Origin of the sequence: Pandoraea bronchicola (assembly GCF_902459805.1) — a bacterium.
GTDB classification, from domain to species: Bacteria; Pseudomonadota; Gammaproteobacteria; order Burkholderiales; family Burkholderiaceae; genus Pandoraea; species Pandoraea bronchicola.
The window spans coordinates 57,672-115,342 of sequence record NZ_CABPST010000014.1 but is presented as its reverse complement, the minus strand read 5'-3'; the positions used below and the strand labels follow the sequence as shown (position 1 = coordinate 115,342).

The window sequence follows — 57,671 nt, the reverse complement described above, 5'->3', positions numbered from 1 at the left end:
GATCCGCCCGCCACGCCCTCAGCCTCCCGACGCATCCAACGTCTGCCGTCGACGCGGCAAGCCGCCCGCGCCAATGAAACACCCCTCCCGTTTACGCCCGGTGTGCCCGCACTGACACGCTTTCCCGCCAGCACCTGGCGACGCACGCTCGAACGTGTCATGCGCGACGCACAACCACGCCAATACAACTACGGCGACCCGCTCGGTGAACCCGCGCTGCGTGAAGCCATCGCCGAACACCTCCGCATCTCGCGCGGTGTGCGGTGCGAGGCCTCTCAAGTCGTCATCACGGAAGGCGCCCACGAGGCGCTCATTCTCTGCGTCCGGCTGCTTACCGACCCGGGCGATACGGTCTGGATGGAAGATCCCGGCTATCGCGGCGCCAAGGCCGCCTTTCACTCAAGCGACGTTCGACTGCAAGCCCTGCGCGTCGACGACGAAGGGATCCTGATTCCGGAAGGTCTGTGGGAAAAGTCGCCGCCACGGCTGGTGTATGTCACCCCCTCGCACCAGTACCCGCTCGGCAGCGTGTTGTCCGCGTCGCGCCGTCTCGATCTGATCGCTCAGGCACGACACCACGGTGCCTGGATTCTGGAAGACGATTACGACAGCGAGTTTCGCCATCAAGGCGAACCGATCGCCGCCATGCAAGGCATGGTGCCGGATAGCCCGGTCGTCTACGTCGGGACATTCAGCAAGACCATGTTTCCCGCACTACGCCTCGGCTTCATGATTCTGCCCACGACACTCGCCACGCAAGCCCGCGACGCACTCGACGAACTCCTGCGCGGTGGCCATCGATTCGAACAACTCGCACTCGCAGATTTCATCCGAAGCGGGCAGTTCGCCCGGCATCTCGGCCGCATGCGGCGTCTTTATCGGGAACGTCAGACCGCATTGCGTGACGCATTGGCCACGTATTTCGACCCGGCATATGCAGTGATTGGCGAACGCTGCGGCCTGCACCTGACAGTGCGGCTCGATCCCGCATTCCCCGACAAGGCCATCGTGGCCGCCGCACAGCGCGAAGGCATCGGCCCCCGCGCCCTGTCGAGCTTTGCACTCGAGCCTCAGCCCTCGGATAACGGCCTCGTGATCGGCTACGGAGATACGGACGCTACGCGTATCCCCGCCCTGATCAAGCGGCTCGCCGCCATCGTGGCGGCACAGAAGTCGGCGGCTGATTAAACGCGCCGCCGCAAGCGATTACGCGGTTTGTGCGACTTTCTTGCCGGCTTCGCGAGCCTGAGCCGCTCGCGCCATCCACAACGTCAGCAAGACGGCCGCGACGGCCGCAATGGACGCGCACAGGTAAACCTCGGCATACCCATACGCCCCCACGATCAGGCCGGCAACCGGCCCCGTCACACCAAGCGCCACGTCAAGAAACACGGAATACGCCCCCAGTGCCGCCCCACGGTTTTGTGCCGGCACCAGGTTGACGGCCGCCACGCCAAGCGACGGGAACACCAGCGAGAAACCTGCCCCCGATAGCGCCGCACCCAACAGCGCCGTGAATCCGGTCGGCGCAATGCCAAGCACGATCAGGCCGAACGCTTCAAGCGCAAACGACACCATCGCAACACGGTAGCCACCGAAACGCCCAATGCTGCTGCCCAGCAACAGCCGCACACCCATGAAGCACAAACCGAAAGCGGTCAGCGCAAGGGCTGCGTTGTCCCAGTGATGGCTTGCGTAGTAGAGGGTAATGAATGTGGAGATGGCGCCAAAGCCGATAGAACCCAGCGCAAGGCCCATGCCGAACGGCAACACGCGGCCGAGCACGGCACGGAACGCAAGGCGCTCGCCGTGGATAACAGGCGTCGCACGCTTCATACGAGCCAGCAGCAGGCCAACGATGCCGGACAGTGCAATCGCGCCGCCCAGCACTTCGATACCATAGGCGTTGTCGAGGGCGACGCCCAGCGGTGCGCCCAGAGCCAACGCGCCGTACGTCGCAACACCGTTCCACGAGATGACGCGCGCGGTGTGCGATGGTCCCACTTGGCCAATGCCCCACATGATCGCGCCCGTCGACACCCAGCTCTCACCGAAACCCAGCACGAGGCGCCCGAGAATCAGCGCGAGAAGCGACAGCCATGCCGCGCCGGAGAACACGCCGGCCAATGCCACGAGCAGCCCTGAGGCGCCACAGGCCACCAGTCCGCACAGCACGGTGCGTTTCGGCCCCCAAGCGTCAGCGGTACGTCCGGCGTACGGGCGCGAGAGCAGCGTCGCCAGATACTGAACGCTGATGGCCAACCCGGCGACGACCGAGCTGTAGGCCAGATCCATATGCACGAACGACGGCAGCACCGCGAGCGGCAAACCGATCGTCAGGTAGCACAGGAACGTAAAGAAGACCGTGGAGACGATCTGCAACGTCGTGGCGAACTGTCCGTTCGCAGGGCGGGTGTCGTTGGGCATTGCGCAGGGGATCAGGAATCGACGAAACCCCAGGACGTGCCAACCCGCGCGACGGGCAAGCATGCGCGCGGGTCAACTCAATCCTAGGGTTTTCCCGGATCATACGCCGTTTCGCGTCTTTTGTGTAAACGCTTAATAAATGACGACGAACCGTAATTTTGGCTAACGGCGGGCCGCATTCCCGCGCGCCCGGTCCCGCTCGGCCGCGCCTTCGCGCAGCAAAGGGATGAGCGTCTGGCCATATTCCACGGTGTCGTCGAGCAGGTTCCAGCCGCGAATGTAGAAGGCACTCACGCCAATGTCGTAGTAACGAAGGTAGGCTTGCGCCACCTGCTCGGGGGTGCCGACCAGCGCCGACGTTGAACCTCCCGCACCAAGCAGCCGCGTGTACTTGAGCCAGAGGCGTTCGTCCGCCACGTCCTGCGCCTGAGCCACGGTGTCGAGGCGCTTCGCGCCAACGGAGCTGCGCACCGGCGAAGAGAAGCGCGGGCCATCAACCTTTGCCGCCGCTTCAAGCTCTCGGCGCGACGTCTCGAAGATGTGCTCCGCGCGCTCCCACGCCTCTTTCTCGGTCGTCCCGAGAATCGGCCGCTGCGACACGCTGAAGCGCACCTGGCGCCCGAATCGCGCCGCTTCGCTCTGAACCCGCTCGACGAACGCCTGCGTCGGTGCGAGCGGCTCGCCCCAGAGCATGTAGATGTCCGCATGCTTTGCGCCAACCCGCACCGCCCCGTCCGACGCCCCCGCGAACGACAGCGCGATCGAATCGGGATGATGCGGCTTGACCGCCGAAAACGCACCGTCGACACGGTAGAAGTCACCGTGATGAGAGAACGCGGACGGTTCGCGCCACACGCGTTTGAGCACGTCGAGATACTCGTCGGTTCGTGCGTAACGGGCGTCGTGCGGCACCTCGTCACCGTCACGGCGCTGATCTGCCTCGTCGCCTCCGGTGATGATGTGCAGCGCCACACGCCCGGCCCCGGCCAGCCGCTCCAGCGTAAGCGCCTGCCGCGCGGCCAGCGTCGGTTGCGTGAAGCCGGGCCGATGCGCCACGAGTGCGCCGAGTCGCGACGTCTGATACAGCACATAGGCCGCAATCTGAAACGCGTCCGGACGCCACGACTCATGCCCGATTAATACGCGGTCGTAACCCGCCCGCTCGTGGGCTCGCGCCACCGCCGCAATGTATTCCGGTTCGAATGCGCTGGCGCCGCGCAATCCGGTCGTCTCAGTGACATGGCTGTGCGGCACCGTGCCGAGGATCTCGATGGGCATGACAGGTGTTTCCGAAAATCAGCGTGAACAAGGTCTACGCCGTGAATCCTTCCACGCGCTCACGCGGCGGTACGGGTGTGTTCGATCTGGCCCTGAATCGTCTGCGGGTTGATCAGGAAGTTGTAGATCGGGCACGTGCGCTCGACGGCCTCGTGCAACGCAGCGATCTGTTCAGGCGACGCCGGCGATTCGATATGCGCCGTGTAACGCACATTGACCGGATAGACCGGCACGTCTTCGTAACCCGGCTGCCCGCCGCGGTGATCGATGTTGGCCGTCACCTCGACGTTGACCGTGTCGAGCGGCACGTCCTGCAACGCCGCCTGCGTCAGAAAAATGTGCGTAAGGCAGGTGCCCAGCACGCCGAGTTGCATCTCTTGCGAGCCCGGACCGAGTGAGTGCCCCGCCAGTTCAGGTCCGCTGTCGAAGATGATCTGGAAGTCGCGCACACGAATGCGGCGCACACCGGTACGACCTTCGGCGCTCACGCGCGCGCTCAGTTGCGCGGGCTGCGAACCGTCGTCTCGAATCTTGTTGCGCCAGCTCGTCACGGCGCCTTTCTTTTGCAGCAGATATTCACGCAAGTTGCTCACGGAAGTCTCGTCGTTGAAGTTAGTGAAATGAATGGAATGAAGCGAACAATGGTTGCAGTACGTGCGACAACTCGCGATGTCGTCACGCCGTCGCACGTGCGGCAGCCGCCGCCAATACGGTGTTGAAGCGAGCGTCGAAGACGGGACGCACTTCCACCGGCCGCGCGATGATGCCGAGCGACACGAAGCGGTCGGCCTCCTGCTGCACGGTAGCGATGAGCGCGTCGTCGATGGGCGTGAACTGCCCGCCTGTCCGGCTCGCGGCGAGCGCGGCGGCATCAGGCGACAGACGTGCGGTTTCAATCTGTTTGCCAGCCCACGCCGGCGCATGCGTGCGCACCCAGTCGGCGGCGGTCTGTGCCCGCACCAGGTAGTCCTGCAAGGCGGCGCGCCGGGCGCTGTCGTCGAGCACGGACTTGCTTGCAAACTGAAAGGAGTAGGACAGCCGTTGCGGTGTTGCGAGAATGCGCGCACCGTACTGACGCTGTGCAATCGCGGCGTTCGGGTCCCAGATACCCCACGCGTCGACCTTGCCGCTGATGAGTCCGGCCAGACCGTCGGCCGGCGTCAGATAGACCGGCTCGATATCCTGCCAGCGCAAGCCCGCCTGCTCGATGATCGACACCAGACTGTTGTGGAAACCCGAGCCGCGAAAGACCGCCACGCGCTTGCCCTTGAGTTCGCTCACCTGATGCAACGGCGAATCGCCGCGCACCAACAGTGCGCCGAACAGCCCGTTGGTCTGCGCGCCAACGACGAAGGCGCTCCCTGGTCGAGCCGCAATCGCAAGCGTTGGCGTGTCTCCACCGGAGAAAACGTCGACATGCCCGCTGAGCAACGCCTCGAGTGCAGGCGGCGCCGCATCGAAACTCGACCACTCGATGCGATACGGCAAGTCGCGTAACGCACCCGCGATCTGAAGTTGAACATCCGGCCCGAGGCGGCTCGCCAGGCCGACGCGCAGCGTCACGCCTGCGGGGATCGCCTGCGCGGCACGCGATTCGTCACGGGAATAGGCACGGAAAGAAGCGGCTAGCGGCGGCAAACCAAACGCGGCAGCGCCCGCCAGACGAAGCGTACGGGAGAGAAAACGTCTACGACCCACGGGGGTGTCCTCTGCAATGAAAAACGACTATCTGCGCCGATTACACCACCCGTGTTCCGCCCGTCCAACCAATCATTCACCACAAGAATTTCCGCGCTCGCCGCATATGCAATCCCGCCAAATCAAGGAATGCTTCGCGCACCGGTGAGTCCACAACACCTCACCCCGTCTCATCCGCCAAGCCTCAGCGCCCAACCTCCGCCAACGCCTTCAGACTCACCGAGAGCATGGCGAGATCGGCGCTGCCCACCGCCACCTGATCGGCAAGCACGCGGTGATACCGCGCCAATGCCTCGGCATGCGCGCGCTGCCACCCGGCAACGAGCCTGCCAGCCGGACTTTGGTCAGCGATGTCAACGCTGCGAGCATCTCCATCGGCCCGCTCGCCGCCGTCGAGCACACTGGCCGTCAGACGCCTGCGCAGCACCGACAACTCCTCGAGCAACGTGGCACGCGCGAGCCTTTGCCAGTGCGTCTGCATCGGCAAGCCCAGCACGCCGGTCTGCAACCAGCCGTAGCCAAGCGGCGCATCGAGGGCGAAATACACCTGCGCAGCAAGCGCCGGTTCGCGCCCGCTGGTGCTGGCTACCTCGGCAATGTCGAGCAATGCCACCCGCGCGCCGATGCCCGCCGCCGTTTGGGCGAGCGACGACGGCACGCCTGCGTCGATCATCGCCTGGCATTTGGCACGGGCGGTATCGGCCGCCTCGCCGCTCACCAGCGTGTCAAGCGTCGGCAGAATCGGATCGAGTACACCGCGAAGCCGCTCGACCGTCTGCGGCACATCGGCCAGACGCCGGCGCAGGAACCACAACGTCGCCTGCTCGTGCCACTGCGCAATGGCCGCAAAGAGCGACGCCTGTGTCTCGTGCGAGACCCGCGCATCGAGCGCATCGACCTCTCGCCATAGCGCGTCGAGGCCATAGGCGCCGCGCGCCGCGAGACTCGCCCGCACGACGTCGACCGGTTCGGCCCCGGTTTCCTCGCTCAACCGGTGCACGAACGTCACGCCCGCCCGATTGACGAGCGCATTGGCATGCATCGTGGCGAGAATCTCCCGTTTGAGCGGATGACGCGACATTGCCGCCCCGCATCGGCTCGCAAGCGGTGTCGGGAAGTACGATGGCAGCTCTTCTGCCACGAAGTCGGCATCGGGCAGATCGCTCTCGAGCAGCACGTCGTAGAGCCACATCTTGCTGTACGCCATGAGCACCGCGCGTTCCGGCGATGTGAGCCCTGCGCCCGCTGCGCGACGCGCGTCGAGCGCCTCGTCGTCAGGCAGAAACTCGATGGCCCGCACCAGCCGCTGCGCCCGCTCCAGATACCGCATGAAGCGCGCATCGTCGTCGAGCGCCGCCGCCGCGCGCAACCGCCCCAGCGACAATGCCTGTGTCTGCAGATAGTTGTCCCTCAGCACGAGCGTGCCGACCTCTTCGGTCATTTCCGCGAGCAACGTATTGCGCTGCTTGAGCGTCATTTCGCCGTCCGTCACCACCAGACCCAGCAGAATCTTGATGTTGACCTCGTGATCGGAACAGTCGACACCCGCCGAGTTATCGATGGCATCGGTGTTGATGCGTCCGCCATGCTGTGCGTACTCGATGCGCCCGAGCTGCGTCAGCCCAAGATTGCCGCCCTCGGCCACGACCTTGCAACGCAGCTCTGCGCCGTTGACACGTAACGCGTCGTTAGCGCGATCCCCCACTTGCGCGTGTGTCTCGGTGCTCGCTTTCACATACGTGCCGATGCCGCCGTTGTAAAGCAGATCGACCGGTGCCTTCAACAGTGCGCGCAACAGGTCGGTCGGCGGCATCTCGGTGGCCTCGGTGCCGATCAGCTCGCGCACCTGCGGCGAGAGCGCGATGGCCTTGGCCGTGCGCGGGAACACTCCGCCGCCCGCTGAGATGAGACGGGTGTCGTAGTCGGCCCAACTGGAGCGCGGCAGTTGGAACATGCGCTCACGCTCGGCGAAGGATGTCGCTGCATCGGGGTTCGGGTCGAGGAAGACGTGCCGATGATCGAACGCCGCCACGAGCCGGATGTGCTTCGAGAGCAACATGCCGTTGCCGAAGACGTCGCCCGACATGTCGCCGATACCGACCACCGTGAAATCCTGCGTCTGGGTGTCGACGCCCATCTCACTGAAGTGGCGCTTCACCGACTCCCACGCGCCGCGCGCCGTGATCGCCATCTTCTTATGGTCGTATCCGACCGAGCCGCCCGACGCGAAGGCATCGCCAAGCCAGAAGCCGTACTCCGCCGAAATGGCATTGGCGTAATCGGAAAAGGTGGCCGTGCCCTTGTCGGCGGCCACGACAAGATACGGATCGTCGCCGTCGATACGCACAGTTTGCGGCGGCGGCACCAGTTGGCCGTCGACATAGTTGTCGGTCAAATCCAGCAGGCCGCGCAGGAACGTCTGGTAACACGCCACGCCCTCGGCCAGATAAGCGTCCCGATCCCCCGGCGATGGCGGCTGCTTCACCACGAAGCCGCCCTTCGAGCCGACCGGCACGATGACAGTGTTCTTCACCATCTGTGCCTTGACCAGGCCCAACACCTCGGTACGGAAATCTTCGCGACGATCCGACCAGCGCAGGCCGCCACGCGCCACGCGTCCGCCACGCAAATGCACGCCCTCCACGCGCGGCGAATACACCCAGATCTCGAACATCGGCTTCGGCTCGGGCAAGCCCGGCACCTTCGAGGGATCGAACTTGAACGACAGGTAGGTTTTTTGCGTCACACCATCCTTGCCCGTCTGGAAGTAATTGGTGCGCAACGTCGCTTCGAGCACGCCAAGGAATTGGCGCAGAATACGGTCCTCGTCGAGATTGGGAACGTCTTCGAGCGCCGCGTGAATCTGCGCACGCAGCCGCTCCGCCTGCGATGTGCGAGTCTGCTCACTCAGCGCCGGATCGAAGCGGGCAAGGAAGAGGCGCACGAGCATGCCCGCAATCGACGGATTCCCGGTCAGCGCACTCTCGATGTAAGCATTGCTGAATGTCGAACCGACCTGACGGATGTACTTCGCGTAGGCGCGCAGAATGCGCACTTCTCGCCACGTCAGCCCGGCTTGCAACACCAGACGGTTGAGATCATCGTTCTCGACATCGCCCGCCCAGATACGCGCAAAAGCGTCTTCGAAGCGCGCGCGGGCGTGCTCCAGATCGACATCCGCACCGTCCAGACTCGTCATGCCGAAGTCATGCATCCAGACGGCCCCCGTATCGGCCGGCTCGATCCGATAGGGACGCTCGTCGTTCACCCGCACCCCGAGGTGCTCGAGCATCGGCAGGCTGCGCGAGAGCGCGATGGGTTCCCCCGCCTGATAGATCTTGAAGCGCAACGTACCGGACGGGGCCTCCAGCGGCCGATAGAGCTGCATGGCCAGCGGCGTTGCGCCAGCGGCACCAGCGGCACCAGCGGCACCGGCTTGCGCTGCCGGCGCAGCATTGAGCAGCGGCTCGATCAGCTCGACGTCGCGCACCGCCACGCGCGCGGCGTAGTCCTCGCGGTACCCGGCGGGAAACGCCTGCATATACCGTCGCAGTGCGCGCGTGCCGCGCTCTTCGCCCAGTTGTTCGCGCAATGCGTCAGACAAATCGTCCTGCCAGCGGCGGGTCGTCTCGACAATGCGTGCTTCGAGCTCGTTGACATCGACGTCCGGCACATGTCCCGGCTCGGTGCGCACGGTAATGTGAATGCGCGCGAGCATCGACTCTGAGAGCTGCGGCGTGAACTCCACGCCCGTGCCGTGGTAAGCCGAGAGCAACAGGTTCTGCACGCGCACGCGCAGATCCGTATTGAACTTCTCGCGCGGCACGAACACCAGACACGACACGAAGCGCTCGAAACGGTCGCGTCGCACGAACAGGCGCGTGCGCTGGCGCTCCTGCAATCGCAGAATGCCCAGCGCGATGTCGGCCAGGGGATCGACATCGATCTGAAAGAGTTCGTCGCGAGGATATTGTTCGAGGATCGTGGCAAGCGTCTTGGCGAGATGCCCGTTCGGCAGGAAGCCGGTGCGCCCGATCACCTCGGCGACCTTGCGTCGCACGAGCGGTATTTCGTCGGCCGGCACCATATACACGGTCGATGTGTAGAGCCCCAGGAAGCGACGCTCACCGCACACCCGCCCCTGCGCGTCGAAGCGCTTGACGCCCACGTAATCGAGATAGCCGGGACGATGCACACTGGCCCGCGAATTCGCCTTCGTCAGAAAGATCGGCGCACGCTCCTGAACGATGCGGATGGCGCCGGGCGACAGCCGGGTGATGTCGGGTGTGCCGGCATCGCGGCGAGCCTCGCGAAGCACGCCCAGACCGGTGCCCACCACGCCTTGCAGGTAATGCTCGCCATCGCGCTCGACCAGTTCATAGTCGCGATAGCCGAGGAACGTGAAGTGACGGGCAAGCAACCAGTCGAGAAATGCCTGCGCCTCGTCGATCTCCGCCCTATCCTGCGGGCTCACGCCCTTCTGCGCGGCGCGTTGCGCGAGCGCTTCGATCGCCGCGTGAGCGGCCACCTGCATCGCACGCCAGTCCTCGACAGCGGCCCGTACATCGCCAAGCACGCGCTGCAGACCGTCCGCCAGCGCCTGAATGCGCTCGGGCTCGGAAAAACGGTCGACTTCGATGTGGATATACGATTCGAAACGGCAGCCGTCAGCGATACTGCCGCCGCCGTTCTGTGCGCCCGCCCCCGCCTCACCGGCCGCGCTGGCCGTCCCGGACGCCAGTAGCGCCCCCACGTCGCTCCCGGCATTCGGCGCAGCCCCCTCGTCCGAAGGCGCCGGTCGCACGAGGCCGCCCCCCGGCGCTACGGCAAGACGCCTGCCCGCCGCATCGCGCTTGATGCGGTAGACCGGATGGAAGGCGGAATGCAGGGCCAGCCCTTGCCGGTTGATTTCCATCGTCACCGAATCGACGAGAAACGGCATGTCGTCGTTGACGATCTCGATGACGGTATGACTGCAATGCCAGCCGTGCTGATCGAGTGTGGGGTTATAGATGCGAATGCGCGGCTCGCCGGAGACGAACTTCTGGCCAAGTTGCCAGTGCGCCATCGCCGCGCCATAAAGATCGGCGATACTGCGCGAAACAACGTCATCGGCATCGGCCAGACCGTAGTAATGCCGCACGAAGGGCTCGAACAGCGCAGCCAGCTCTGGCGCGCGCTCCCGGGCCATCGTGACGACTTCCGCCATGTGCTGGCGGACTTTCTCTTCCGGATTCGCGGGCATGGGCAACCTCAGCTGGAATGGACGAGACATCGACAGGCAAAGCCATGCTACGCCCGGCGGCCCCGGGCTGGCAACGGCGCGAACCCTGACGCGGCGGCAACTGGCCCGACCCGACCGGTATAATTGCGCATGAACTCAAAAGCCACCGAATCGCGCAACGACAGCGCCCCCTTCTCGAGCCTGCCGCTCACGCCCGCCATGCAGGAGAACCTGGCACGGCTCGGTTACGTCTCGATGACGCCCATCCAGCAGGCGTCCTTGCCCGACATCCTCGCCGGTCACGACATCATCGCGCAGGCCAAGACCGGCAGCGGCAAGACCGCCGCCTTCTCGCTCGGCGTGCTCCAGCGTGTCGATGCCCGCGATTTCGCGGTTCAGGCCGCCGTCCTCTGCCCCACCCGCGAACTTGCCGAACAAGTCGCGCAGGAAGTCCGGCGCATCGCGCGCGCCGAAGACAATATCAAGGTGCTCACGCTGTGCGGCGGCTCGCCCCTGCGCCCGCAGGCGGAAAGCCTCGCCCACGGCGCACACGTGATCGTCGGCACGCCGGGACGCATCATGGACCACCTGGACCGCGGCACGCTCTCGCTCGCCAACGTCAAGACGCTGGTGCTCGATGAAGCCGATCGCATGCTCGACATGGGCTTTTTCGACGACATCGCCACGGTCGCCCGTCAAACGCCCGCCTCGCGCCAGACGCTGCTCTTCTCCGCCACCTATCCGGAGGGCATCGGCAAGCTCGCACAGCGCCTGCTGCGCACGCCGCGTGAGATTCGTCTGGAAGAAAAGCACGACGCCAGCAAGATTCGCCAGCGCTTTTATGAAGTGAGCGAGAACGAACGCCTGCACGCCGTGGGTCAACTGCTCGATCACTTCCGGCCGGTCAGCACCATCGCGTTCTGCAATACCCGGGCGCAATGCCGCGACCTGACCGACGTGCTGCGCGCCGAGGGCTTTCACGCCCTGATGCTGCACGGTGATCTCGAGCAGCGCGAGCGCGATCTGGTCCTGATCCAGTTCGCCAACCGCAGTTGCTCCGTGCTGGTGGCCACCGATGTGGCCGCGCGCGGGCTGGACATCGCGCAGCTCGAAGCGGTGATCAACGTCGACGTAACGCCTGACCCCGAGGTGTATGTCCACCGCATCGGCCGCACGGGCCGCGCCGACGAAGACGGCTGGGCGTTCAGTCTGGCGAGCATGAACGAGATGGGCCGCGTGGGCAACATCGAGGCCGCGCTAGGTCACGAAGTGCCGTGGCACAAGCTCTCCGAACTCACCCCCTCGGGCAACGGGCACCTGCTGCCGCCAATGGTCACGCTCCAGATGCTGGGCGGCAAGAAGGACAAGATCCGTCCGGGCGACGTGCTCGGCGCACTCACCGGGGAAGCCGGTTTTGCCGCCACCCAGATCGGCAAGATCAACGTGCTGGAGAACTTCACGTATATTGCTGTGGATCGCGACATCGCGCCGACGGCACTGCGCAAGCTGGCGGATGGCCGCGTCAAGGGCCGCAAGGTCAAGGTAAGATTCCTGCAGGATTAACGTCCGCCATCATCCGGACCGTCCCCTGAGCGCTGCACGCGACAAGGAGGCTGCAATGAGGTCACCGCTTACCCTGTGGTTCTCTCCAGTCGCATGTCTCGCGCGGCGCTCGGCGCTGACGGCCCTGGCCGTCGGCTGGCTCGCGGCCTGCAGCACGAAGGGCGTACCGCCCAACCCCGCCCTCACCGAAGACACCCTCGACGAATACGCCATCGTCATCGTCGGCCTCGACACGCCGCTGCAGAGCACGTGGGGTCCGTGGAACTACTCGGACTTCTCTCAGACGGTCAACGGCATCGTCGGCGGCAAGGTCACGCGCACCCTGAACAGCAATCCGCCCACACGCGGCTTCGTGGCCATGCGCGTCTCGCCGCTCATGCGCAACGAGCGCTTCGGACCGATGGAATTCATCCCGGCCGACAACAGCTATCGCTTCCGCTACTGCAAGGGTCGCAAGGTGCCGACGGTTCAGGTCCGCCGCGGTGACGTGATCTACGCGGGTACGCTGATGCTCGATAGCCACGACGGCAAGATCTGGCTGCGCACCGAATTCGACATGGCGGGCGCCCGGCGCTTTGTGCAGGCGAACTATCCTTCGCTCGCCGACAAGCTCCAGGCGCAGCCGTTTACCTACTTTGAAGTGAAAAGCGAGCCGAGCTGCCGCTGAGCCCGCCCGGCAGACTCATGCCTCGTCGTCCCCCTCGCCCGGGGTCAGAACGATCTCTCTCCCCTCGCACAACGCCTCGGCCCGCTCGCTGAGTTCGCTCGCGACATCCGACAGATGCCGCCGCAGTGTGTCCGCCAGCACCGATTCCGGCTGGTGCGCGGGGCGCAGCATCTCGACCGGAAATTCGATGGCCGGGGCTACCCGGTAGAGTCGCTGCGTCTGCACATGCGCACTCGCTGCCGTGAACTGGTCGAGCAGCGCATAGCCCAGACCATGTTCGACGAGCGCCGCCGCAAGGGAATACGTCTGCACCATCAGTTCGGCATCCTGCAATAACGCTGTCTGATCCAGACGCTCGTTGATCAGCGCGCCAAGCGGCGTGTCGTCGTGCAGCTTGATGAGATCGCGCCCGGCGAGCGCATCGGCACTTGCCGGGCCCCGGCGGGAGAGCTTCGGCCATGACGCCGGCACGGCCAGCACGATATGCCCCTGCGCCACCGGACGGCTCACGATGCCCGCCGCCATCGGCGGCGCCGAGACGATGCCGACGTCGACCGACGACGTGAGGATCGCGGTAATCGTCTCGGTCGTGTGATGGGTGATCAGCTCGAAGACGACGTCCGGATGCGCGCGACGCATGCGCTCGATGGCGGCGGGCAAGAGGCTCTGTGCAAGACTCGGCGTTGCCGCAATGCGCAGATGGCCCACACCATGCTGGCGCAAATTGCGCGAGGTGGTGCGCAGCCGTTCAAGATCGCTGAAGATGCGCTCGACATCGGGATACAGACGGCGGGCTTCGGCTGTCGGCACGAGCCGGCCCTTGATCCGGTCGAACAACTTGAAGCCCAGTTGCTGCTCGGCGTGTTGCAGCACGCGCGAGACGACGGGTTGCGATACGTTCAGCAATTGCGCCGCGCCGCTGGCCGATCCGGTCAACACCACCGCGCGAAACGTCTCGATATGCCGCAATTTCATGCCCGACGTCGTCCCCCTGTTCCAGACACCTGATCGGCAGCGAGGCCGACCCTATAGCCAAAAGACATATGCTGCCTCAAATCCGCATAGGTTACCGAATTTTCTCGCTCTACACTGCGTAGCAAAGGTTGTGTAGAAAGCCGCCGCGAGGCCCCCGTCCTCCCGCCCGGAATATTTTCCCGCCTTGCATTCTTTAGCGTTTTTCGTTGTTATTCATCGTCATGCATATTGGAGTCATCGGGGCGGGCATCGTCGGCCTCGCCAGCGCGTATCAGTTGCTTCGCGCCGGCCACGAGGTCACCGTCATCGACGCCGGACACGGTCCGGGTCTTGGCACGAGTTTCGCCAACGGCGGCCAGTTGAGCTACGGCTATGTGTCGCCGCTCGCCGCGCCGGGCGTACTCTCGCAACTGCCCTCGCTGCTGTTCTCGCGCACAGGGCCGCTACGCATCAAACCGTCGTTCGATCCGGACTTCTGGCGCTGGTCGATCGAGTTCGTCAAACACTGCAACGCGCAGGCCAACGCCAGCTCCACGTTGCGCCTGCTCTCGCTTGGCCTGCATAGCCGCGAGGTGATGCTGGAATTTCTGGCGAAGGAATCGGTGTCGTTCGACTACCGCCTGAGCGGCAAGCTCGTGGTGTATCGCGATGCATCCAAACTTGCCGCCGCCGAGCGCTCACTGGAACTGGCCAACGGTCTCGGTTACACGCAACGGCGTGTCGACGCCACGACATGCGCGACCCTGGAGCCCGCACTGGGCAAGATCGCAGGCGAGTTGGCGGGCGGCATTCACACGCCGGGCGAAGGCACCGGCGATTGCCAGTTGCTGTGCAAGGAACTGGCGCGGCTTGTCGGCGCGCACCCCGGCGGCACGCTCTTGTTTGACCGGGAAGTGACCGGATTCGAGGTGCGTGGCGGCGCCGTGCAGGCGATTCGCACCCGCACGGGCGATGTGACGGTCGATGCCGTTGTCGTTGCCAACGGGCTGGCGGCCATGCCGCTGCTGCGCACGGTCGGCGAGCCGGTGTCGCTGTATCCGCTCAAGGGATACAGCCTGACGTATCGCGACGCCCCGGTCGACGCACGACCGCAAGTGTCAGTGACGGACGCCGACAACAAGGTCGTCTACGCCAGCCTCGGCGAGCATCTGCGCGTGGCAGGCATTGCCGATCTGGTGGGTTACGACTATCGCATCGCCGCGCATCGTATCGACGCACTGCGCACCCTCTCGGCGGGGTTGTTCCCCGCACTGAGTGGCGCACATGCCCCGCTGGAGTGGACCGGCATGCGCCCGGCTACGCCGCACGGCCGTCCGATCCTCGGACGCGCAGACAAGCTGGGCAATCTGTGGCTGAACGTCGGCCACGGCGGATTGGGTTTCACTTTGTCGATGGGCGCGGCGCGCGTGATTGCCGACGCCATCGACGGCAAGCGTCCCGCGGTCGATCTGGCAGGGTTTGCCCGGCTGGCCGGGTGAACCCCGGTGGCCGACCATAGCGGACCCGCCGGGTCGAATGCCTTGACGATCAGGCAGGACGAGGCAGGACGCGGGATTTCAGGGCATCACTCCCACGGGGATCGTCGGGAGCACGTGTCAGGTTGTATCAGTGTTTTTGGCGTTTGACATTCCAACGGCGCGGACCACCGTGCCACCACTTCCGATAGGACAGAGACCATGAAGAAGCTGTTTGCTCCCCTGCTGCTCGTCAGCGCTGCTGCCGCCCTGTTCGCGCACACCGCGAGTGCACAGGAACTGACGGGCACGCTCAAGAAGATCAAGGACACCGGCGTGATCGCTCTCGGGGTGCGCGAGTCGTCGATTCCGTTCTCGTACACGGACAACGCCGGCAAGACGATCGGCTACTCGCAGGAAATCGCGCTCAAGATCGTTGACGCCGTCAAGAAAGACCTGAATCTGCCGAACCTGAAAGTGACGGAAACGCCGATCACGTCGCAGAACCGTATCGCGCTGATGCAGAACGGCACGATCGATCTGGAGTGCGGCTCGACCACGCACACGTTCGAGCGTGCGAAGCAAGTGGGCTTCTCGCACAACATCTTCCTGTACTCGATCAAGATGATCGCCAAGTCGGGCTCGGGCATCACCGACCTGAACAGCCTGAAGGGCAAGACCATCGCGACGACCGCCGGCACGACGGCCGACCGCATTCTGTCGGGCAAGAAGGGTGAGATCGGCTTCAACCTGATCCAGACGAAGGAACACTCGGATGGCTTCCTGACCGTCAAACAAGGCCGTGCCGTGGCCTTCGTGATGGACGAGCCGCTGCTGTACGGTCAGCGCGCCGCACTGCCGGCCGATGAAGCCAAGGGCTATGAAGTCGTCGGCCCGAACCTCCAGTTCGAAAACTATGCGTGCATGCTGCGTAAGGATGACCCGGCGTTCACCAAGGTCGTGAACACGGTCATCGCCGACATGGAAAAATCCGGCGAAATGGAGAAGCTGTACAACAAGTGGTTCACGCAACCGGTTCCGCCGAAGAACCAAAACATGAACTACCCGATGACGCCTGAAATGCGCGCCATGTTCAAGGATCCGATCACCAAGGCTTACGACTGATCCTGACGGACCGTTCGTTGTGCGGGGGCTTCGGTCCCCGCACCGCTCGCGACCCGGTTTTCCGCTGTCCCCCTGATTGCCATCATCATGAACTCGCACGCCACGCTCGGCATCCTCGGCGGCATGGGCCCCGCCGCCGGCATCGATCTTTGCCGCAAGATCGTCGATCAACATCAGGCCAACCGCGATCAGGATCACATCCCGTTCATTCTGTACTCGGTTCCCCAGATTCCCGATCGCACCGAAGCCCTGCTGCGCGATGGTGCCTCCCCGCTCGACGGCATGCTCGACGGCGTGCACGCGCTCGAACAATCCGGCGTTGGCTGCATTGCCATTGCCTGCAACACCGCCCACGCCTGGCTCGACGCGCTGCGTCACCGCACCCGGCTGCCGGTGCTCGATGTGGTCGAGGCGGTCGCCGGCGAGTTGTCCACCTGCGTCGCCCCCGGGGCGCTCATCGGCCTGATGGCCACCGAAGGCACGCACCACGCCAACGTCTACCGGCCGCGACTCGAAGCCCTGGGCTACCGTTTTGTTCAGGCGGCCGAACCGCTCGCGCACCAGGCGCTCGTGAACGAGGGGATCCGGCTCACGAAGGCCGGCGACGCTCGTCGCGGTGGCGAAGCGCTCGCCATGGCGATGGAGCCACTGCTCGCTGCCGGCGCACAACGTGTCATTCTCGGTTGCACGGAAATCCCGGTGGCTCTCGCCACATGCGAAACCCCGCTGGCGCGCTTCGGTCTGGACGCCTCCGCAGCGCTCGCCCGCGCATGCATCGCGTGGTCGCTCGCCCACGAGGCCCCGTCCCACGTTTGAACCGGCCGGCGCCGGTCATCAACTCAGGCGCCCGAACGACACGCCACCGCCAGGCAATGCCGCGACGGTGGCGATGTTGCGTCGCAACGATAAAAATCCACGATTGCCTCCCCCTCAAGTGCCCCACGCTTGGGTAGACTGACGCTCGCAGGAGAATCGCGCCAGGCGGTGTACTGGTGTGCAGAAGGTCCGGATGGCGGGCGTTTTCGGCGAGATATCGACCAAACGCCAACGGCCGTGCAGGAAAAAACCCGATTGTCCTGTCAGAAAAAAACCCACAGGGAAAAACCTGTGGAAAGCGGCATGAAACGAGGATTGCGGCTACCAAAATCGCTGGCGTCTTTAGCTATAATGGCCCACAATCCATCGGACACCTGCCGGATCAAGGTCCGGCCATGAGCGCGTTTGCCTGAACGGGGAAGCACATGAGCGGCGGCGCGCTCGACGTGATGCATGCACAGACAACAACAATGAGTTCAGATCGACTCCCAGCCGGTGTGCCTTTGGTCGAACCTTCGACCGTGGCATCGGCACTCGCCGAGGGTAGCCCCGCGGCGCCGGCACCGGCATTGTCCCGGGCGCTGGTCGAGCTGACTGGCGGACTCTCGGCGCACGTTGCGGCCGACGGCCGCTTCCTTTTCATTGCCGAAGCCTCCCTGCGCCTGCTCGAGTATTCGCGTGAGTACCTCGACCACGCCACGCTCTTCGAGCTGACCGGCATCGAAGATGTTGCGATGCTGCAGGATGCCTTCTCCGCCGCCCAGACACTCGGTCCCCAGCAGTGCACGGTACGCCTGCTGCGCGGTCTGACCGACCGTGTCTGGATGCGTCTGCGCATTGCCCAATACACGCCCCGCATCTCCGGTACGAACGCGTCGTTCATCGTGCATGGCGAAGACATCACCGCCTTCAAGGAAAACGAAGCGCGGCTGTCCGATCTGGCCGTGCGCGACGCCGTGACCGGGCTGGGCAATCGTCAGTACATCCAGCAATGCATTGTCGAGGCCATTCAGCACGCCCGTGAAGGCGGCCCGAACTTCGCCGTCGCCTTGCTCGATCTTGACGGCTTCAAGAAGGTCAACGATTCGCTCGGGCACGATGTGGGCGATCAACTCCTGCGCGACGCGGGCCAACGTCTGATCGCGCAGATTCGCGATACGGATATGGCCGCGCGCATGGGCGGCGACGAGTTCGTGCTGATACTGCCGGGCTGCGACAACGAACAGGCGCTCGGCGGGATCATGAAGCGTCTGCTCTCTGCCGTGCAGCAACCGTTCCAGGTCGGCGACCAGTTGCTGCACCTCACGACGAGCATCGGCGTGTCGTTTTTTCCGCAACATGGCGACTCGGCCGGCTTGCTCATCAAGCATGCCGACGCCGCCATGTACTGCGCCAAGGATCGTGGCCGCAACGGTCTGTTCGTCTACACGGACGATCTGGGCGACCTGCACCGCAAGGCGTTCTCGTTGGAATCGGCCATGTTCGAGGCGATTCACAACGGCGAATTCAGCTTGCACTACCAACCGATCTGCGACCCGATTTCGCTGAACGTCAAAGGTGTCGAGGCGCTCATGCGCTGGCACCCGGCGCTCGGTCCGGTCTCGCCGGCCGAATTCATTCCGCTGGCCGAAGCCAATGGCCTGATCAACCTGCTGGGCGGTTGGGCATTGCGTGCCGCATGCATGCAACTCGCGCGCTGGGATCGCACCCGGCTCGACGGGCTGTACATGTCGGTCAACGTCTCGGCGCAGCAATTTCACCATCCGTCGTTCCCCAGCCTCGTGTGGCAAGCCATTGCCGACTCGGGTGTGGAAGGTCACCGGCTGGTGCTCGAAATTACCGAGAGCGTGCTCATGCGCGACCCGGAGCAGGCCAATCTGGTCCTGCGCGAGTTGCAGACGCTGGGCGTGCGTTTCGCCGTCGACGATTTCGGCGCGGGTTACTCGAGCCTGGGATACCTCAAGCGGTTCCCGCTCTCCGCACTGAAGATCGACCGCAGCTTCGTGAAAGACATGCCCACGTCACCGAACGACCGTACGATTGTGACGGCTGTCCTGGGACTGGCGCGCGAGCTGGGTCTGTCGGCTATCGCCGAAGGGGTAGAGACGGAAGAACAACGGCAGATGCTGATTGATCGCGGCTGCCATTCCATCCAGGGCTGGCTGGTATCGAAAGCCCTGCCTGCGGGAGAACTCGAGGCGGCCTTTGCGAGCGGGCGTCTCAATGTGGATGCCGGCCACTGACCGGACATCCCCGCTACCATGAGCCTGACCAAAGAAAAAACGCTCGAATTACTGTGGCAGCGCATGGCCGAGCGCGGCGACTTCCCGTCGCTGCAACGCTCGGTCACGGGCATCGTGTCTGCCATGCAAAGCGAGAACACGAGCACGGCCGACCTGGCGTCGTCGGTGCTCTCGGACTTCGCCCTCACCCAGAAAGTGATCCGCCTGGCCAACTCGGCCATGTATGCGCCATTCGGCTGCAACGTGACGACGGTCTCGCGCGCGATCATGATTCTGGGCGTCGATACGATCGGGCACCTCGCCCTTAGCCTGAAGCTGCTCGAGGGTTTCGGTGAGGTCGCTGCCCGTCGTGACGACATGGCTCGCGAGTTGGCCCGCGCCACGCTGGCCGGTGCCTTCGCGCGCGACATCACATCGAAGAATGGCATCCGCGATGGGGAAGAAGCCGTCGTGTGCACGTTGTTGCATCACGTAGCACGACTGCTGGTGACCTATTGCTTCCCGAACGAGTGGGCAGAGATCCAGACTATCGCCACCGGACAAGGCATCAGCGACAGCGACGCCTGCGAACAGGTACTGGGCATCTCGTTCCCCGAACTGGCGGAAGCCGCAGCCCGCAAGTGGGGCCTGCCGGAATCGATTGCGACGAGCATGCGCCCGATCGATCTGGAAGGCGACGCCCCGCTCTCGCACGCCGACTGGCTATGCGCTGTGGCGAATATGTCCAACGAGATGGTGACGGAACTCACGCGCGGAGCGGACCCGGCGCGTCTGGCCGAGCTGGCGGAGCGTTACGCCGACCGTCTGGCCCTGGATATCGGCGAAGTGGTTTCCGTGGGTGAAGAGATGGCGCGCGACACGAGCCATCAGGAATTCATTGCGATCAGCACCGGCGCCTCGAACACGCGTCAGCCGCCAGCGGGCAAACCGCTGGACTCGGCGCGGCGTCTGGCTGACGGCCTCTCGGAAGTGCGCGCCGCCACCGGCGAGACCGATGCCGTGGGCCTGCTCAATCTGACACTCGAGGCGATCCTGCAGTCGTTGGGCTTCGTCAATTGCGCGGCCTTCGTACGCGCGCCCGCGGGCAAGGTCTTCGAGATGCGCTTCGGCATCGGACGCGACGTGCAGCCGCTGCTGGGTCTGACGTTCCCCGAGGCCTTCGAGCCCGACGTCTTCCATCTGGCACTGACCAACGGCCGGGCGATTCTGATCGACAATGCCCGCGAGCCGCGCATCGTGCCGCGTATTCCGATGTGGCACCGCCAGCACTTCTCGAACGTGAAATCGTTCTTCCTGTTGCCGGTTCGCCAGCGCAATCAGACCGTGGCGCTGCTCTACGGCGACTGGGGCGGCGCACTGTGCGCGGGCGGCATCGGCGCCAAGGAAATGGAGTTCCTGCACTACATGGGCGAAGAGATCTCCAGCAAGCTCGAGAGCGTGGCGCAGCAAAACGCCAGCACGGGCAATACCGGCGATTCGCTCGCCCGTCGGCCGACGGGTACGACTGGCGGTCGCTGAGTCGTGACGCGTCGGCCGGCCGCTGACCTCCGGCGGCTGGGCGATGAATCCCCCCCTCGTTCCACCGGCCCTCGCGCCCTCCCCCCGCTTTTCGCAGACGGCACGTTCCCGGCGTTCTCCGGCCGGCTTGCGTCGCTCTCGTCCTCGCGCTTGCGCCATGACAAGCGCCTTCATTCGCGCACGCGACGGCGCTCGCGTGTCTCCGAGATTCATACGTCAAACGCAATCTTTAGTATTGCGGATTCGATATGAGCCAGGGCGGATGCCCGGCATCAACCGCCAAACACTGGACGATTCGAACGTAGCCGATCTCTGCCCGCGACGTCTCACGAATGACTCCCCGCGGCCTCTACCCTATATGGCATAAGGCTTTCCCGGCAGTCGGCCGCGCCCGCTCGAGCGGGCGTAACATGTAGCGATACCGCAGTTTTCCGCCATCGCGGCATGTCGGTCGCCGCTCGCGGTGAGCAGGCCGCCAGCCCGGCGGCTTTTTGACTGCACTCGCTGCGCCCCGGTAAAAAATTTACGCTCGGCTTCGCCATGTAAATCAAATCGTACCGTCGGATCAGGAGAAGACATGACGCAATCTGCTGCTTTACCGGTGCATCCGGTCGACGAGCGCCTGCCGCTCCCCAAGTTGTTCACGCTGGGATTGCAACACGTGCTGGTGATGTATGCGGGGGCGGTTGCGGTACCGCTGATCGTCGGCGGCGCGCTCAAGATGTCGGTCGATCAGATCGCCTTTCTGATCAACGCAGATCTGTTTGCCTGCGGTATCGCCACCTTGATTCAGACACTCGGCATCTGGATCTTCGGCCTGCGTCTGCCGATCATGATGGGGGTGACGTTTACCGCTGTCACGCCGATGATCGCCATCGGTACGAATCCCGATCTCGGGCTGCTAGATATCTATGGCGCGACCATCGCAGCCGGCCTGATCGGCATTCTGATTGCGCCATATATCGGGAAACTGCTGCGCCTCTTCCCGCCGGTCGTCACGGGAACGGTCATCACGGTGATCGGCATCTCGCTCATGGGCGTGGGCATCAACTGGGCGGCGGGCGGCTTCGGTAATCCCGACTACGGCAACCCGCTCTATCTGGGGGTGTCGTTCGCGGTACTGCTGTGCATTCTGTTCATCACCAAGTACGTGCGCGGCTTTTTCTCCAACATCGCGGTGCTGCTGGGCATTCTGTTCGGCACGATCGTGGCGATTGCCCTGGGCAAAGTGTCGTTCGCGGGCGTATCTGAAGCCCCCTGGTTCGGCCTCATCATGCCGTTCCATTTCGGCGCACCGCGCTTCGATCCGATTGCCATCGCGACGATGACGCTGGTCATGCTCGTGACCTTCATCGAGTCGACCGGCATGTTCCTCGCGGTGGGCGACATCGTCGGCCGTCCCGTCGATCAGAAGACGCTGGTGCGCGGTTTGCGTGTCGACGGGCTGGGCACGATGATCGGCGGCATCTTCAACACGTTCCCGTACACCTCGTTCTCGCAGAACGTGGGGCTGGTGGGCGTGACCGGCGTCAAGAGCCGCTGGGTGTGTGCGATGGGTGGCCTGATCCTGATCGTGCTGGGCATGTTTCCGAAGGTGGCGCACGTGGTGGCGTCGGTGCCGCAGTTCGTGTTGGGCGGCGCCGGCATCGTGATGTTCGGCATGGTCACGGCCACGGGGGTGAAAATTCTCTCGACGGTGGATCTCTCGAAGAATCGCTACAACCTGTACATCATTGCGATCAGCATTGGCGTGGGGATGATTCCGGTGGCGTCGGACAAGTTCTTCATGAAGCTGCCGCACGCGCTTGCCCCGTTCTTCCACAGCGGCATTCTGCTTGCATCGATCAGCGCAGTGCTGCTCAACGCACACTTCAACGGTTTGCGCAGCGAGGAAGAAGCGAGCGCTCTTGCGCAAGAGGCCGGCAAACAGGCAGACGCCGCACATTGAGCGGCGGCGGTGCGTCGGCCGGCGTGTCAATCGTCCGGCTGACGGGCTGTGCGGCTACGATCACGCCGACGCGTGCATATCCCGTGCGCGACGCTGGATCTCGCGCAATACGTCGGCCATGCTGGCGCGTGCGATCTCGAAATTCCCATCAGGCCCAGCCACTCCTGCGCGAGAATCTCACCGCGTGTTGCGAGCGGTACTTGCCGGGTCATGATCGGCCTGCGTCGATCTTCAGCAGATTGGCATGCTACGCATGACCGGGGGCCGAAGACACACCATCCCATCGAAATCGTCTCAGTGAAAGTTCCGACTCGGGATCGCGAGTTCGCCCAGCATCGGCGAGAGATCGACCAGGCGATGGGCGACCAGATGAGTCACCCGTTCTTCGCGTTGCCAAACCCCCTCCACGCCCAACAAGGACGACGCCAGCAATGCCTTGCGCTGCGTCTCGACCAGATCGGGCCAGACGATCACGTTGATGACGCCCGTCTCGTCTTCCAGCGACACGAAGACGGTGCCATTGGCCGTGCCCGGCCGCTGCCGTCCCGTCACGATGCCTGCCGTGCGTACCCGGCGCCCGTGCACCCCCTCGGCGAGCAACTCCTTTGCCGTTCGCACCCGCATTCTCGTGAGCTTCTCCCGCAACAGCAGCAATGGGTGACGACGCAGCGTCAGCCCCGTGCTCGCGTAATCGGCCACGATGTCCTGCCCCTCGGGCATCGGTGGCAATGTCACCTGCTCATCGCGGCTGCCCGGCACCGCGTCGCGCAACGCTGTCGCGCCCAGCAGCGGCGTGGGCGGCTGCCATGCGGCAACCGTCCAGCGCGCCTGACGCCGGCTGCCCAGCAATGCCGATAGCGCATCGGCAGCGGCAAGCGCATCGAGATCGCGCCGCGACAATGCGGCGCGTGCCGTCAGATCGTCGATATCGGTGAACGGCCGCTGCCGGCGCGCGCGCTCGATCGCGCGCGCACCTTCGTCAGACAAGCCCCTGACCAACGACAGCCCCAGCCGCACCGCTGGCCTGCGGGCATTGCCATACCGCCCGATCCGCGCCTCGGGACGCGACTCGACATCGCTCACGCAAACGTCGATCGCACGCACCTCGACACGATGCCGCCGCGCATCCTGCACCAACTGCGACGCCGAATAGAATCCCATCGGCAAACTGTTGAGCAACCCGCACAGGAACATCTCCGGTGCATGGCACTTGAGCCACGCACTCGCGTAAGCGAGCAGTGCGAAGCTCGCCGCATGACTCTCGGGAAAACCATATTCGCCGAAGCCCTCGATCTGCCGGCAGATCGCCTCGGCAAACTCGCGCGGATAACCGTTCTTCAGCATTCCGCTGATGATGCGGGTCTGGAATTTCTCCAACCCGCCCTTGCGCTTCCATGCCGCCATCGACCGGCGCAACTGATCGGCATCTCCCGGTGTGAAATCGGCGGCGATCATCGCGATCTGCATCACCTGCTCCTGAAAGATCGGCACGCCTAGCGTGCGCTCGAGCGCAGCTTTGATCTCCTCCCGCGGATAAATCACATCCTCCTTGCCCTGCTTGCGACGCAGATACGGATGCACCATGCCGCCCTGAATCGGCCCGGGCCGCACAATCGCCACTTCGATCACCAGATCGTAGAACTTGTCCGGCTTCAGACGCGGCAACATGCTCATCTGCGCGCGCGACTCGATCTGGAACACGCCAACGGTGTCTGCGCGGCGAATCATGCCGTACGTTGCCGGATCGTCTCGCGGAATGTCGGCGAGTTCCATCGGCGCACCGCGCCATTCGCCAAGCAGATCGAGCGTACGGCGCAATGCGCTCAGCATGCCGAGCGCCAACACATCGACCTTGAGGAGCTTGAGCGTTTCGATATCGTCCTTGTCCCATTGAATGACGTAGCGATCCTCCATCGCCGCCGGGGCAATCGGCACGAGCCGCGAGAGCCTGTCGCGCGAAATCACGAAACCGCCTACGTGTTGCGACAGATGCCGGGGAAAGCCAATCAGCCGCGCCACCAGATCGGCCCATAACCGTGTGGTCGGCGCCTCGGGCGATAGTCCCTGCGCAGCCATGCGTGCGAGCAGATTTTCGCGGCCATCCCACCATTGCTGGCTCTGCGCGACCTGCTCGACGATCGACAAATCGATGCCGAGCGCCCGGCCCGTGTCGCGCACGGCACTGCGCATGCGATACGAAATCACCGTCGCGGCAAGCGCCGCCCGGTCGGTGCCGTACTTCTTGTAGATGTACTGGATCACCTCCTCGCGCCGCTGATGCTCGAAGTCCACGTCGATGTCGGGCGGCTCGTTGCGCTCCTTCGACAGAAAACGTCCGAACAGCAACTGCACTTCGTCGGGGTTGACCGCCGTGATGCCAAGGCAATAGCACACCGCCGAATTCGCCGCCGACCCGCGCCCCTGACACAGAATGTTCTGGCTGCGGGCGTAACGCACAATGTCGTAGACCGTCAGGAAATACGGCTCATACTCGAGATCGCCGATGAGCGCCAGTTCGTCCTCGATGAGCTTGCGCACCTTCAGCGGCAAACCCGCCGGGTAACGCCGCTTCGCGCCCGCCTCGACTTCCTGACGCAGATACGTCACCGGCGTGTGACCGGCAGGCACCAGCTCCTCCGGATACTCGTAACGCAGACTTCGCAGATCGAAATGACACCGCGAGGCGATCGCCACCGTCTCAGCCAGCGTATCGGGGGGATAAAGCCACGCGAGCCGCAGCCGCGTGCGCAGATGCTGCTCTGCATTGGCGGCAAGCGCCAGCCCGCACGCCTGCACCGGCTTGCCCAACCCGATGGCGGTCAGCGTGTCCTGCAACGGCTTGCGCGAGCGCACATGCATGAGGACATGACCGGTGGCGACGAGCGGCACGCCGCACTCGGCGGAGATCGCACGCAGACGGGCCAGATGCGCTTCGTCGTCGGCACGGTGACGGCGCTCCAGCGCCAGCCACACTCGCCCTTCGCCAAAGGTTTGCGCCGCCCAGCGGGTTTGCGCCAGCGTGCACTCGGGACTCGCGTCGGCGTCCGGCACAAGAATCATCAGACAGCCCGGCAGCCCCCGCAAATGTGCCTGCGCGGAGGCCGGTGCACTGAAGTCTCGTGCATGCAGCCGATAACTGCGCTTCGGGCCGCGCATGCGACCGAGCGTAATCATCTCGGAGAGATTGCCGTAGCCTTCGCGATGCTGCGCCAGCGCGACCAGATGCACAGTGCCCGGCGCGCTCGGCGCCAGGGTGTCTGTGTCGATGCCGGGTAGCGGCGTCTGCGCCTGATGCGCAGAACGCTCATGCGGTGCCCGCGAGAACGCTGGCTCTGGCGTCAGACGAAATTCGCAGCCCACGATCAACGACACCGACGGGTGTTTCATCACTTCGGCCAGTGCGCGAACGACACCAGCAAGCGAGCACTCGTCGGTAATCGCCAGCGCGGTGTAGCCCAGATGCGCCGCTCGTGCGATCAGTTCCTCCGGATGCGACGCCCCGCGCTGAAACGAAAAGTTCGACAGACAGTGCAGTTCGGCATACGCGGGCAGGCTGCCGTCGTCGGCCGCACGCGGGTCCGCAGGCTCCGCCGGATCGGCACTCTCGTCGTTGGCGGCCAGCCCTTCGGTCGGGCCTTGCCATGGCAGGAAATCGTCGACATTCATAAGACAGGGGCCCGTGGACTCAGCCGAACAGGCCATGCAAATACCACGCGGCATCCGCCCCTTTCACGGGACGCTCTCGAAACACCCACAGCAATGCCCCCTGGGCATCGGCCGCAATGAAGTAGTCACGCGTAACGGTGCCCGGCTCCCACCAGCCCGCTTCGATACGCTCCGGGCCGCTCACCAGTTGCAACGGTCCCTGCCGCCATGGACGCTCCTGATGCACGCTGAGCCGTTGCGGCGCATCGAGCAACCACGCCGGACGCGGCGGCAACCGCCCTTCGCCATCCGGCAAATGACGGCCCGTACCGGAGGATGTCGTGCCGTCAGCGGCATGCGCCGCACGCGCAGATACCCCGTACGGCACACTGACGAACGCCGCCTCGGGCCGGTGATCGCCACGCACCTGCAAACGCCGCACATGCTCGTCGCCCAGGCGTGCCGCCACGCGCTCCATCAGTTGCACAAAATCCTGCCGGGCACGTCCGGGCTCGGGCAATAACGAGCCGCTTTGCGGCACGTGCGGGGCCGTTTGCGTAACGTCGAGCCGCAAGGTCAGCACCGGGGCGATCAACGGCGAACGCGCAAGCCGCTCTTTGCACAACGACAACAAGTGCGCGGGCGCGGCACTCGCTTCGGCGAGACGGATATCGAAACGCGTCGGTGCCAGCGTTTGCCGCCCGAGCGGCTCATGCTCGAGCACCAGCGTAAGCCCGCGCGTGGCCAATTGCCCGGCGGCAAGCCATCCCGTCAGTTGGGCAAGCAGACGGCGCAAGCCGAAAAGCAGCACGTCGATGTCATGGGTAAGCGATGGCAGCGGCAACACCGCCTCGAAGTGCGGCGGTGCGCGATACCAGTGCGGCGACTCCGGCGTTTCGCCATAGGCGCGGGAGAGCGCGGCAGGCAGATCGGCGCCGCAGCGGCGTCGCACGCCCGCTGCGGGGAGCGCACGCAATTCGCCCAACGTCGCACAACCGATGTGTGCGAGCCACTCGAGCCACGGTTGCGCCTCGGACAACAACGTCACCGAAAGCGAATCGAGTTGGTGTGGAAGTTCCGCCGGGGCCGGCGCCTGCATGGGCGGCATCGCCTCTTCGCCGGCCAGCGCGAGCAGCGCCGCCGCGCTGGCCGTGGCGGCAATGCCCAGCGACGCACGATGGCCGAGCGCCTCGGCACTCTCGAGCACCTGCGCAGTCAGCGAAGCCAAACCGCCGAACAGACGCAGGCTTGGCGCTACGTCGATCAGCACGCATTGCGGCGAGGCGATGGCGACATCGGGGCCGAAGCGCAACAACGCCAGCGCCAACGCTTCAAGCGCCACGGTCTCGGCCGAATCGTCGCGATCGTGAAACCGCGCTTGCGGCAGCAACGCCAGCACGCCGCCACGGCGCATACCGGGTTGTACCCCGGCAGCCTGCGCCGCCTCACTCGCCTGCCAGACACGCGACTGCGCGAGCACCACCGTCGTGTCGGTCGGTGGTGCGTCAGCTCGCGTGAGCGGAGAGGCGATCTCGAGCGCCAGATACGGCAGATGCAGGGCAATCCAGCAAGCCATGCGAGACTCCGGAAGCAGAAATCGAAGACACCGTGGATGGGGCGGGCGAAGGGGCCGGATCAGGCCTGACAGGCGTCGGCCGATCGTCGTCGGCGACATCCGTCACCGGTTGCGAGGCACGCGTATATGGTGCAGGTAACGTCAGCCAGAGCGGCTCGAGACGGGGCGGCCCGCGACGCTTGTGAAACTGCACACCAAGACGGCTCCCCTGCCCCACGGTGAGCCCCAACCTCAGCGGCGCAGCTGAAGCCGTTGCGATTGCGGCCGGTCCACGGACCACCCAGGCCAGGGTCTGTGCGCCACCGGCCGCCACCTGAAGCCGGCGGATCTGCTCGGGCGTTGCCGCCGGAAGCCAGGTGAGCACCGCACCGCAACACGCACTTTTGAGTGCCTGTTCGGCACACCAGAGCATGTCCCGATCCTCTGCCTTCACGCCACGCCCATTGCGCGCTCCTGCCGCCTGACGCGTCTGATGCGCCGGACGCATCACGACACTGAGCCAACGCAGATCGATTCCCCACCCTGCCAGCGCCGGGGCATACGGCAGCATCGGCGGCGCAATCACCAGCACCGGCTGCCCCGCCTGCGTGAGATCGCGCAACGCGGGGGCCAGCAACCGCCATTCGCCGATGCCCGGGCGCTCACTCAACAACTCCGTCACCGCACCATGCGGCCACCCGGCGCCGGGTAACTCGGCGTCGAGCGCGGCAAAGCCAGTGGTGTGGCCAGCGCGGTGGCAACGCGCCAGTTCACTGGCACGCCACAGCCCGGCAGGCAAGGAGGAAAGCGGCAGGGTCATCGCGCACCCGAATACTGTATGAATGTACAGTATAGCAGTTCATACGCTATTTACGGGTGATCCGTGTCTCGCCCGGCGTCATGATCCGGCTTGCGGGCGAACCCCAGTCTGGCTAACGTTGGCGAGTGGCGCCCCCTATCGGCCGAATCGCCAAAGCCAATGTCATCTGGACGTGTCTTATGCGAACGACGCTGGATCCACGTTGCCCCCGCAGACTATTACGGCTATTTTTTCGCCCGGCGAACGGACATAAGCCCCCGAAACCAGCGCCGCGAACGCGGTTGCCCCTCCTGGCTCAGAGGCGATCCTGAACTTTTCCCATAAGACCCTCTGCGCATGGCGAATCTGTTCATCCGGCACCAGTATGGCGTCGTCCACAGCCTCAAGCAGAATGGAAAAAGGCACGTTACCGATACGCCTGCACCCGAGTGAATCTGCGGCAATGCCCCCTGTCTCGACGTCGACCGGTACGCGAGCCTGCAACGCCCTGTTCAACGTTGGGCATTGCGCCGGTTCGACGGCGACGATCTTTACCCGCCCGGAAAACCACGCCGCGATACCGCCAATCAACCCGCCGCCCCCCACGGCAACCATCACGGTGTCGATGTCCGGCAACTGCGCGTCGAGTTCGATTGCCAATGTGCCTTGCCCGGCTACCGTAGCGGCATCGTCGAACGCATGCACCTGCAGTGCGCCTGATTGCGCGGCACGAACTTCGCTAGCCGCCAGTGCCTCGACATAGGTATTTCCAGCGACAACGATCTGCGCGCCGAGATCGGTCAACATCTTGCGTTTGAGTGCGCTCGCGAGGCTCGGCACATAGATTTCCGCCCGCGCGCCGAGTTTTTGCGCTGCGTATGCGACGGCGATTCCATGGTTTCCACCAGACGCCGTGATAACGCCAGAAGGCGGAACAGGCTCGCTGAGCAGCCGATTAAAAGCCCCTCGTGGCTTGAACGAGCCTGTGACCTGAAGGGATTCAAGCTTCAGGAAAGTGTCGCCAGGAACGTCGAACGCACCGTCTTCCAGCCGGAGAACTGGCGTGGTGCGAATGTACGGGGCGATACGCTGCGCGGCCCCCCGGATATCGTCTTTTGTGATCATTGATGTCGATCTCCGCCATTGACGTCATGTTGACACGTCGAAGGAATGACGCTCACCGGTGCCTGACGGCGCTCGTCAACTGTCAGGCGAAAAATGTCTGGACGGCTGTAATGACCTGTGACGTCCAAATCGAATTTGCCGCGCGCAATATTTCGCAGATCTATCTCTGCGGTGAGAATGACTTCTTCACCAAACGCGGGGCCTGCCAGAATTCGTCCAAAGGGATCGACGATGCAGCTACCCCCAGCCTGAACCAACGCATCGGGATCGTCTCCGAACAAACTTGCGTAACTGTCCGGAAAATCGCCACGCCGAAGAAACTGATTGCTGGCAAGTACATAGCATCGACCTTCGATGGCAATGTGCTGCATTGACGCGACCCATGTTGGCCTGGAATCTGCTGTCGGTGCGCAGTAGAGCTGAATACCCTTGGCGTACATGGCCATGCGCATCATAGGCATGTAGTTCTCCCAGCAGATCACGGCGCCGAGTTTTCCAAGTGCGGTATCCAGTACGGGCATGGTCGAGCCGTCGCCATAGCCCCAGACAAGACGTTCGGCCCCCGTCGGCATCAGCTTGCGGTGTTTTCCAAGGAAGTCGCCCGCCGGACCGAAAAAAAGAACACTGCAATAGAGGGTTCCGGCATCGCGTTCGATCACGCCGATCACCATATGAACGCCATAATTTGCCGCAATCGCAGCGAGTGCATCCACACATGGCCCCGGCACATCGATCGCCGATTCCCAATACTCGCGATAGGCGTCCCTTCCTTCGTCGCTACGTCCGCCAACGTACGATCCAAAAACATGCCCCTTGGGATACCCCCCCACGAACGCTTCCGGGAAAACAACCAGCCTGGCGCTTCGGGACACGGCAGATGCAACCAGATCCTCAACCTTTGCCAGAGTCCTGTGCGGGTCAAAAGGAATCGGTGTTCCCTGGATTACGGAAGCGGTCCACGGCGCCGCCATGTTCGACTCGTTCACTGCCGCCTCCTTGTGTATCTATAATGAACACTATAGAATCAATACAGAACATGGTACTTGCTTGCCTGACTCGGGGCAAGCGGTGCGCGTTTGTCTTCGTGCAATCGTCAGGAGAGAGGTGATGGGCGAAATCGCAACCGTCAACAGCGTCGAGCACGCCGTCCGTCTCGTCGAGTTGCTGGCCGGCTCGACGAATGCCCTTGGCGTCAGCCAGATAGCACAGTCGCTTGACCTTCCACGGGCGACGATTTACCGGTTACTCAAAACCTTGGCACAACGAGAGTGGGTCGTTCAGGAAGACAAAACATATCGGCTCAGTTTCCGCCTTACGGGGCTGTTCGGTGACGCCAGCGTGAGCGCGCAAGCGGCGCTGGCCAAGCGAATGACGCCACTGCTGCACCATCTGGTGAATGAAACGGGAGAGACCGCTCACTTTGCCGTGCTAGATGGTGATCGCGTCGTCTACCTTGCGAAAGTCGATTCTCCGCATCCGATTCGCATGTTCTCCCAGATCGGTTGGCGCGGACCGCTACACGCCACCGGCGCGGGCAAAGTGCTGCTTGCCGCGGCAGAATCGAGGCTCCTTTCGCGAATTTGCGATCATGGACTGGAACGATTCACGCCGAACACGATCGTTGAAAAAGAAAGGCTCCAGGCAGAACTGGCGCAAGTCCGAAAACAGGGGTATGCGATAGATGCTGAAGAGCTGATTGAAGGACTGACTTGCGTTGCGGTCCCGGTGATTAGCGCGGAGCAGGTTCGCGGAGCGATATCCGTTGCAGGCCCAACAGCCCGCCTCGGCAATCCCAGAACATTGGCAAAGCGCCTGAAAGCAGCTACGCAAACGTTGCCGGCACCGTTGTACCAATGATAGAAATCTTGCGTCGAACCGGCAGCCCCTGCAACGAGGATCGCCGGTTCCGGGCACCCGGGCACGATTGCCAAATTAGCAGTTCATAAGCCATTCACGGGGGCGTCGTGCCCCGCCAGCCAGCTCGATCCCACTTGCGGGCGAACGCCGGCCCGGCTAACGTTGGCGTCATTGACCGATCGCCCTCCCTCATGCCACTGCCGACCACAGCCACTGCGCCCTTCTGCCCCTCCGAGGTCAAGGGCAGCATCGTCATCGACGCGCGCGAATCGCGCTGGATCAAACTCAAACGCTTCGCCGGCCCGGGACTGCTCGTCGCGATCGGCTACATGGACCCCGGCAACTGGGCGACGGACATTCAGGCCGGGTCGCAATTCGGCTATTCGTTGCTTTGGGTAGTCGCGCTCTCGAGCCTCGCGGCCATCTTTCTGCAGATGCTTGCCGCCCGGCTGGGACTGGTCGCCGGACGCGACCTCGCGCAGGCCAGCTATGACCGCTACGGGCGGGCGGGACGCCTCGTGCAATGGATCACTGCCGAGATCTCGATCATCGCCTGCGATATCGCCGAAGTTCTCGGCTGTGCGCTCGCCTTCAAGCTGCTGCTGGGCGTGCCCATCGCGTGGGGCATCGTGCTCACCGCGCTGGACACAATGATCGTGCTCGGCCTGCAAGGCAAAGGCTTCCGTCAGATCGAAGCCATCGTCTTCGGGTTGATCGGCACGATGGCATTCTGCTTCGTCGCGCAGGTGGCGATGGTGCCACCCGACTGGCATGCGGTAGCCGCAGGCCTCGTCCCGGGAGCCCCCAGCCACGACCGGCGCGACGCCATCGTGCTCGCGCTCGGCATCGTCGGTGCCACGATCATGCCGCACAACCTGTACCTGCATTCTTCTGTCGTACAGACCCGGCGTGTGGTCGGCGGCAAACGCGGCGATGTGCGCGACACGCTCATGCTGGTGCGCATCGACACCTGGGTCTCGCTCGTGATCGCCATGGGCGTGAATGCGGCAATTCTAATTCTTGCCGGTTCGGCATTTCATGCCAGCGGCCAGACCAACGTCACCGATATCGAGCAGGCGTATCGGCTCATCACGCCGATTGCGGGCAGTGCGGCGGCATTCCTGTTCGGCCTCGCCCTGCTCGCGTCGGGGCAAAGCTCCACGCTCACCGGGACCATTGCCGGGCAAGTCATCATGGATGGCTTTCTGAAAACGAAGATCCCCTGCTATCAGCGCCGTCTGATTACCCGTGGGCTTGCGCTCGTGCCAGCACTGATCGGCGTGCTGTGGCTCGGCGACGGCGCCGTCGGCAAGTTGCTCGTGTGGAGTCAGGTGCTACTCAGCCTGCAACTGCCGTTCGCCATGTGGCCGCTCATCCGCTCGGTCAGCGACCCGCGCGTGATGAACGGCCACACCATCGGACGCCCCACGCAAGTGTTCGCATGGGGCCTCTTCGCGGTCATTACCGCCACCAACCTGCTGTTGATCTTCGGACTGGACTGAGGCGGCAGGACGAAAGCGCGTGGACGGTGGCGCGACATGCGCAACGCAGCGGCCGTCCCGGTTCGCCTTACAGGCCGAGGTCGCTCAACCCCGGATGATCGTCGGGGCGGCGCCCCTGCGGCCAGCGGAACAGACGCTCGCTCTCGGCGATACGCGAGTCGTTGATGCTGGCATGGCGCTCGGCCATGAGTCCCTGCGCGTCGAACGCCCAGTTCTCGTTGCCGTACGAGCGGAACCAATTGCCCGAATCGTCCCGCCATTCATAAGCGAACCGCACCGCAATCCGGTTCTCCGTGAACGCCCACAGTTCCTTGATCAGCCGATAGTCGAGTTCGCGTTGCCATTTGCGTGTCAGGAATTCAACGATCTGATCGCGGCCGCGCGGGAACTCAGCGCGATTGCGCCAGCGGCTGTCGACGGTATAGGCCAACGCAACCCGCGCAGGATCGCGTGAGTTCCAACCGTCTTCGGCCATGCGGATTTTCTGAATTGCAGTCTCACGCGTGAATGGTGGAAACGGCGGGCGGGCTTCACTGTCGGCCATGACGACTCCTGTCAAAAACATGAGGGGAACACCGAGCGAGTGTATCGCCAAGCCGAGCCTGCCGCTTGCCGGAGAGGACGTTTGCACGATATTGCAGCGCCCTTGCCCCCCTCCAACACGATAACGACGCATGATAAGATCGGCACCCCTTACTAAAACTAACAACAGTAAAGGGCAGCAAATCGGTAAGGGATCAGATGGCCGCGACGGGTCGATGCCGCCACGCATCGCTCGCCGGGTCAAAACACATACAGGGGTATCAACGTGCAGAAAAGCAAGTCCAGCATTGCGCTGCTTAGCGCCGCCATGCTCGCCATCGGCGTGCTTGGCGGTTGCGCCACCGAAAGCTCGCGCACCATGCAAGTCGCCAAGGTGGAAAGTGCCAGCCGTCCTTACGTTGGTGTACGCACGCCGATCGCCGTCGGCAAGTTCGACAACCGTTCTGCGTACATGCGCGGCGTTTTTTCCGATAACGTCGATCGACTCGGCAGCCAGGCCAAGACGATCCTGATCACCCATCTGCAACAAACCAATCGCTTCAACGTTCTCGACCGCGACAACATGGCCGAGATTCGTCAGGAAGCCGACATCAAGAAGACCCAGCAAACGCTCAAGGGCGCCGACTACGTGATCACCGGTGACGTCGTTGAGTTCGGTCGCAAGGAAGTGGGCGACAAGCAGCTCTTCGGCATTCTCGGCCGCGGCCGCGAGCAGATTGCCTACGCCAAGGTCAACCTGAACGTGGTGGACATTGCCACGTCGGAAGTCGTCTACTCGAGCGGTGGCGCGGGTGAGTTCGCGCTGTCGAATCGCGAAGTGATCGGCTTTGGCGGCACCGCCGGCTACGACTCGACGCTCAACGGCAAGGTCCTCGACCTCGCCATGCGCGAAGCCGTCAACAACCTGGTCGCCGGCATCGAAAGCGGTGCCTGGAAGCCCGGCAAGTAAGCCAGCCATTTCACTGTTGCCGCATGCCGCAGTGCGTCGCTCGCGACGCGCTCGGTCCTGCACGTTAGTACGAGTGCGCGCTCGCCCGCTACGGCATGCCTGTCAGGATCTCTATCGCCATGAATCGCAAGTTCTCATCCGGCCGCGCCGCCGTGGCGGCCATCATCGGTGGCGCGCTGCTCACCGGCTGCGCAACGCCGCCCAAGCCCCTTTACGACTGGGAAAGCTACCAGCCGCAAGTCTACGAATACTTCAAGGGCGAATCGAAGGAAGCCCAGATCATTGCGCTCGAGCGCGATCTGGAGAAGATCAAGGCCGCCAATAACGCCGCGCCTCCGGGCTATCACGCCCACATCGGCCTGCTCTACGCGTCGGTGGGCAAGCCCGACAAGATGGTCGAGGAATTCCAGACCGAGAAGCAGTTGTTCCCCGAATCGGCTGGTTACATCGACTTTCTCCTCAAGAACAAAACGCCGGAGGCAAAGCAATGATTGCGCGACTCTGCAAATGGATGACGGTAGCGGCATTGGCCGCCGTGATGACGGGTTGCGCGGTGCACCAGGCAAAGCCGTACGACTACACTGCGTTCAAGGAAAGCAAGCCGAAGTCGATTCTGGTGTTGCCGCCGCTGAACGAGTCGCCTGATATCGATGCGACTTACAGCGTGCTGTCGCAGGTCAGCGTGCCGCTTGGCGAGGCAGGCTACTACGTGATGCCGGTGGCACTCGTTGACGAGTCGTTCCGTCAGAACGGTCTGACGGTCGCGGGTGACATCCATCAGGTAAGTCCGGCCAAGCTGCGCGAGATTTTCGGTGCCGACGCAGCGCTCTACATCAAGATCACACAGTACGGCACGAAGTACATGGTGCTCGACAGCGCCACCGTGGTGACGGTCTCGGCCGAACTCATCGACCTTCGCAACGGCGCCAAGCTGTGGAGTGGCGCGGCCACTGCATCGAACAACGAGGGGAATAACAACAGCGGCGGCGGCCTGATCGGCATGCTGATCACGGCGGCGGTCAAGCAGATCGTCAACAGCGTGTCGAACGCTGGCTACACCGTCGCAGGCACAGCCAATGCACGCCTGCTGTCCGCTGGGCGCGCCAACGGCCTGCTCTACGGCCCGCGCTCGCCGAAATACGGCACGGACTGAGGTTAGTCCGGCACCCTGGGCCGGTGCGGTCGCCGGTTGACCGCATGTCCGGGGTGCGCCCGACTGTGCAGACGTCGGAACGTCACCTATAGTGGTAACGCATTACTACGCACTACCCGGACCGATAGCCACACCGTGCCCCGAGCACGGGACAACAACGTCAGACGACGCGTGCACGCGCGTCAGGCGCCAATCAGGCTACGTCCAGGAGTCATCATGGTTCCCCGCTTTGCTTCCCCCATCATCGCCGTCGGCCTGCTTGCGCTGTCGTCACTCGCGTATGCCGACCCCATGCGCCTGTCCGACCTCAAGGACGCCAACGGCCAACAACTCAGCGTCGACGACTTGCGTTCACTGATGCCCGGCGCCCACGTCACCAACGTCCTCAACAACGGCAGTACGCGCAAATGGGTCAACGACACCAATGGCTCGCTCAATGCCACGAGTGACAACAAGGGCAACATCGGATCGGGGGGACGCCTGGTCCAGGTCGCGCATGCCACCGGCACCTGGTCGGTCAATGACAATGGATCGTATTGCGTGAACCTGGAGTGGCGGGCACTCACCGAGAACTGGTGCCGCTTCATGTTCAAGGTCGGTGACAAGTACTACGGCGTGACTTCGCTCGCCAACGGCGCCGCGATCGCCACCGAGTTCACTATCGAGAAGTAGACGTTCATCCCCCGATAAGAAAACGCCCCCGTCTGCTGACAGCATCAGGGCGTGACCGCGGAGTGCGCTTCCTCTTTAGGGGGAGCCGTTGAGGGGCGCGTAAACGACAAAGCCCGCCAAAGTGGCGGGCTCGCGCGAGCCAATCCCGGGAACAACAGAGATTGGCATCCGGACTCACGGTTGGGCGCCGTCGCACGTCACCACATCGATGACGGGGATCGCCCGGTGTGACGATCGACTTGCCTGATTGCGCCAGCGACGACCGCTCGTCCGGAAGGACTTGCTACAGACTGCTTAGTAACCGGCGGTTTCGAGCGCGCGGATACGTTGTTCCAGCTCAATGATGTCCTTCGACTCAGCCAGGAACGCTTCACGACGACGACGTTCAGCGGTTTCAAACCAAGTGTTCACGACTTCAAACAGGGCGGCAAACATGACGTTTCTCCAGTTCATTTAGTGTGCTGCATTGCAGCAGTGCTTCGCATTATATAGGGTTTTCCCGTTAAGGGTTAGCCCCTATATGTAAAAACAACAAAAAATCTGCTAGAGCCTTGCTTCGAATACAGTCAATTCCAAAAATACAATATAAAAATCAATTGCTTAACTAAAATTCGACACACTCAAAGACGTACCTGTGACGCACCGCCGCAGGGACCGATCAAAATTCGAGAGATAAAAAAAGCGCCGCTGCTGCGGCGCGTCATGTGAGGTGGTTAGACGCCCATGAGTGGCGCCCCCGGTGATTTATCCCTGAGGAACATGACGGGCCTGACTGTCACTGTCGTCGGCCGGATTGCCCGCTGCGGCCGGGGCGTCGACGGCCACTGCATCCACTGCCGTTGCCTGCTGCGCGGGACTGCAAGACGTCTTCGGGCTTGCGGAAGGCTCCGTCTTGGCGCCCAGGTTGCCGGGAAGCGCTGCGGCAGCAATGCCCTCCAGTATCGGGCAGTCAGGACGGTCGTCGCCATGGCAATGCATGGCGAGATGAGAAAGCGTGTCTCGCATGGCCACGAGTTCGCCAATGCGCTGATTGAGTTCATCGACATGAGATTGCGCGAGTGCTTTCACCTGCGCGCTGGAACGACCACGATCCTGCCAAAGCGCCAGCAACTGGCGGATCTGATCGATCCCGAACCCCAAGCGTCGCGACTGGCGAATGAAGCGAAGCAGATGAAGATCCTGCTCGCCGTATCGCCGATAACCGGCCTCGGAGCGAGGGCTCGGAGGCATCAGGCCGATACTCTCGTAGTATCGGATCATCTTGGCCGTCACGCCGCTGGCCTGTGCCGCTTGTCCGATGTTCATGGCTGCCTCACTGGGGGGAACGAGGGTTGAACGACGGGGTGGAGGAACCGTTCACCGCCTTGTCGGCATCCGACAGCACGAGCCGGGCGCTAATAGGGGAATGATCGGAAATCCGTGACCAGGGGCGTCCGCGCAAAACTTGTGCCCCTTCGATATGAAAGCCGCGAGAGTATATGCGGTCAAGTCGTAAAAGCGGCAATCCGCTCGGAAAACTACGTGCGGGACGCCCCGCGCTATTCTGAAACACCTCGGTCAGCGCCAGCTTTTCCGCCAGCAGCCGATCCGCCTGATTGCTCCAATCGTTGAAGTCGCCCGCGATGATTAATGGCGCATCTGCGGGAATGGTATCGGCAACGCGCTCCGCCAGCATCTCGAACTGGCGGCGGCGTCCTGGGCCCGCCAGAGATAAATGCACACACAGGCAATGCAACGGCTGCGTCAGGCCCGGCACGGCAATCTCGCAATGCAGCATGCCGCGCTTCTCGAAACTGTAGGTTGTGATGTCATGGTTGTCCGACCGGACGATCGGATAACGACTCAGAATCGCGTTGCCATGATGCCCATGCTCATAAACGACATTGCGTCCGTAAGCATGGTCGTGCCACATGCCTTCAGCCAGAAACTCGTATTGCGGCTGTGCAGGCCAGTTACTGTGACGCATCGCGTGGCGCTGGTGCATGCCCTGCACTTCCTGGAGGAAGACGAGATCCGGCGCCAGTCCCTCCAACCCTGCGCGCAACTCGTGAACGCGCAACCGGTTGAACGCAGAAAAGCCCTTGTGGATGTTGTAACTCGCGATATGCAGACTATTCATATTCGGCAGCATCAACTCCGCGCCAGAAGAAAGACGAAACCACCAAGATGACGTCGCCTTCGGCGAATTTAAAGTCAGATGAAAATTCAGGCGACGCCCCGGGCGAACCCTGTCAGAACGTCTCCTTCATAAATTCATTATGCGCCGTTCACCGTGTGCCGGGGCAAACCGTCCTCAGATGCCGACGCGACGGGCCTTGCCGATACGACCTCCAGCGCTCGCATTGGCCGCTTGTACCACCGGACGCCACTGGCGCAGCAACAGCGCATTGCTCACCACACTGACACTGCTGAGCGCCATCGCTGCGCCCGCGATCACCGGACTCAACAACCCGAAGGCTGCCAGCGGAATTCCGATCACGTTGTACGCGAAGGCCCAAAACAGGTTCTGACGAATCTTCGACCACGTCCGGCGCGAGACATCAATGGCGTCGGCAACTCGCAGCGGATCGCCACGCATCAGTGTGATGCCCGCCGTCTGCATCGCCACATCGGTGCCTGAGCCCATCGCAATACCGACGTCGGCTGCGGCAAGTGCCGGCGCATCGTTGATGCCATCGCCCACCATGGCTACGACCGCACCATCGCGCTTGAGTTGCGCAATTACCTCCGCTTTGCGCTCCGGCAGCACATCCGCATGAACTTCGTCGAGTCCCAAGGCATCGGCCACCGCCTTGGCGCTTCCGGCATTATCCCCCGTGACCATCACGCAGCGCACGCCGAGGGCATGCAAGCGGTCGATGGCCGGGCGCGCGGTAGCTTTGAGTGTGTCACCGAACGCCAACAGCCCGAGCAACCGCGCCTCACCAGCGTGTTCGCCCGCTTCACCGGCCTCTACCAGCCACGAGACAGTGCGCCCCTCGGCCGCCAGACGCCTGGCTTCGTCGGCCAACGCCCCTTGCGAGATGCCCAGTTCCTCAAGTAACCGGGCGTTGCCCAGTTGCAGCGGATGGACGCCACGCGAGTCGCCCACCTCCTCGATGCGCGCCCGCATTCCTCTGCCCGGCAATGCAGCAATATCAGACGCGAGTGGTACGAACGCCGCCAGTCCGGCGTCTTCCGCTGCCGTCATGACTGCTTTCGCGAGCGGATGCGAGCTCCCCGATTGCACCGCTGCTGCCCAGCACAGCAACGTCTCGGCGCTCACGCCCTGTGCAGGCAGATGGGCTACCAGTCTCGGTTTGCCTTCGGTCAGCGTCCCTGTTTTGTCGAATGCAACCACGCTGATGCGATGTGCCAATTCGAGCGCTTCGGCATCCTTGATGAGAATTCCCTGCCGCGCTGCCGCCCCGGTGCCCACCATGATCGCGGCAGGGGTCGCCAGCCCCAGCGCACACGGGCACGCGATGACCAGCACCGCCACCGCGTTGAGCAGCGCGGCCTCGACGCCGATACCCAGCGCCCAGCCAGCAGCCACCGTCACCACCGCAATGAGTACGACCACAGGCACAAACACCGCGGCCACCCGGTCGACGGCACGTTGAATCGGCGCCTTGCCGGCCTGTGCGTCTTCGACCATGCGAATAATCCGGGCCAGTGCCGTATCAGCACCGACTGCCGTCGTCTCGATCTGCAGCGTCCCGGCGCCGTTGATTGAGCCGCCGACGACTTTGTCACCCGCCGCCTTGTCGATCGGCAGCGGCTCGCCGGTCAGTAACGATTCATCAAGCTGGCTTGCTCCGTCGCGAATCTCACCATCGACCGGCACACGCTCACCGGCACGCACCACCACCCAGTCGCCGACCTTCACTTGCCCCAACGGCGTCGTGACTTCGTTCGCGGCGCCTTGCGGGTCGCGCAGCACTCGTGCCGTTTCGGGACGCAACGCCGCAAGCGCTCGAATCGCTGCTACGGTGCGGCGCTTCGCTCGCGCTTCGAGCCACTTGCCAAGCAGCACCAGCGTAATGACGACAGCCGCTGCTTCGAAATACAGATGCGGCATACTGCCCGCCGGCGCGCGCCACCATTCGTACAAACTCAGACCGTAGGCCGCAGACGTGCCCAAAGCCACCAGTAAATCCATATTGCCGCTACCCGCACGCACCGCCTTGTAACCCGCTCGATAGAAGCGTGCGCCCAGCCAGAACTGCACCGGCGTTGCGAGCAGCCATTGCACCCACGACGGCGGCATCAGGTGAATGCCGAACGGCTCGAGCAGCATCGGCAACAGCAGCGGCAGCGACAGCAGAGCCGCCACTGCCACCGGCCACCACGTGGGGCCCTCCTGCGAAGTCACTGCCTGCGCCGGGTCAATGACCGGCGAGGCTTCGTACCCCGCCTTCTCAACGGCAGCGCCGAGCGCCGCCACGTCGACAACGCCCCGCACACCGCGCACGGCAGCACGCTCCGTTGCCAGATTGACGTTGGCTTCGACCACACCCGGCACACTCCGAAGGGCTTTTTCCACACGCCCCGCGCACGATGCGCAGGTCATGCCGCCAATGGCCAGCTCGAACGACTGTTCTGCGATTTGATACCCCGCGTCGCTCACGGCCGTCTCCACGGCACCCAGAAACGCCGCAGTTGACACGTCGGGTGCAGCCTGCACGGAAGCGGTTTCGGTCGCGAGGTTGACGTTGGCGCCGGCCACGCCCGGCGCTCGCCGCAGCGCCTTCTCTACCCGCGTCACACAAGAAGCGCAGGTCATGCCTTCAATACCGACCGACCAGTTCTGAGTCATTTCATGGTCTCCAGGAAGACTGTCATCATGCGTCACAGCATAGACCTTGCTATGACAGGAAGGTCAAGCAACTCGCGTTGACGTGTCGCTGTCCGCCACATGACAACCCGCCAGCTATCACCATAACGCGCCCGGAACCGCCCGGGTTTGGGTGGCGTCTGAGCGATCACACGAATCGGCTGAAAAAGCGCTTGAGCTTCCTGTTGTGGGAAGGTCTATGATTCAGTCACCTGATTCGCGGAATCGAAACCTCTTTCAAGGAGTTCAACATGCAAGTGCAAGTCGAAGGTATGAGCTGCGGTCATTGCGTCAAGGCCGTCACGCGTGCAATCACCGAGCGCGATGCTTCGGCCAAGGTCAACGTGGATCTGGCTGCCGGGCGCGTCGACGTCGAAAGCCGTCTCTCGCCGTCCGAAGTCAGCGCTGCGATCACCGACGCCGGCTACACGGTCAAGGGCGTCCCCGCCTGAGCCTCACATCGTGCACGTCTGATGCCGCGAGCCTCGCATGGCCCTGCGGCGTTTGACATCGCCTCTTGCCGACGAAACGTCCGCCCCCGGCCTGCACCAATCCCACGCGCGCCGCGCAGTCTTCCCTGCAGACCGGCGACACCTTGTGCTACGCTCTCTCTCGCCGAATACGCAAAGACGCCACGCGATAAGTTACCGCGTGGTGCCGAGCGTGCGGCATACACGTCTTCAGGGCGGGGTGAAAGTCCCCACCGGCGGTATGTGACACCAGGCAGCGAAAGCGGCTTGCGTCACGAGCCCGCGAGCGCTTGCCACCGTCGCTTTCGTGACACCGGCAGGGTCAGCAGATCTGGTGCGAAGCCAGAGCCGACGGTTATAGTCCGGATGAGAGAAGATGCGTCGATACCCGCGTGCCATGGGACACCGCTCCATGGTGACGTCCGTTCGCATGCCCCGAAAACGTTTTTCGCCCGATTGACTTACGCGAGGAGCGTTTCATGTCCGTTATCACCCGCACCACCCAAGCTGCACCGCACGACACTGCCCCGGCCACGAATACGGCCAATGTGACTGGTACGGCCGACGATCTGCACGCCTACCCGGCATTCACCCATCTGCCGCCGGTCGACGTTCGTCTGGCCGCCTCGCTCCAGGCCATGCGCGAAGGTCGCCCCGTCATTCTGATGGACGACCTCGACCGCGAAAACGAGGCCGACCTGATCGTCGCCGCAGAGAAAATCACCCCGGCCACCATGGCCATGCTGATTCGTGAGTGCAGCGGCATCGTCTGCCTGTGTCTGCCCGACGAGACCCTGCGCCGTCTCGATCTGCCGCCGATGGTCGAGCAGAATGAAAGCCGCTACGGCACCGCGTTCACGGTGACGATCGAAGCGCGTCAGGGCGTGAGCACCGGCGTCTCGGCTGCCGACCGTGTGACCACGATTCGCGCCGCGATTGCCGACGACGCCCAGCCCTCCGACCTGTCGCGCCCGGGCCACGTCTTCCCGCTGCGCGCGCAGCCCGGTGGTGTGCTCACGCGTCGCGGTCATACGGAAGGCTCGGTGGATCTGGCGATTCTCGCCGGCCTGAAGCCCGCGGCCGTACTGTGCGAGTTGATGAATCCCGACGGCACCATGACGCGTGGCGCGGACATCGAACGCTTCGCCGAACAACACGGCCTGCCGATCCTGACCATCGACGAGTTGGCCAACTATCGGCTCAGTCACGCAAAGGCGGCCTGAGCCAACGAACGACGAGGGCGCTCGGGTCGCGGTGACGGCGCGCGCGCCGTCACACCCAGCGCCCTCGCCTCGACGCTTCCCTCTAACGCAGAATGCCCCGGCGCGCGCCGCGACTTCTATAATCATGCGCATCCCTAGCATAATAAAAGTTACGAGGAAGACGCCATGAATATCCGACCGGATGCCGCTACCGTACTAGCGCAATGGGAAGCCGACGAAGCTGCCGTGCGCGAGCGGCTCGCCCGCAGCGGCCCTTTGCGCTACGGCGTTGCAACGCCCGCCGACGTCATCGGCCTGTCGGGTGAGGAGATCTTTCAGGCGATGTTCGATGGCAGATTGCCTCTGCCACCGATCAGCGAGACGCTGGGTTTTATCGCCATCGAGGTGACGAACGGCCACGCCATCTTTCAGGGCCGCCCGGCATTGCCGTATTACAACCCGCTCGGCTCTGTGCATGGCGGCTGGTACGCGACCCTGCTGGATTCCGCCGTCGCCTGCGCGATCCATTCCACACTGCCTGCCGGACGCAGCTACACCACGCTGGAACTCAAGACCAACATGGTTCGCGCGCTCACACGCGATGTCCCCTGCGTGCGCGCCGAAGGCCACATCATTCAGGTCGGACGCCAGGTCGGTATCGCCGAAGGGCGCATCGTCGGACCGGATGGCACGCTGTACGCACATGCCACGACTACGTGCCTGATCTTCGACTTTCCGCCTCCCAAGGCGTAAGTCGACGCAGTGCCATCAACGATAAAAAACCCGCCGGAGGAAACCCCGGCGGGCTTTTTTTCCGTTGCCTCGCACCCGGCAAGCTATCGCGGCGCAGGCAAGCCCCGATCAATGCGACGACGGACCGCCGCCGTGCTGGTCGCCGTCGGGCTGATGCTCGAGCGTCTCCTTGAGCGCGATCTGGAGCTTGGCGTGCATGCGCACGAACCAGCTTCGCATGACGATCGCCAACACGACCGTGCCCGCGACGATCAACGCGATCATTTCTGTCGACGGCAGAATGCTCGCCGACAGTGCCGCGACCAGCAGGATCACCCCGACCATCGCCGCAATTGGCAGGATCTCGGCCACCACGCGACGCACCTGAAGCGTATAACGGCCCGTCAGGCTCGGTGGCACCGATAGTTCCACGAGCAACAATGAGAGCGACTTGAGCTTGCGATACACCGCGATCAGGAACGGCAGCGACAACACGAGCGCGCCGCCCCAGACCACGGCACTTTGCAGGCTTGGGTCGCGCACCCATGGCGACATCAGGTCGGCCAGCCGCCGGTAGAAGAACGCGCCACCGAGGAAAATCGTGACGACCAGCGCCAGATTGATCGCAACACTCACCACGATGCGTCGCACGATGGTGACGAGCGTCGCGCTATCGCCCGAGAGTTGAATGCTTTGCAGCCACTGTGTGTACTGCCCCAGCACGTAGGACAGGCGTCCCGGCATCGCGCGGCCAAGCCAGCCCGTGACCGGATCGGCGCTCTTGATCAGGTACGGCGTGAGCAGCGTTGTGATAACCGACACGGCCACCGCAATCGGGTAAAGGAAGTCACTCGTCACCTTGAGCGAAAGCCCGAGCGACGCAATGATGAACGAGAACTCACCGATCTGCGACAGCCCCATACCCACGCGCATCGACGTACGGCCGTCCTGACCTGAGAGGTATGCGCCCAGACCGCACGACACGATCTTGCCGATCACCACAGCCAGCGTGATGACCAGAATCGGCCAGACGTAGGTGACGAGGACATGCGGATCGAGCAACAGACCAATGGTGACGAAGAACACCGCACTGAACATGTCGCGCAGCGGCGCAACCAACCGCTCGATCGTGTGCAGCTCACGCGCCTCGGCCATGATGGCGCCGATCAGGAACGCGCCGAGCGCCACGCTGTAACCCATCTGAATGACCAGCAGGCAGAAGCCGAAACACAGCCCCAGCACGACGATCAGCAGCATCTCGTCGCTCTTGAATTTCGCCACGTAGCCGAGAATGCGCGGCACAAGCAGAATGCCCACGACGAGCGATACCACCATGAACAGCAGCAGCTTGCCCAGCGTAAAGGTGGCTTCACCGGCATCGACCGAACCGCTGATGGCAATGCCCGAGAGCAACGCGATCATGCCGATGGCGAGCACGTCTTCCACGATCAGCACGCCGAAAATGAGCTGTGCGAAACGCTCGCGCTTCATGCCGAGTTCGTCGAGCGCCTTGACGATGATGGTGGTCGACGAGACGGCGAGCATCGCGCCGAGAAAGATCGAGTCCATCGCCTTCCAGCCGAAGAAGCGGCCGATCTCGTAGCCCAGCCAGAGCATCAGCACGATTTCGGTGATCGCCGCCACGAATGCGGTCACGCCAACCCGTGCGAGCTTGCGCAAACTGAACTCCAGCCCCAGCGAGAACATCAGGAACACAACACCGAGTTCGGCCAGGATGCCGATGGTCTTCTCGTCGTGTATCAATGCGAACGGCGGCGTATACGGGCCGATGATCACACCCGCCACGATATAGCCGAGTACGACCGGCTGCCGGAACCGGTTGAAGATGACCGTCACGATGCCTGCCAACAGCATGATGACGGCCAGATCCTGAATGAAGTCGATGGCGTGATGCATCCGATACGTTCTCCCCGCGGCGTATTACGCCGATATTGCTGTTCTTGACTCCACGCCAGTCACGCGCCGCGCCCCTGTCGGGCCGCAGCGGTAATGCAGGACGTGATGCTTGATGAAGGTGGGAAGCCGGCCGTGTGCTGCCGGCTTGATAGACGTTGCGTTCGTTCGCCCGGTCGCCCTTGGCGAATCTGCTGCCGGGCTGCCGGTTTGCGCATCCCCTGAAGGGCTCCGGCGCATTGGCCGGATCGGCAATCCCCGACGAACTCCCGGCCAGAAACTGGCGCCGAATCAATATACGCGATGGGCGAACACGCGCGCAACCCAAGATTGACGGGGCTTTTCATAAAAAATTCCCGTTTTTTGTCACTCTCGACGAAATTTTTCTTCTTGCTTTTTGTCTCGTCGCCATGTGAAATATCACACAAATATCAACAGAATTTCACAGGAGTTGCCAAGGTATGCGTTCCCGTCTGTCCTTCAGGGTGTCCGGTGACGGCGCCAATACGAATGTCGATGCGCCCATCGACACGCTGATCATCGCCGGATGGGCCGGACGCGATCGCGACGCGGTCGAGCACCACATTGCCGAGCTGGCCGCGCTGGGCGTGCGCCGCCCGTCGAGTACGCCGTGCTTCTACCGCCTCGCTCCCGCGTTGCTGGCTCAGGACGACGCCATTGACGTCGTCGGCCAAACCAGCAGCGGCGAAGCCGAATGCGTGCTCGTGCGCCATGGCGACGATCTGCTCGTGAGCGTGGGCTCGGACCACACCGACCGCGAAGTCGAAGCCTACGGCGTGACCGTCTCGAAGCAGGTTTGCGCGAAGCCGGTGGCTCGCGATGCCTGGCGCTTTGCCGATGTCGCTGCCCATTGGGACCAGTTGATGCTGCGCTCGTGGGTGACGCACCAGGGTGAGCGCCGCCTGTATCAGGAAGGCACCGTGGCCGGTCTGCTCTCGCCTTGGGAGCTGATGGCGAAACTGGGGCCGGACGGCCTGCCGGCGGGCGCCGCGATGTTCTGTGGCACACTCGCTGCCATTGGCGGCGTGGCTGGCGGCGAGCAGTTCGAGATCGAGCTGCACGACCCGGTCCTCGGCCGCACGATCCGGCATCGCTACGCCACGCAGGCGCTGGCCATCGCCGACTGATTCCGCCCGACCCGATGCCCAACGACACCCCACTCGAGCCCCATCACTCCGCAACGCCGGCGACTGCCAGCGTTGCCGCCACCGCCCTCGTCGATCCGCCCGCCGCCACTGACGGCCGCAGCCTGACCGAGCGAGCATATGAAGCCATCAAGCACGACATCATCACGCTGCGTCTGCGCCCCGGCGAGACGCTGAACGAAGCGCAGTTGATGCAATCGACGGGGCTTGGACGTACCCCGGTGCATCAGGCGATGCAGCGGCTCGCGCTCGAGGGGTTGTTGGTCATCCTGCCGCGCAAGGGCGCGATGGTCGCACCCGTCTCGCTCAACGATGCGTTGGAGATCATCGACGTTCGCATGATCAACGAGACGTATTGCGTAGCGCTGGCCGCGCGCGCCGCCACACCGGACGACCTCGCCGCCATCGAGGCGGTGCTGACCCGTTCGCGCGAGGCCATTGCCGCGCGCGACGTCGCAGCAATGATGCGCATCGATCGCGACTTCCATCTGGCCATCTCGCGCGCCTCGCGTAACCAGACGCTCGCCGAGTTGCTACGCGGCCTGCACGAGCGCTCGTTGCGCTTCTGGTTTCTTGCGTTGTCAACGCCGAGTCATCTGGAAGGTGTCTACGAAGAACATCTCGAGCTGTTCGAAGCGCTCGCCGCACACGATGCCGAGCGCGCCCGCCGGGCCATTGCCCGTCATATCGAAGAATTCCGCACCCATATCCTGAAAGCGATCTGAACATGAGCACCGACGCCATCGATCTGCAACGCCCCCTGTCCGACCTCGCCGCCGCGCTCGACGCAGGGCGCACCACCAGCCGCGCACTGACCGAGCACGCGCTAGCGCGCATCGCCGATCCCGCAGGCCAGGGCCACGTCGTCTTCACGCAAGTCGACGCGCAAGCCGCCCGCGACGCCGCCGATGGCCTCGACGCCCTGCGTCGCGCTGGCGTGCGTCTGTCGCCGCTGATGGGCATTCCCGTGTCGGTCAAGGATCTGTTCGACGTCGCCGGACAAGTCACGCGCGCCGGCTCCAAAGTCTTGTCCGATGCGCCTGCGGCGAAGCACGACGCCGTTGCCGTGGCCCGCCTGCGGCAGGCGGGCGCTGTGATCGTCGGTCGCACCAACATGACCGAATTCGCATTCTCGGGTCTGGGCCTGAATCCGCACTACGGCACGCCGCGCTCGCCGTGGCAGCGTGAGGCCGGCCACATTGCGGGAGGGTCGTCGTCGGGGGCGGCCGCGTCGGTGGCCGATGGCATGGCGGCCGTCGGACTCGGCACCGATACAGGCGGCTCAATTCGTATTCCGTCGGCATTCTGCGGCCTGACGGGCTTCAAACCCACGGCCGCACGCACGCCACGCGATGGCGCGCTGCCGCTGTCCACGTCGCTGGACTCGGTCGGTCCCATCGGCCGCTCGGTCGACTGCTGCGCATGGGTCGATGCCATCCTCAGCGGTCATGCCGTCGACGAAACCCCGGTCACACCGCGCGACGTTCGCGGTATGCGCTTGGGTGTCTTGACGAACTACGTGCTGGACAACGCGGAGCCCGCCGCCATCGCCATCTACGAGCGCGCCCTTGCGGCGCTCGCCAGGGCCGGCGCAACGCTGGTGGAATTCAAGTTCACGCCGTTCGACGGCCTGCCCGCGATGAACCGCTTCGGCTTTTCGCCGATCGAGGCTTATGCGTGGCATCGCAAGCTGCTCGCCGAGCGCGCGCAAGATTACGATCCGCGCGTGCTGGTGCGCATCCGTAAGGGCGAGCCGGCCAGCGCCGCCGATTACATCGACCTGCTCAACGCCCGCGCCGGCCTCATCGCCGCAGCGAATCCCATCTGGCAAAGTTTCGACGCCGTCCTGTGCCCGACCGTGCCGCTCGCACCGCCAGCCATCGCGCCGCTCGAGGCGAGCGACGACACCTTCACGGCGACCAACGCGCTAGTGCTGCGCAACCCTACGGCCATCAACATGATCGACGGCTGCGCGTTTTCGCTGCCATGTCAGGCCCGGGGAGAAGCGCCGATCGGCCTGATGGTCAGCGCGGCGGCGGGCGACGACGCCCGCCTCTTCCCGGTCGGACGCGCCATCGAACACGCCCTGCACTCGGCGGGTCTGGGCGGTTGATGCCGCGCGCTTGGGCGTTACCCTCTCACGCGCGGGCGGCAGCACCGCCTGCGCTCCCTTGCCAAACGCCGGTCTGATGTTTGCCACACCGGGTGCGTGGCGTCCGATTTTCGAGCAAAAAGTTCCGAGATTTTTCGACTCACGCACGAATCGGGCTGGGGTTACAATGCCAGCCCAAGTGCCTGCCGCCCAGCGTCATACGGGCTTTGCGGGAATCGTGATGGCCCACCGCCCGAAGTGAAATGAACGCTCAAATCGACCCGGCCCTGCGCCGAGAACGCCGTCTGTACCTCTTGCTCACCGTGGTCTGCCTCGCCCTGTTGGGCGGCGCGCTGTACTTCCAGTACGTGCGTCACGAAGACCCGTGTCCGCTGTGCATTCTGACGCGCTACGCGCTCGTGCTGATCGCGATCTTCGGTCTGGCCGGCGCAGTCTCGCGCGGCTGGGCGGGCATTCAGTTCGCGCGCGTGCTCGCCGCGTTGACGGCGATCGGCGGCATGGCCGCGTCGGGCTATCTGATTTACGTGCAAGCCAATCCGATGGTGAGCTGCGGCTATGACGTGGTCGAAGCGTTCGTCGATGCCTTGCCGACATCGCGCATGCTGCCGCAGGTCTTCCAGGTGCAGGGGATGTGCCAGACGATGTACCCGCCGATTCTCGGCCTCACACTGCCGATGTGGTCGCTCGCCGCATTTGTCGTGATTTTCCTGTCGCTGGCGTTGCATCGTCCGCGCCGCGCGATCTCGCTGCGCTAAGGATGCGCTGAGCGTTACCGGTTTCACCGGCCGTCTGCCTCAAGGCGACGGCCACCGCTTCGCGCCGCTCCCGCAGCGCGCTTCACCGCCCGCCCCGTCTACGTGCTTTCAGGGCCGCGCCGGGACAGGCGCTTCCGCCCCGCCGCCGTTCGCGGCATCCAGTTCCGTCGCCACTTCCGCCACTCGCCGTCGCAACCACGTCACCTCCGGTGCCGCATGCGTGCGCTCGTGCCATAGCTGATAGAAGCGCATCGGCGGGAAAGCAAAGGGCGACGGCAGCACACGAATCGGCAGATAGCGCGCGTAATGCTGTGCGAACTGCCGCCCTGTCGTAAACACCAGATCGGTGCGCATCAGCACATACGGTACGAGTCCGAAGTACGGCATCGTCATTTGGATATTGCGACGCAGGCCCTGCTCCGCCAGACATCCGTCGATGAAACTCTGACGCTCCGCCACGTAAGGCGTGGGCGCCAGATGTGGCAATTCCAGATAGTGCTTGAGCGAGATGCCCTTGTTCGCGAGCGGATGCTGTGCGCCCAGCATGCAGACCACTTCGTCGTCGAACAGCCGCGACATGTGCAGTTGCGGCGGCGGTTCCAGCCAGTTGCCGATCACCACGTCGAGCGAGCCGTTTTCCAGCGCGCCCGCATAGTCGAAACCTGCGTTGATCGGCTGAACATGCAACCGCGCCGAGGGCGCATCGCGGCGCAGCACTTCGGCGATATTCGGCAGAAAGACGGCGTCGAGATAGTCGGGAGCCCCGAGACGGAACGCCCGCGTGGTGGTCTGCGGCGCGAATTCCGTGGTGGGATGGGTAATGCGTTCGATGGCGGCGAGCGCATCGGTCGCATACCCCAGCAATTCCCGGCCGCGCTCGGTGGCCACCATACCGCTCTTGCCACGCACCAGAATGGCGTCGCCGGTGATCTCGCGCAGGCGGCGCAGCGAGTTGCTGATGGCCGGCTGCGACTGGCCGAGCTTGAGCGCAGCGCGCGAAACGCTTTGTTCGGTCAGCAGCGTATGAAGTACCCGCAGCAGGTAAGCGTCGATCTGTTCGCGGGGTCTTTGCATGGGCAGGGACGCTCTGGAGGCTTGTTGAACGCCGGATGACGGCGGGTTGAGCCATAGTTTATGACAATGCCGGGTCATCGGGGCGACCGAATAGGCATCATCATGACCGCGAAATATTTACCTCTCCCGCCGGTGCTATCTTCGGCTCATCCCCACGCCGGCCATGTCCCGGCGCGTCTGCAATCCCACTGCACTACACTGAGAACCATGGAGACACAAGCCATCCGCTTCTATTACCGCGGCAAGGTGCATGAGGTCACTGGCGAAGCCACGACCCGCACCGTGCTTCAGTACACGCGCGAAGCCCTGCACTGCACCGGCACCAAGGAAGGGTGCGCCGAGGGCGATTGCGGTGCCTGTACGGTCGTGATCGGCGAGCTGGCCGACGATGGCAACGTGGCGCTGCGGGCGGTCAATGCCTGCATCCAGTTCCTGCCTACGCTCGACGGCAAAGCCCTGTTCACGGTGGAAGACCTGCGCGCCGCGGACGGCACCCTGCATCCGGTGCAGCAGGCGCTGGTTGACTGCCACGCCTCGCAGTGCGGCTTCTGCACGCCGGGCTTCGTGATGTCGCTGTGGGCCATGTATCTGAATCGTCCGGCCAATGCCGGCTGCCCGAGCCGCCGTGAGATCGACGACGTGCTCTCCGGCAACCTGTGCCGTTGCACGGGCTATCGTCCGATCGTCGATGCCGCCCAGAAGATGTTCGACCTGCCGCGCCACGAATTCGACCGTGACGCGCTGGCGACGCAGCTTCAGGCATTGCAGCGTGGCGGCACCCTGTCGTACGAGCACGACGACCACGTCTTCCATGCGCCGCGCACGCTGGCCGAACTCGGCCGCCTGCGCGCCGCCTACCCGGACGCTCGCATTCTCGCTGGCAGTACCGACGTCGGTCTGTGGGTCACCAAGCAATTCCGCGAACTGAAGCATCTGATCTATATCGGACAGGTGCCGGAACTGCGTGAGATCTCCGAGGGTCCGAACGGCATCTATATCGGTGCGGGCGCCTTGCTCAACGATGCTTTCGATGCCCTCGTCAAACACTATCCGGCGCTGGCCGAACTGCGTCAGCGCTTCGCTTCGTTCCCGATCCGCAACGCGGGCACGCTTGGCGGCAACGTCGCGAACGGCTCGCCCATCGGTGACTCGATGCCGGCGCTGATCGTGCTCGGCACGCGCATCGTGCTGCATCGCGAAGGGGTCGTGCGCGACATGCCGCTCGAAGACTTCTACCTGGCCTATCAGAAGAACGCGCTCGACGCGGGCGAATTCGTGCAGGGCATCCGCGTGCCGCTGCCGGGCGCCGCACAACGCTTTCGCACCTACAAGCTCGCCAAGCGCTTCGATCAGGACATCTCGGCGGTATGCGCCGCCTTCGCCGTCGACCTCGACGGCGATACGGTGCGCTCGGCACGCGCGGCCTTCGGCGGCATGGCCGCTACGCCCAAGCGCGGCAGCGCCATCGAAGCGGCGATGACCGGGCAACCGTGGACGGACGCCACCGTGCGTGCCGCGATGGCGGCATTGCCGGCCGACTACCAGCCGCTCTCTGACATGCGGGCGACCAGCGCTTACCGGCTCGCCGGCGCGCAGAATCTGCTGTATCGTTTTTTCCTGGAAACGCGCACCGATGCGCCGCTTGCGGCACATGAAGTCAACGCGTTCGCCAACGTCTGACCGGAGTTGCCCATGAACACGCAAGTTGAAGGCTTCATGACGCAGACCGGTGCCGCCATGGCGTCCGGTGCCCAGGTTGGCCGCTCGCGTCCGCACGAGTCGGCCGAACTCCACGTGGCCGGCGAGGCCACCTACACCGACGACATCCCCGAGGTACAAGGCACGTTGCACTGTGCCCTCGGGGCATCGCCCAAGGCACACGCCCGCATCCTCTCGCTCGATCTCGATGCCGTGCGCCGGGCGCCGGGGGTGGTTGCGGTGCTCACGGCGGCCGATATCCCCGGTGTGAACGATTGCGGTCCGGTCATTCACGACGACCCGATTCTCGCGGATGGCCTCGTTCAGTACATCGGCCAGCCGATGTTCGCCGTGGTGGCCGAATCGCATGACGCGGCACGTCGCGCCGCGCGGCTGGCCATGGGGGAATACGAAGACCTGCCTGCGATCCTCACGCCGCAGGCCGCCAAGGCCGCCGGGGCTGGCGTGCTGCCGCCGTATCACCTGCGCCGTGGCGACGCCGATGCCGCACTGCAAGCCTCGCCGCACCGGTTGACCGGTACGTTCGAATGCAACGGGCAGGAACAGTTCTATCTCGAAGGGCAGATCTCGTACGCGATTCCCAAGGAAAACGACGGCATCCACGTCTATTGCTCGACGCAGCACCCCACGGAAATGCAGGCGCTCGTCTCGCACGCGCTCGGCTGGCACAGCCATCAGGTGCTGGTCGAATGCCGCCGCATGGGCGGCGGCTTCGGTGGCAAGGAGTCGCAATCGGGCCTGTTTGCCTGCGTTGCGGCGCTGTGCGCCACGCGTCTGAAGCGTCCCGTGAAGCTGCGTCTCGATCGCGACGACGACTTCATGATGACCGGCAAGCGTCACGGCTTTTACTTCGAATACGACATCGGTTTCGACGACGACGGCCGCATTCAGGGTGCGAAGGTCGACATGACGCTGCGCGCAGGCTTCTCGGCCGACCTGTCGGGACCGGTCGCCACGCGCGCGATCTGCCACTTCGACAACGCCTACTTCGTGCCCGACGCCGACCTGCGCGCGTTGTGCGGCAAGACGAACACGCAATCGAATACGGCGTTTCGCGGCTTCGGCGGACCGCAAGGCGCGCTCATCATGGAAGTCGTGCAGGACGCCATCGCACGGCATCTGGGCAAGGACGCCCTCGACGTGCGTCGTGCAAACTTCTACGGCAAGACCGAGCGCAACGTCACGCCCTACGGGCAAGTCGTCAAGGACAACGTCATTCACGAACTCGTTGCGGAACTGGAGCGCACGAGCGACTACCGTGCGCGACGCGACGCCGTGAAAGCGTTCAACCGTACGAGTCCGGTGCTGCGCAAGGGCCTGGCCCTCACGCCGCTCAAGTTCGGGATTTCGTTCAACGTGCAGGCCTTCAATCAGGCGGGCGCGCTGGTACATATCTATCGCGACGGTTCGATGCTGGTGAATCACGGCGGCACCGAGATGGGTCAGGGCCTGAACACCAAAGTGGCACAGGTGGTGGCGCACGAGCTGGGCGTCGATCTCTCGCATGTGCGTGTGACGGCGACCGACACGAGCAAGGTGGCGAATACGTCGGCCACGGCCGCGTCGACCGGCGCCGATCTGAACGGCAAGGCGGCGCAGAATGCCGCGTGGCAGATTCGCCAACGTCTGGCCGCGTTTGCCGCGCAAAAGTATGGCGGATCGGCCGACGACGTGCGTTTCGCCAACGATGTCGTCAGCGCGAACGGCCATGACGTCGCCTTCCCCGATCTGGTGGAAGCGGCCTACTGGGCGCGCGTGCAACTGTGGTCCGACGGCTTCTACGCTACGCCGGGTCTGTCGTGGGATGCCGCGACCATGAACGGCAATCCGTTCTACTACTTCTCCTACGGAGCCGCGGTCTCCGAAGTCGTGCTCGACACGCTGACTGGCGAGTGGCGTCTGCTGCGCGCGGACGTTCTTCACGACGCCGGCAAGTCGATCAACCCCGCGCTGGACATCGGGCAGGTCGAAGGCGCCTTCATTCAGGGCATGGGCTGGCTGACGACGGAAGAGTTGTGGTGGAACAAGGACGGCAAGCTCATGACGCATGCCCCTTCCACGTACAAGATCCCCGGCATCAGCGATTGCCCGGCGGACTTCCGTGTGGCGCTGTTCGAGAACGCGAACGTCTCGGACTCCATCCATCGCTCGAAGGCCGTTGGCGAGCCGCCTTTGCTGCTCCCGTTCTCGGTGTTCAACGCCCTGCGCGACGCCGTGGCAAGTGTGAACGACTATCGCGACGAGCCGGTGCTCAATGCCCCGGCAACGTCCGAAGCGCTGCTCATGGCGATCACCGAGCTGCGCACGCGGAGCGCCGCCTGATGCATCGCTGGGTCGAGGCCGCCCACAAGCTGCTGGTCCGCGGCGAGGCCGCGGTACTGGTGACGATCGCGCACGTGGAAGGCTCCGCGCCGCGCGAGGCGGGCACGCACCTGCTCGTGACGCGCGAGCACGTGTGGGAAACCATCGGCGGCGGGCATCTCGAATGGCGCGCGATGGACGTTGCGCGCCAATTGCTGCGCCAGTACGGACAGCAAGGCGCGCGGCACGTCGAGCGTTTTGCGCTTGGCCCCAGCCTCGGCCAGTGCTGCGGCGGTGCCGTCACGCTCGCCTTCGAAGTGCTCACGCTGGCCGATCTGGCCTGGGTGAGCGCGCTGCACAAACGGCTCGCGGCGGGGGAAGCCAGTCTGCGCAGCGTGGCGTTCGGGGCGCCGGGGGCCGGCGTCGCAGCCAGTCAGCCCCCGGGTGGCCCGGTCCTGCTGACGGAACTCGCCCCGAACGAACCATTGGCGCACCCCCATGCCCTGACACGCGATGCGGACGACGCCGCCTGCTCGTTCTGGCAGGGCAGCGATGGCTGGCTGTGGCTGAGCGAGCGTCTGGCACCGAGCGACTTTCATATCGTGCTGTTCGGCGCCGGACACGTCGGACAGGCCATCGTGCAGGTGCTGGCCACGTTGCCCTGCCGCGTGACCTGGGCAGACGAGCGCACCGAAACATTCCCGGAAACCGTCCCCCCGAACACGCGTGTGGAATCGACCGACACGCCCGAAGCCATCGTCGCCGAAGCGCCGCCGGGCGCCTATTTTCTTGTCATGACGCATAACCATGCCCTTGACCAGCGTCTGTGCGAAACCATCTTCAAGCGCGACGACTTCGCTTACTTTGGCCTGATCGGATCGATGACCAAACGGCGTCAGTTCGAGCACCGTCTGCGTGATCGCGGTGTGCCGCCCGAGCGCTTCGAACAGATGATTTGCCCCATCGGCGTGGCCGGCATCACCGGCAAGGCACCGGCAACGATCGCGATCGCAGTGGCGGCGCAACTATTGCGCGTGCGCGAGCAGCAGATGCGCCAAAGCGCACCGGTATCGCCGCAGGACAACGGCGTCGCCGTGTAAAGACGGCTCGGCGGCCGGATGCCTGCGCTCACGCGTGACCGGCACTCACTTGCAACGGTAGAATCCCGCCCATCCCCCCACAACAAGACTATCCATGCCACTCACGCCCGAACTCGCCAAGACCCTTTGCGCCATGCCCAAGGCCGAGCTGCATGTGCATATCGAAGGCACGCTCGAGCCCGAACTGATCTTCCAGCTCGCGCAGCGAAACCGCGTCGCGCTGCCGTATCCGAGCGTGGACGCTCTGCGCGACGCCTACGCCTTCACTGATCTGCAGTCGTTCCTCGACATCTATTACGCAGGCGCGAGCGTCTTGCTCACCGAAGACGATTTCTACGACATGACGCGCGCCTATCTGGCGCGCGCCGTCGCCGACAACATCCGTCACACCGAGATCTTCTTCGATCCGCAAACGCATACGGCGCGCGGCGTGTCGATGGCGAGCGTCGTCAATGGCATCGAGCGCGCCCTGGCCGAAGCCGAGGCACAACACGGCATCACGAGCCGGATGATTCTCTGCTTCCTGCGTCACCTGCCGGAAGAAGACGCCCTGCAAACGCTGGAAACCGCTCTGCCCTATTTCAACAGCCACGGCCACCGGCTCGTCGGCGTGGGGCTCGACTCATCCGAACAAGGACACCCGCCCGCCAAGTTCGCACGCGTGTTCGAACGCTGCCGTGCGCTGGGTCTGCGCATCGTGGCCCATGCCGGGGAAGAAGGGCCGCCCGAATACATCCACGAGGCGCTGGACATGCTGCACGTCGAGCGTGTGGATCACGGCGTGCGGGCGATTGAAGACGAAGCGCTGCTGGAACGTCTGGCCCGCGAGAAGATCGCGTTGACGGTGTGCCCGCTGTCGAACGTGCGTCTCAAGGTGTTCGACGACATGGGGCAGCACACCCTGCACCAGTTGCTCAAACGCGGCCTCGCCGTGACGATCAATTCGGACGACCCGGCCTATTTCGGCGGCTATCTGAACGAGAACTTCCTGGCAACGTTCGACGCCCTGGATATGACGCTCGACGACGCTTACACCCTGGCGCAGAACAGTTTCGAAGCCTCGTTCATCGACGACAGTGAGAAACGCCGTCTGCTCGGCGAACTGCGGCGTTTTCGCGCTGCGCAAGCGGCGTAAGTAGCGAGCTGGCGGTCGTGGCTTGCCGCCACGATGCGCGGGGGTGCTGTGTCGTGGGAGATAGGTCGGCAGCGGGGAACGTCCGTTTGATTCAGGGGCATGTCACTGCGTGCCTGCGCACCTGGGAGAACGATGTTCTCGACAGGCTGCCGCCAGTGTCCGCAAGGCGTCGCGAGCGCGCGTATCCGTGAGCGTCGAATGCAGCATGATTCGTGACGAGGGCAGTTCAGGCCGTCCAAAACGCCGCCATCGAAGGCATCCGGCAGGCGGCGAGAATTTTCCAGCCGGACTTCGATGGTCAAGGCCGGGTCGCGTTCGCTCAACCGGGCCAGCAAGGTCCGCACTTCCGGCCCGGCAACGTGTTCGGCGATGCCCAGGCGGAACCGCCGGCAGTCGCAGGACAGCGCAGCCATCGCGCGGTCATGCGCAGCAATGAAC

Annotated in this window: 44 protein-coding genes, 1 pseudogene and 1 riboswitch (2 of these 46 cut by a window edge); of the genes and pseudogenes, 27 read left to right on the top strand and 18 right to left on the bottom strand. The window is 64.0% G+C overall.

Features of this window, described 5'->3' with window-relative positions; all coding sequences use genetic code 11:
- Positions 1–1,188: the 3' portion of a MocR-like pyridoxine biosynthesis transcription factor PdxR gene (gene pdxR, locus PBR20603_RS21065; RefSeq protein ID WP_246174901.1), read on the top strand. It extends 372 nt beyond the left edge of the window; the window shows 1,188 of its 1,560 coding nt (coding positions 373–1,560); the start codon falls outside the window, past its left edge; it ends in the stop codon at positions 1,186–1,188.
- Positions 1,189–1,206: 18 nt separating this feature from the next.
- Here pdxR and PBR20603_RS21060 read toward each other — a convergent pair whose 3' ends face one another.
- From PBR20603_RS21060 to PBR20603_RS21040, 5 genes are all read right to left on the bottom strand, one after another.
- The gene (locus PBR20603_RS21060) at positions 1,207–2,427 is read right to left on the bottom strand and encodes an MFS transporter (RefSeq protein WP_150561403.1); all 1,221 of its coding nucleotides are present in this window, start codon (positions 2,425–2,427) and stop codon (positions 1,207–1,209) included.
- 162 nt (positions 2,428–2,589) lie between these two features.
- The gene (locus tag PBR20603_RS21055) at positions 2,590–3,705 is read right to left on the bottom strand and encodes an LLM class flavin-dependent oxidoreductase (protein ID WP_150561402.1); all 1,116 of its coding nucleotides are present in this window, start codon (positions 3,703–3,705) and stop codon (positions 2,590–2,592) included.
- A 59-nt stretch (positions 3,706–3,764) separates the two neighbouring features.
- Positions 3,765–4,298 (bottom strand): OsmC family protein, encoded by a 534-nt coding sequence (locus tag PBR20603_RS21050; RefSeq protein WP_150561401.1) that lies wholly within the window; start codon positions 4,296–4,298, stop codon positions 3,765–3,767.
- 82 nt (positions 4,299–4,380) lie between these two features.
- Complete coding sequence (locus PBR20603_RS24415; RefSeq protein WP_174978006.1) at positions 4,381–5,403, bottom strand: PhnD/SsuA/transferrin family substrate-binding protein; 1,023 nt, start codon at positions 5,401–5,403, stop codon at positions 4,381–4,383.
- Between the two features lie 184 nt (positions 5,404–5,587).
- Positions 5,588–10,648 (bottom strand): NAD-glutamate dehydrogenase, encoded by a 5,061-nt coding sequence (locus PBR20603_RS21040; RefSeq protein WP_150561399.1) that lies wholly within the window; start codon positions 10,646–10,648, stop codon positions 5,588–5,590.
- 129 nt (positions 10,649–10,777) lie between these two features.
- On the opposite strand from PBR20603_RS21040, the gene dbpA reads away from it, so the two are divergent.
- Both dbpA and PBR20603_RS21030 read left to right on the top strand, forming a co-directional pair.
- A complete protein-coding gene (gene dbpA, locus PBR20603_RS21035; RefSeq protein ID WP_150561398.1) occupies positions 10,778–12,190 on the top strand; it encodes an ATP-dependent RNA helicase DbpA in 1,413 nt (470 codons plus the stop codon).
- Between the two features lie 55 nt (positions 12,191–12,245).
- Positions 12,246–12,857 (top strand): hypothetical protein, encoded by a 612-nt coding sequence (locus PBR20603_RS21030; protein WP_150561397.1) that lies wholly within the window; start codon positions 12,246–12,248, stop codon positions 12,855–12,857.
- Between the two features lie 15 nt (positions 12,858–12,872).
- Here the strand turns inward: PBR20603_RS21030 and PBR20603_RS21025 are convergent, their stop codons facing one another.
- Positions 12,873–13,832 carry a LysR family transcriptional regulator gene (locus PBR20603_RS21025; RefSeq protein WP_150561396.1) on the bottom strand — a complete coding sequence of 320 codons (960 nt, stop codon included), beginning with the start codon at positions 13,830–13,832 and terminating at the stop codon, positions 12,873–12,875.
- A 221-nt stretch (positions 13,833–14,053) separates the two neighbouring features.
- Here PBR20603_RS21025 and PBR20603_RS21020 point away from each other — a divergent pair, with 221 nt between their 5' ends.
- The 6 genes from PBR20603_RS21020 (at position 14,054) to PBR20603_RS20995 (ending at position 22,936) form a co-directional block, all read left to right on the top strand.
- Complete coding sequence (locus PBR20603_RS21020; protein ID WP_150561395.1) at positions 14,054–15,310, top strand: D-amino acid dehydrogenase; 1,257 nt, start codon at positions 14,054–14,056, stop codon at positions 15,308–15,310.
- Positions 15,311–15,508: 198 nt separating this feature from the next.
- On the top strand, positions 15,509–16,411 hold the full coding sequence (locus tag PBR20603_RS21015) for a transporter substrate-binding domain-containing protein (protein WP_150561394.1): 903 nt from the start codon (positions 15,509–15,511) through the stop codon (positions 16,409–16,411).
- An 87-nt stretch (positions 16,412–16,498) separates the two neighbouring features.
- Positions 16,499–17,227: a cysteate racemase gene (cuyB, locus tag PBR20603_RS21010; RefSeq protein ID WP_150561393.1), complete on the top strand. Its 729-nt coding sequence runs from the start codon at positions 16,499–16,501 to the stop codon at positions 17,225–17,227.
- Positions 17,228–17,697: 470 nt separating this feature from the next.
- A complete protein-coding gene (locus PBR20603_RS21005) occupies positions 17,698–19,470 on the top strand; it encodes a putative bifunctional diguanylate cyclase/phosphodiesterase (RefSeq protein WP_174978005.1) in 1,773 nt (590 codons plus the stop codon).
- 18 nt (positions 19,471–19,488) lie between these two features.
- Entirely contained in the window at positions 19,489–20,988 is a 1,500-nt protein-coding gene (locus tag PBR20603_RS21000) for an HDOD domain-containing protein (RefSeq protein WP_150561391.1), read from the top strand.
- A 577-nt stretch (positions 20,989–21,565) separates the two neighbouring features.
- Positions 21,566–22,936 carry a nucleobase:cation symporter-2 family protein gene (locus tag PBR20603_RS20995; RefSeq protein ID WP_150561390.1) on the top strand — a complete coding sequence of 457 codons (1,371 nt, stop codon included), beginning with the start codon at positions 21,566–21,568 and terminating at the stop codon, positions 22,934–22,936.
- 294 nt (positions 22,937–23,230) lie between these two features.
- Here PBR20603_RS20995 and PBR20603_RS20985 read toward each other — a convergent pair whose 3' ends face one another.
- The 5 genes from PBR20603_RS20985 to PBR20603_RS20965 form a co-directional block, all read right to left on the bottom strand.
- Positions 23,231–26,602, bottom strand: a complete 3,372-nt coding sequence (locus tag PBR20603_RS20985) for an error-prone DNA polymerase (RefSeq protein ID WP_150561389.1) — start codon at positions 26,600–26,602, stop codon at positions 23,231–23,233.
- Positions 26,603–26,621: 19 nt separating this feature from the next.
- The gene (locus tag PBR20603_RS20980; protein WP_174978004.1) at positions 26,622–28,157 is read right to left on the bottom strand and encodes a Y-family DNA polymerase; all 1,536 of its coding nucleotides are present in this window, start codon (positions 28,155–28,157) and stop codon (positions 26,622–26,624) included.
- The gene (imuA, locus tag PBR20603_RS20975) at positions 28,087–28,956 is read right to left on the bottom strand and encodes a translesion DNA synthesis-associated protein ImuA (protein WP_150561387.1); all 870 of its coding nucleotides are present in this window, start codon (positions 28,954–28,956) and stop codon (positions 28,087–28,089) included. Before imuA ends, PBR20603_RS20980 begins: the two co-directional genes overlap by 71 nt.
- Positions 28,957–29,133: 177 nt before the next feature.
- Positions 29,134–30,060, bottom strand: coding sequence for a threonine/serine dehydratase (locus PBR20603_RS20970; RefSeq protein ID WP_150561386.1), 927 nt, complete (start codon positions 30,058–30,060; stop codon positions 29,134–29,136).
- Positions 30,057–31,031, bottom strand: coding sequence for a nitrilase-related carbon-nitrogen hydrolase (locus PBR20603_RS20965; RefSeq protein ID WP_150561442.1), 975 nt, complete (start codon positions 31,029–31,031; stop codon positions 30,057–30,059). The genes PBR20603_RS20970 and PBR20603_RS20965 overlap by 4 nt, the downstream gene beginning before the upstream one ends.
- Before the next feature lie 136 nt (positions 31,032–31,167).
- Here PBR20603_RS20965 and PBR20603_RS20960 point away from each other — a divergent pair, with 136 nt between their 5' ends.
- Complete coding sequence (locus PBR20603_RS20960; protein WP_150561385.1) at positions 31,168–31,917, top strand: IclR family transcriptional regulator; 750 nt, start codon at positions 31,168–31,170, stop codon at positions 31,915–31,917.
- A gap of 191 nt (positions 31,918–32,108) precedes the next feature.
- Complete coding sequence (locus tag PBR20603_RS20955; RefSeq protein ID WP_150561384.1) at positions 32,109–33,419, top strand: Nramp family divalent metal transporter; 1,311 nt, start codon at positions 32,109–32,111, stop codon at positions 33,417–33,419.
- Positions 33,420–33,486: 67 nt separating this feature from the next.
- Here PBR20603_RS20955 and PBR20603_RS20950 read toward each other — a convergent pair whose 3' ends face one another.
- Positions 33,487–33,963: a nuclear transport factor 2 family protein gene (locus PBR20603_RS20950; RefSeq protein WP_150561383.1), complete on the bottom strand. Its 477-nt coding sequence runs from the start codon at positions 33,961–33,963 to the stop codon at positions 33,487–33,489.
- Positions 33,964–34,269: 306 nt separating this feature from the next.
- Between PBR20603_RS20950 and PBR20603_RS20945 the strand changes: the two genes are divergently transcribed.
- From PBR20603_RS20945 to PBR20603_RS20930, 4 genes are all read left to right on the top strand, one after another.
- Positions 34,270–34,911 carry a CsgG/HfaB family protein gene (locus tag PBR20603_RS20945; RefSeq protein ID WP_150561441.1) on the top strand — a complete coding sequence of 214 codons (642 nt, stop codon included), beginning with the start codon at positions 34,270–34,272 and terminating at the stop codon, positions 34,909–34,911.
- 119 nt (positions 34,912–35,030) lie between these two features.
- Positions 35,031–35,402, top strand: a complete 372-nt coding sequence (locus tag PBR20603_RS20940; RefSeq protein ID WP_150561382.1) for a DUF4810 domain-containing protein — start codon at positions 35,031–35,033, stop codon at positions 35,400–35,402.
- On the top strand, positions 35,399–36,064 hold the full coding sequence (locus PBR20603_RS20935) for a DUF799 domain-containing protein (RefSeq protein WP_217425984.1): 666 nt from the start codon (positions 35,399–35,401) through the stop codon (positions 36,062–36,064). Before PBR20603_RS20940 ends, PBR20603_RS20935 begins: the two co-directional genes overlap by 4 nt.
- Before the next feature lie 216 nt (positions 36,065–36,280).
- Complete coding sequence (locus PBR20603_RS20930; protein ID WP_150561381.1) at positions 36,281–36,736, top strand: DUF995 domain-containing protein; 456 nt, start codon at positions 36,281–36,283, stop codon at positions 36,734–36,736.
- Between the two features lie 294 nt (positions 36,737–37,030).
- Here the strand turns inward: PBR20603_RS20930 and PBR20603_RS20925 are convergent, their stop codons facing one another.
- The 4 genes and pseudogenes from PBR20603_RS20925 to PBR20603_RS20910 all read right to left on the bottom strand — a co-directional run bounded on the left by PBR20603_RS20925 (position 37,031) and on the right by PBR20603_RS20910 (position 41,534).
- A complete protein-coding gene (locus PBR20603_RS20925) occupies positions 37,031–37,171 on the bottom strand; it encodes a DUF3563 family protein (RefSeq protein WP_072617503.1) in 141 nt (46 codons plus the stop codon).
- Between the two features lie 483 nt (positions 37,172–37,654).
- A pseudogene (gene cueR / locus PBR20603_RS20920) lies at positions 37,655–38,041 on the bottom strand (Cu(I)-responsive transcriptional regulator); the annotation flags it as partial.
- 7 nt (positions 38,042–38,048) lie between these two features.
- On the bottom strand, positions 38,049–38,867 hold the full coding sequence (locus PBR20603_RS20915; protein ID WP_217425986.1) for an endonuclease/exonuclease/phosphatase family protein: 819 nt from the start codon (positions 38,865–38,867) through the stop codon (positions 38,049–38,051).
- 162 nt (positions 38,868–39,029) lie between these two features.
- Positions 39,030–41,534 (bottom strand): heavy metal translocating P-type ATPase, encoded by a 2,505-nt coding sequence (locus tag PBR20603_RS20910; RefSeq protein WP_150561379.1) that lies wholly within the window; start codon positions 41,532–41,534, stop codon positions 39,030–39,032.
- A 269-nt stretch (positions 41,535–41,803) separates the two neighbouring features.
- Here PBR20603_RS20910 and PBR20603_RS20905 point away from each other — a divergent pair, with 269 nt between their 5' ends.
- The 3 genes from PBR20603_RS20905 to PBR20603_RS20895 all read left to right on the top strand — a co-directional run bounded on the left by PBR20603_RS20905 (position 41,804) and on the right by PBR20603_RS20895 (position 43,977).
- Entirely contained in the window at positions 41,804–42,004 is a 201-nt protein-coding gene (locus tag PBR20603_RS20905) for a heavy-metal-associated domain-containing protein (protein WP_150561378.1), read from the top strand.
- A gap of 220 nt (positions 42,005–42,224) precedes the next feature.
- A riboswitch (FMN riboswitch) is annotated at positions 42,225–42,404 on the top strand.
- Between the two features lie 97 nt (positions 42,405–42,501).
- Positions 42,502–43,245, top strand: coding sequence for a 3,4-dihydroxy-2-butanone-4-phosphate synthase (gene ribB / locus PBR20603_RS20900; RefSeq protein ID WP_150561377.1), 744 nt, complete (start codon positions 42,502–42,504; stop codon positions 43,243–43,245).
- A 165-nt stretch (positions 43,246–43,410) separates the two neighbouring features.
- A complete protein-coding gene (locus PBR20603_RS20895) occupies positions 43,411–43,977 on the top strand; it encodes a PaaI family thioesterase (RefSeq protein WP_150561376.1) in 567 nt (188 codons plus the stop codon).
- Positions 43,978–44,085: 108 nt separating this feature from the next.
- Here the strand turns inward: PBR20603_RS20895 and PBR20603_RS20890 are convergent, their stop codons facing one another.
- The gene (locus PBR20603_RS20890; RefSeq protein ID WP_150561375.1) at positions 44,086–45,873 is read right to left on the bottom strand and encodes a cation:proton antiporter; all 1,788 of its coding nucleotides are present in this window, start codon (positions 45,871–45,873) and stop codon (positions 44,086–44,088) included.
- A gap of 458 nt (positions 45,874–46,331) precedes the next feature.
- On the opposite strand from PBR20603_RS20890, the gene PBR20603_RS20885 reads away from it, so the two are divergent.
- The 4 genes from PBR20603_RS20885 to PBR20603_RS20870 all read left to right on the top strand — a co-directional run bounded on the left by PBR20603_RS20885 (position 46,332) and on the right by PBR20603_RS20870 (position 49,904).
- Positions 46,332–47,018, top strand: coding sequence for a DUF2848 domain-containing protein (locus PBR20603_RS20885; RefSeq protein WP_150561374.1), 687 nt, complete (start codon positions 46,332–46,334; stop codon positions 47,016–47,018).
- Positions 47,019–47,032: 14 nt separating this feature from the next.
- Positions 47,033–47,761 carry a GntR family transcriptional regulator gene (locus tag PBR20603_RS20880; protein WP_246174900.1) on the top strand — a complete coding sequence of 243 codons (729 nt, stop codon included), beginning with the start codon at positions 47,033–47,035 and terminating at the stop codon, positions 47,759–47,761.
- Positions 47,762–47,763: 2 nt separating this feature from the next.
- Positions 47,764–49,149 (top strand): amidase, encoded by a 1,386-nt coding sequence (locus PBR20603_RS20875; RefSeq protein ID WP_150561373.1) that lies wholly within the window; start codon positions 47,764–47,766, stop codon positions 49,147–49,149.
- A gap of 242 nt (positions 49,150–49,391) precedes the next feature.
- The gene (locus PBR20603_RS20870) at positions 49,392–49,904 is read left to right on the top strand and encodes a disulfide bond formation protein B (protein WP_150561372.1); all 513 of its coding nucleotides are present in this window, start codon (positions 49,392–49,394) and stop codon (positions 49,902–49,904) included.
- 108 nt (positions 49,905–50,012) lie between these two features.
- On the opposite strand, the gene PBR20603_RS20865 is transcribed toward PBR20603_RS20870, so the two are convergent.
- The gene (locus PBR20603_RS20865) at positions 50,013–50,978 is read right to left on the bottom strand and encodes a LysR substrate-binding domain-containing protein (RefSeq protein WP_150561371.1); all 966 of its coding nucleotides are present in this window, start codon (positions 50,976–50,978) and stop codon (positions 50,013–50,015) included.
- A gap of 207 nt (positions 50,979–51,185) precedes the next feature.
- Here PBR20603_RS20865 and xdhA point away from each other — a divergent pair, with 207 nt between their 5' ends.
- The 5 genes from xdhA to PBR20603_RS24230 all read left to right on the top strand — a co-directional run.
- Positions 51,186–52,658 carry a xanthine dehydrogenase small subunit gene (gene xdhA / locus PBR20603_RS20860; RefSeq protein ID WP_150561370.1) on the top strand — a complete coding sequence of 491 codons (1,473 nt, stop codon included), beginning with the start codon at positions 51,186–51,188 and terminating at the stop codon, positions 52,656–52,658.
- Between the two features lie 12 nt (positions 52,659–52,670).
- Positions 52,671–55,019: a xanthine dehydrogenase molybdopterin binding subunit gene (xdhB, locus tag PBR20603_RS20855; RefSeq protein ID WP_150561369.1), complete on the top strand. Its 2,349-nt coding sequence runs from the start codon at positions 52,671–52,673 to the stop codon at positions 55,017–55,019.
- Positions 55,019–56,098 carry a xanthine dehydrogenase accessory protein XdhC gene (xdhC, locus tag PBR20603_RS20850; RefSeq protein ID WP_150561368.1) on the top strand — a complete coding sequence of 360 codons (1,080 nt, stop codon included), beginning with the start codon at positions 55,019–55,021 and terminating at the stop codon, positions 56,096–56,098. The genes xdhB and xdhC overlap by 1 nt, the downstream gene beginning before the upstream one ends.
- A 94-nt stretch (positions 56,099–56,192) precedes the next feature.
- Complete coding sequence (locus PBR20603_RS20845; RefSeq protein ID WP_150561367.1) at positions 56,193–57,233, top strand: adenosine deaminase; 1,041 nt, start codon at positions 56,193–56,195, stop codon at positions 57,231–57,233.
- Between the two features lie 212 nt (positions 57,234–57,445).
- On the top strand, positions 57,446–57,671 hold the 5' portion of the coding sequence (locus tag PBR20603_RS24230) for a hypothetical protein (protein WP_174978002.1). 38 nt of this gene lie beyond the right edge of the window; the window shows 226 of its 264 coding nt (coding positions 1–226); it begins with the start codon at positions 57,446–57,448; the stop codon falls past the right edge of the window.

What these genes read in the sequence shown, in the direction of transcription:
- PBR20603_RS21060 (WP_150561403.1), bottom strand. Translation starts at nt 2,427, where the DNA reads ATGCCCAACGACACCCGCCCTGCGAACGGACAGTTCGCCACGACGTTG.
- PBR20603_RS21055 (WP_150561402.1), bottom strand. Translation starts at nt 3,705, where the DNA reads ATGCCCATCGAGATCCTCGGCACGGTGCCGCACAGCCATGTCACTGAG.
- PBR20603_RS21040 (WP_150561399.1), bottom strand. Translation starts at nt 10,648, where the DNA reads ATGCCCGCGAATCCGGAAGAGAAAGTCCGCCAGCACATGGCGGAAGTC.
- dbpA (WP_150561398.1), top strand. Translation starts at nt 10,778, where the DNA reads ATGAACTCAAAAGCCACCGAATCGCGCAACGACAGCGCCCCCTTCTCG.
- PBR20603_RS21030 (WP_150561397.1), top strand. Translation starts at nt 12,246, where the DNA reads ATGAGGTCACCGCTTACCCTGTGGTTCTCTCCAGTCGCATGTCTCGCG.
- PBR20603_RS21025 (WP_150561396.1), bottom strand. Translation starts at nt 13,832, where the DNA reads ATGAAATTGCGGCATATCGAGACGTTTCGCGCGGTGGTGTTGACCGGA.
- PBR20603_RS21020 (WP_150561395.1), top strand. Translation starts at nt 14,054, where the DNA reads ATGCATATTGGAGTCATCGGGGCGGGCATCGTCGGCCTCGCCAGCGCG.
- PBR20603_RS21015 (WP_150561394.1), top strand. Translation starts at nt 15,509, where the DNA reads ATGAAGAAGCTGTTTGCTCCCCTGCTGCTCGTCAGCGCTGCTGCCGCC.
- cuyB (WP_150561393.1), top strand. Translation starts at nt 16,499, where the DNA reads ATGAACTCGCACGCCACGCTCGGCATCCTCGGCGGCATGGGCCCCGCC.
- PBR20603_RS21005 (WP_174978005.1), top strand. Translation starts at nt 17,698, where the DNA reads ATGAGTTCAGATCGACTCCCAGCCGGTGTGCCTTTGGTCGAACCTTCG.
- PBR20603_RS21000 (WP_150561391.1), top strand. Translation starts at nt 19,489, where the DNA reads ATGAGCCTGACCAAAGAAAAAACGCTCGAATTACTGTGGCAGCGCATG.
- PBR20603_RS20995 (WP_150561390.1), top strand. Translation starts at nt 21,566, where the DNA reads ATGACGCAATCTGCTGCTTTACCGGTGCATCCGGTCGACGAGCGCCTG.
- PBR20603_RS20985 (WP_150561389.1), bottom strand. Translation starts at nt 26,602, where the DNA reads ATGAATGTCGACGATTTCCTGCCATGGCAAGGCCCGACCGAAGGGCTG.
- PBR20603_RS20980 (WP_174978004.1), bottom strand. Translation starts at nt 28,157, where the DNA reads ATGGCTTGCTGGATTGCCCTGCATCTGCCGTATCTGGCGCTCGAGATC.
- imuA (WP_150561387.1), bottom strand. Translation starts at nt 28,956, where the DNA reads ATGACCCTGCCGCTTTCCTCCTTGCCTGCCGGGCTGTGGCGTGCCAGT.
- PBR20603_RS20970 (WP_150561386.1), bottom strand. Translation starts at nt 30,060, where the DNA reads ATGATCACAAAAGACGATATCCGGGGGGCCGCGCAGCGTATCGCCCCG.
- PBR20603_RS20965 (WP_150561442.1), bottom strand. Translation starts at nt 31,031, where the DNA reads ATGGCGGCGCCGTGGACCGCTTCCGTAATCCAGGGAACACCGATTCCT.
- PBR20603_RS20960 (WP_150561385.1), top strand. Translation starts at nt 31,168, where the DNA reads ATGGGCGAAATCGCAACCGTCAACAGCGTCGAGCACGCCGTCCGTCTC.
- PBR20603_RS20955 (WP_150561384.1), top strand. Translation starts at nt 32,109, where the DNA reads ATGCCACTGCCGACCACAGCCACTGCGCCCTTCTGCCCCTCCGAGGTC.
- PBR20603_RS20950 (WP_150561383.1), bottom strand. Translation starts at nt 33,963, where the DNA reads ATGGCCGACAGTGAAGCCCGCCCGCCGTTTCCACCATTCACGCGTGAG.
- PBR20603_RS20945 (WP_150561441.1), top strand. Translation starts at nt 34,270, where the DNA reads ATGCTCGCCATCGGCGTGCTTGGCGGTTGCGCCACCGAAAGCTCGCGC.
- PBR20603_RS20940 (WP_150561382.1), top strand. Translation starts at nt 35,031, where the DNA reads ATGAATCGCAAGTTCTCATCCGGCCGCGCCGCCGTGGCGGCCATCATC.
- PBR20603_RS20935 (WP_217425984.1), top strand. Translation starts at nt 35,399, where the DNA reads ATGATTGCGCGACTCTGCAAATGGATGACGGTAGCGGCATTGGCCGCC.
- PBR20603_RS20930 (WP_150561381.1), top strand. Translation starts at nt 36,281, where the DNA reads ATGGTTCCCCGCTTTGCTTCCCCCATCATCGCCGTCGGCCTGCTTGCG.
- PBR20603_RS20925 (WP_072617503.1), bottom strand. Translation starts at nt 37,171, where the DNA reads ATGTTTGCCGCCCTGTTTGAAGTCGTGAACACTTGGTTTGAAACCGCT.
- PBR20603_RS20915 (WP_217425986.1), bottom strand. Translation starts at nt 38,867, where the DNA reads ATGCTGCCGAATATGAATAGTCTGCATATCGCGAGTTACAACATCCAC.
- PBR20603_RS20910 (WP_150561379.1), bottom strand. Translation starts at nt 41,534, where the DNA reads ATGACTCAGAACTGGTCGGTCGGTATTGAAGGCATGACCTGCGCTTCT.
- PBR20603_RS20905 (WP_150561378.1), top strand. Translation starts at nt 41,804, where the DNA reads ATGCAAGTGCAAGTCGAAGGTATGAGCTGCGGTCATTGCGTCAAGGCC.
- ribB (WP_150561377.1), top strand. Translation starts at nt 42,502, where the DNA reads ATGTCCGTTATCACCCGCACCACCCAAGCTGCACCGCACGACACTGCC.
- PBR20603_RS20895 (WP_150561376.1), top strand. Translation starts at nt 43,411, where the DNA reads ATGAATATCCGACCGGATGCCGCTACCGTACTAGCGCAATGGGAAGCC.
- PBR20603_RS20890 (WP_150561375.1), bottom strand. Translation starts at nt 45,873, where the DNA reads ATGCATCACGCCATCGACTTCATTCAGGATCTGGCCGTCATCATGCTG.
- PBR20603_RS20885 (WP_150561374.1), top strand. Translation starts at nt 46,332, where the DNA reads ATGCGTTCCCGTCTGTCCTTCAGGGTGTCCGGTGACGGCGCCAATACG.
- PBR20603_RS20880 (WP_246174900.1), top strand. Translation starts at nt 47,033, where the DNA reads ATGCCCAACGACACCCCACTCGAGCCCCATCACTCCGCAACGCCGGCG.
- PBR20603_RS20875 (WP_150561373.1), top strand. Translation starts at nt 47,764, where the DNA reads ATGAGCACCGACGCCATCGATCTGCAACGCCCCCTGTCCGACCTCGCC.
- PBR20603_RS20870 (WP_150561372.1), top strand. Translation starts at nt 49,392, where the DNA reads ATGAACGCTCAAATCGACCCGGCCCTGCGCCGAGAACGCCGTCTGTAC.
- PBR20603_RS20865 (WP_150561371.1), bottom strand. Translation starts at nt 50,978, where the DNA reads ATGCAAAGACCCCGCGAACAGATCGACGCTTACCTGCTGCGGGTACTT.
- xdhA (WP_150561370.1), top strand. Translation starts at nt 51,186, where the DNA reads ATGGAGACACAAGCCATCCGCTTCTATTACCGCGGCAAGGTGCATGAG.
- xdhB (WP_150561369.1), top strand. Translation starts at nt 52,671, where the DNA reads ATGAACACGCAAGTTGAAGGCTTCATGACGCAGACCGGTGCCGCCATG.
- xdhC (WP_150561368.1), top strand. Translation starts at nt 55,019, where the DNA reads ATGCATCGCTGGGTCGAGGCCGCCCACAAGCTGCTGGTCCGCGGCGAG.
- PBR20603_RS20845 (WP_150561367.1), top strand. Translation starts at nt 56,193, where the DNA reads ATGCCACTCACGCCCGAACTCGCCAAGACCCTTTGCGCCATGCCCAAG.